Genomic DNA, 56,917 nt, shown 5'->3' with positions numbered 1-56,917 from the left:
ACGGCGCCCGGGTGGAGATCACCCGCAACCTGGCTACGGTCCGCGGCGGCAACGCGCACGCCGCCCGCAAGTACCTGGAGAGACCCTACGTCGAGTTGTTGATGAACGTGTTGGCCGGCAATGATCCGGCCGGACGGCGTGACGCATCGTTCCAGGGCAGGGAGACTGGCCGCAACGCCGCGGTGATCGGGCTGGCCCTGGCCAGCGGGCTGCGGGCCCAGGAGTTCACCTACCTGACGGTGTTCGAGGTGCCGCCACTGCCCGCCCGGCGCACGTCGGTCCCGGTCCCGCTGCCGTTGGCGCCGGCGACCACGAAGGGTGGCCGGGGCCGTTCGTCGTGGATCGACTACGACGCCCTGGCCCGGGTGCACGACTACATCCGGTTGGAGCGCGCGGCGACGGTGGCCGGCTCACGCTGGTCGCCGCGCGGCCCGCTGCACGTCACCGACCCGACCTATGAGGGTGCCCGGATCGATGGGGCGCGTCGGCGGTGGGCGTCGCTGAGCCCGGGCGAGCGGCTGCGGCTGGTGGCCCCGGGCGGGGGCAGCGCGCTGCTGGCGGTGTGTTCTGGCGGGGCACCGTTCGTGGACTGGGCCGGTGTGCTTGCCCGCACCTCGGCGCGGATCCGGGCCCGGTTCGAGCCGGGCTTCCCGCACGTGCACCCGCATATGACCCGGCACTCCTTCGCGATGCACACCCTGGAACGGCTGGTCGCCGGCTATTACCGGCAGGCCGCCAAGCTGGTGGCCGATACCGGCGGCGACGCGGCGCTCGCGCTGTATTTGACCAAGGCCGATCCGTTGCTGGTGCTGCGGGACCTGCTCGGGCATGCCAGTGCGGCTACCACTCAGACGTATCTGAATTTGTTGGACACGCAGCGGATCTACCGCGACGCCTACACCAGCGCTGACCCGTCCGAGATCGACGATGACGCGACGATGACGCCGCCCGCCGGGGAGCAGTTCTGATGCCGGCGACGGTGGTCTCGCCGTTGGCGGTGCTGTTCACGCTGCCCGGCGGCGTGTCCTACCGGCGGCGGATGGATGATCTGCCCAACCAGCGGCTGGCCGGGGACCTCGCGGCCGGGTTGGCTGCGGCCACCCATCCGCACGGGCCGATCCGGACCCGATCGGTCGCGGCGCAGTACGTGCAGACTGCCCGCCGGATGGTGCGCGAGCTGGGCGATGCGGGGTTTGACGGCGGTCTGCCCGAGCTGAGCACCGCGGTCATCGTGGAGTACTGGCTGGGCTGCGACTTTCATCGTGAACGCCGCCTGCGGGCGATCCTGACCGGGTTCGCCGCGGCGGGCGGCGAACTGCATGCGGGGATCGGCCGGCACTTGCAGGGGCGGCGGATCAACCAGATCATCAAGAGCCGGCCCAATCCGCCCTACACCGACGGGGAGTGGCGGCGGCTTGCCGCCGCCTGCACCGAGGTGATCGCCGCCTCGTGGCGCGCCCACCGGCAGGTACTGGCCACGATCGACAGTGACGCCCAGCCGGGCGGGCACGCCGCCGCCGACCACCCGGCGTGGCTGCTTCACCGGGACGGCCCGGCCACCGCCGAGGTGATCGCCGACCGGCTCGGCCCGGCTGCCGCGGCCGGCGTCGGCCGGGCCGAGGTGCTGGCAACCCGGCGGGCGTTGTTCCCTGACGGCGACACCGCGTTGGCCTATCTGACGCTGTTCGCGATGCGCACCGGGATCGTTCCGGACGGCATCGACGCGCTGAGGCTGTCCGATATCACCCGGACCTCGCCGTCCACAGTCCTGCTGTCCTACACCAAGGGCCGCACCGGGCGGGAGGCGTTGAACCTGCCACGGGACGCGGTGCGGCTGCTGGATCGCTGGCTCGAGCACAGCGGCCCGCTACGCGCCCACGCCGGCGAACGGGCGGAGAACCTGTGGCTCTACGTGCCGGCCGGTGACCGCACCGGCGGCCACGGGCTGCTCTACCCCAGACCCCGCACGCAGGCCCGGCGCGCGGCCTTCACTGCGGCGGCCGGCCTGGCCGGTGATGACGGTCGGCCGTTGCGGTTGCACGGCGGCCGGATCCGGGCGACCTACCAGCATCGCCGCGACCGGTCGGCCTGGACGGGGCGGACCACGATCGACCCCAACCACAGCGCCCGGGTAGAAGGCGATCACTATCTGCACTCGCACACCCCGGCCCAGCTCGACGCGTTGGAGGAGATCATCGAACAGGCGCAGACCGACCTGCGGCGCAAGGCCAAGCCGGCGATCGTCGTCACCGGTGAGGGCGCGGCCGAGTTCGCCGCGGCCTTCCCACGCCTGGTCGAGGATGCCGGGCTGGACGCCGAGGCGATCACCGCGCTGCTGGCCGGCCGCCAGGACGTGTTCGTTGCCGCCTGTGCTGCACCGTTGAACAGTCCGCACGCCCCGGCCGGCACGCTCTGCCCGGCCCGGCCGTGGGTGTGTCTGCTGTGTCCGTTGGCGACCTTCGCGCCGCGGCACCTGCCCAACCTGTTGCGGCTCAAGGCGTTCTTCGCCCGCCAGGGCACCCAGCTGACCGCCGGGCAGTTCCTTGCACTGTTCGGCCCCTACGCCGCCCGCCTGGATGGCGACGTGCTGCCGCGCTTCGCGCCGGCCGATCTCCAGGCGGCCTCACGCCGCCTGGACGAGGACGCCGCCGGGACAGACTTTCCGCTGCACCTGGAAGAGCTGGCGCAGTGAGCATCGCCAACACCGCTGCCAGCGCCGAACACCCCGGCCGCGGTCCGTTCGTCGGGCTTGACGTCGCCAAGGTTGCCGGGCTGTCGCTGGCACCGGGCAGCGCCCGGCCGGTGTTCGACTACGACATCTGGGACCTGTCCGGACTGGCCGACGCGCCGGTCATCATGGGCGCGCACCGCAAGATCCTCGACTTCACCCAGATCACCAACCCGCGGTGGCGCCTCACGGCCCGACAGTATCTGCTGGCGCGGATGGTACCCGGGCATCCCACAATCGCCACCTTGCCCCACGCGATCCGCAGCCCGCTGAACCCGAACAGCCTCTGGACGGCGCTGAAACACCTCGCCGGCTGGTTCAACTACCTCACCGCCGCCGGCGTTCACTCGCTGACCGAGGTCACCCAGGCCCACTGCGACAGTTACCTACTGGCGCTCTCGCAGGACGCCGGTCAGGGCGGCCGGCGATTGTCGCCGGCCACGTTGACCACGTCGGTTCGCGCGCCTCAGATGTTGGCCCTCTACGACGAGATCCTCGACGAGCACTACCAGGACGGGTTCACCCCGTGGGCCGGACGCAGCCCCGACGTCGTGGCCGGATACCAGCGGCCGTATGGCAACCGGGTACCACCGGTCCCGGACACCCTGCTGCGCCCGCTGCTGGCCGACACCCTCTACCTGGTGAGCACCATCGCCCCGCTACTGACCGCCGAAGCCACCGCGGCGGCCACGTTCGATCGGCGGGAGGCCGCATCACGCCGACACCTTCCGGCACAGCAGCTGGACAGCCTGCGCGAAGCGATCGGCTCCCGCACCGTCAGCGGCGTCCCGGCCCCGAAGCTGTCGGCCGGCGCACTCACCCAGCGTCTGGGCCGCGGCTGGGATCCGAACGACCCGCTGCTGCACCTGGCCTGGCATCCTGTGGTCGTTGAAACCGTCGGCGCGATGGGCCACCGACGTGACTTGGAACGGCTGCGGCCCGAACTGGAAACGTGGGTGAACCGGTGCGGGATCGAACAACCCTGGGCACGCAACCCGGCAACCGTGGCACCGTTGCACGGCGATGAACCGGTCGCTTGGACGGCGCCGATGAGCCGCCAGCAACTCGACACGACGATCTACGCGCTCACCTCCGCCTGCTACTACCTCACCGCCGCACTGTCCGGGATGCGCGCCAGCGAACTGCTCGAACTGACCGCCGGCTGCCGCCGACGCGACGAACTACCCGGCGGCAGCTCACGGTTCCGGCTGGTCACCCGCCGCACCAAGGGCGAGTCGTTCGGCGGCGTCGAGGACGCCTGGGTGGTGCTCGCCGACGTCGACCAGGCCATCACCATGGCCGAGCAGCTCACCGGCGCAGCCACCGGCCAGCGGCTGTTCGCCACCGGATCGAACAACAGCAACCGGCGGCTCACCGCGCTGCGGCAGTGGATCGGCAGCGAGCCCGGCCGCCGGCTCGGTCTCGACCCCGTCCCAGACGGTGCGATCAACCCGCGGGCGCTGCGCCGCACCCTCGCTCTGACGATCGCCCAACGCCCGCACGGGCTGATGGCCGCCAAGGTGCACCTGAAACACGTCAGCATCGCCACCACCGAGGGCTACGCGGCCCGCCCAGGCGGACAGCAGGCCGCGTTCATCGCCGAGATCAGCGCCGAGGAGGAAGCCGAGCACCTGCGCCTGACCGCCGCCGCCTACCACGACTACCAGCGCGGCGTGCTACCCGCCGGCCACGGCGCCCGCGACCTGATCGCCGCGTTCCAGAGCGTCGACCAACTCCTTGCACGCCACGACCCCGGCCCGGTCACCGTCATCGACGACCGCCGAGTTGAACGGCTGCTCAAGACCACCGCCGCCACCCTGCACGTCGGGATCGGCAACTACTGCTGGTTCACCGACCCAAGCAAGGCGCTCTGCCTGAAACTCGCCGGCACCCCCGACGCCGACCAACCCCTGATCGGGATGTGTGACTCGGCCCGATGCCCCCAAGCCACCCACCACGCCCTGCACCGCCCGGCCTGGGCCGAGCACGCCCAGAACATCACCACCGTGTTCCTCGGCAACCCACGCCTGTCCAAGCCAGAACAGGCACGCGCACGCACCGCCCTCGACCGGGCACAGCGCATCCTGGCCGAGATCGACGCCGACGGAGCCAGCCCAGACCAGAACGCAACCGGCGCCAACACAGTTCAGGAGCCCGACCATGGACAGTGATCGGCAGGCCGACGCCGATACCCGCATCCGATCAGCGATCACGCAGCTTCTCGCCGGCGACATCCCCGACGGGCTCAAATGCGACGTGAAGAGCCTGTGCATACTCGCCGGCGTTCCCCGCGCCACGCTCTACCGCACCTACCCACACCTCAAAGCCAACTTCGACAGCCAACGCAACGCCGCTCACGACAACGGCCAGCAGCCCGACCCACGGCTCGCCAGCATCGACCGGCTCAAGACCGAGATCACCGACCTCCGCACACGCCTGAGAGCCCGCGACCACGAAATCACCGAACTGAAGCGATTCCGCGACACCGCGGTGTCCCGACTCGCCGCCCAGCACGAGGAGATCACCGCACTCAGAACCCAGCCACAGACCGCCGGACGCGCGAAGCTGCGTTCATTGCCCAGCCGAAAACAGCCCTGAACGACGAAACCGATCACCGAAGCTCACAGCCTGCAACCACGGCAACAACTGACACGACGCCGCGCACGGCCCGCGGCCCACGGCCCAACACCATGATCGAACCCGCCCCCTCAACAGGCTGGACGACCGAGACACGTCCACGTCCGACTGCCCAACCCGCGCATCACAGATCGGCCGCCACATCGAGACAAACGATCAATGGACATGTCTCATGCGGAGCTAACGCGCATAGCCGACGACGGTCATAGGTCCCTCCCCTGTTCCGCTTCTCGGCCGGGTGTCGTCGGCCGGCGCGAGCGGCCCGTCGACGTCGACGGTGCGGAGCGTCCCGGCGCGACGCTGCTGCTCAGGTTGGCGAACGCGCGCAGCTGCTCCATCCGTTCCGGGGTTAGCCGGCCTCCCGCGGCGGGCTGCACGATGCGGTCGAAGATCCCGCGCAGTTCGGTGAAGTCCTGGCGTTCCATAGCGGCACGTGACGCCTGGTCGTTCTCCGCCCCGGTGACTCGGCCCCAGTCGAGGTCGAATCCGGCGCCGGCGGCGATCTGCGTCCAGAAGATTCGTTGCGTGCGGCCGTTGCCCTCCCGGAACGGGTGGAGGTAGTTCACCTGGTCGTAGTGGTGCGCCAGGCGATCTACGAACCGGTCACGGTCCAGGCCGTGCAGCTGGTGCTCGTCCGCGAGCTCCGCGAACGCGAACCCCGCGCCGGACTCCAGCCGGGACACGGGCATGAAGAACTCCGCGCCCGGGTCGGTGCCCTTGCGGATGTCGACAGTGCGCAGCTGGCCGGCCCAGTCGTAGACGTCCTGGAACAGCTGCCGGTGGATTGCCTGGAGCTGTCGAAGATCTCCGGTGACCTTCACCGGGCGGGTGATCATCTCGGCCCGTCGCCACTCGGTCAGTTCCGCTTCGGCGCTATCCAGCGTGGCGCGGTCGGTCAGGCCGAGCCGGTTGCGGAGGATGCCCGATTCGGGCTCGAGGTACGGGTCGACGAAATCAGGCAAGGCCCCAGCGGGCCCGTGTGCGGCGTCCCAGCTCGTCGACGTCGAACTCCCCCGCTGCGTAGGCGGCCGCGTCGGCGCGGTACTCAGCGCCGGCGGTGAGGCCTTCCATCGCGGAACTGTGGGCGGCGTCGGCCACGACGCGCTCGCGCAGCTCGCGCTCGGCCGCGGAGATGGTGCTGGCGGTCTTGACGCTCATGGTGGCCTCCCTCGTTGCTTCTAGTCTACCCGACTTGCTCAAAAACCTATAGTGAAGGTTTTGCACAGAATGGGGTTTTGACAAGGGTTGTGGAGTTGATCGCTCGGTGGCGGTGTTCTGTGATCGCTTGGCGGCGTTAGTTGCCGATGACGAGGATGCTAGCTGCGGCTTCGATGACGTCGTCGGTGATGGTCTCAAGCCCGTTGATCTTCAGCACTCGGGCGATCTGAGGGAAGAGCCGTTCAAGGAGACGAAAGTTGCCACGGGTGATGCGTTCGATCGCAGCTATCGCCTGCGCGTCGGTGAAGTCCTCTGGGTCGAGTTGCTGTCCTAGGTGTTTCCAGTGGCGGTCGAGGACGAAGAGGAGTTCTTCTCGGCCGAGGGTTCGGTAGTGGTGGGAGAAGCCGAGTCGGCTGTAGAGCTGTGGGTAGTGGCGGAACCGTTGGTCGATGCCGGGCATGCCAATGAGGATCATAGAGAGGTGTTCACGGTCGTGGCGGTCGCGGAGCAGCTCGAGCGCAGTCGGTGTGAGCCTTTCGGCTTCGTCGATGATGAGCAGATCCACGAGGTGAGACATGCCGATCGGCGTGGTGGTCGGTTCGGTCTCACGCGAGCGGAGGTGTTCGTCGGCGCAGATCTCGACCTTTGCCTGCCAGCGGTCGATGTCGTGCATGAGATCTTTGGGTCTGCAGAGGACCTCGGGTGTGTAGAAGACAGTCCGGGATCGGTTGGCGAGGGCGTAGTGCTTGGCGTCGTGCTCGCCGCGAGGTCCCCACTTGTTGATGTAGGGCTCCAGAGCGTCCCAGTTTGCGTAGCGGCGGGCGGAGTTGGTCTTGCCGACGCCGGCGTCGCCGTGGCAGATGCCGATGGTTTTCTCTTTGCGGACGGCGTTCGCGAATTCGGTGAAGCGTCGGTGCTCTTTGGTGACGATGAATGGCTGGTTCATCACTCGTCCTCTTCGTAGGTGCGTAGCCGGCGGCGATGCGGAGGTGCCGCGACGTCGCGTGGCTCGTCGCGGGTGACGGCGGTGAGGATGCGGTCGTTGATGGTGTGTCGGAGTGCGCGGCGGCGGGCTCGGCGGGCGGTTTCGATGTCGCGGAGGCTGAGGCGGAGATTGGGGTGGGCTTCGTCGACGGCGATGCAGACGAATGTGTCGCGGTCGTACACGCGGATCTCGGAGATGTCGCGCGGGTCGTAGCGGATTGTGATCGTGTGCCCGACGAAGGGGGCGAGTGTCGGAGCGAGGTAGCGCTGGCCCTGGAAGTGAATGCCGTCGCGCTGCACGACCCGGTTCTTGGGGACCGTGAGCAGGAGGCCGTCGAGTTGTTCCAGACTGTCGGGCATTCGCGGAAGCCAGCCGTCCGCGACCCACGCGTCCCGAGGCGATACTCCGAGCTCCCGGTGCGGGCGTGCGTTGTACATCCCGATGAACCCGCCGATCGCCTGGTCGAGGGCGGCCAGATCTAGAGCGGGGTGAGGATTCCTGTCGCCTGGTCTGAGGTGCCCGGGGAGAGTGGAGAGAAGCTCTGTGTTGATGGTGCGGAAGAAGCGTTCGATCTTGCCGCGGCCTTGGGGCCGAGCCACGGTGGAGTGGATGATCCGGATGCGCAGCTCGATGGCGGTGCGTTCGAGGTGATGGCTGGTAAAGTCGGAGCCGTGGTCGACGTGGAGCACGTCGGGTATTCCACACATGGCCCACGCGGGGTCGGTCTTGCGCCAGATCGCCTGCCTGAGCGCGAGGGCCGTGTTCATCGCTGATGGTGCACCGGTGAAGACGGTGTATCCGCAGATCGCGCGTGAGTGGTCGTCGATCACGATCGTGAGCCAGGGTCGATCAGATTTGCCGCCTACGGCACTGGTGATGAGGATGTCGAGTTCGGTGTGATCGGCCTGCCAGATCTGGTTGGGCCCGTCGGCTCGGCGCCGGTATACGAGCTCGTATCGATCGCGATACGCAATGGGTCCATCCAACGCGAGCGTTACCAGTGCCGGGTCGAGGGACTGCACGATATCTCGGACGGTGGCGTAGCTGGGCACCACCAGGCCTTGCCGCTCCGCTTCGGTACTCGCAAGGCGGTGCAGCGTCGCGATCGCTGGCCTCGGCCTGGTCAACGCGAGGTGCTCGATGAATCTGACCAATTCGCCCCCCGTGCGACGAATGCCGGCGTCGGCTCTCGGTTGAGGGTCGAGTGCAGTGATGCCGTGGTCTCGGTAGAGCTGGTGCCAGCGTTGGAGCGTGCGCAGGCCAATCCCGGTTTCTCGGGAGAGAGCGGTGAGAGGTATCTGGTCCTCGACGTGTAGTCGAAGAATTCGCCACCGCTCCCCGCCGCTCATCACATCGCTAGATGGTGATGCTCTCGCGGCTGGCGAGGGCTTGCTGGTGGCGGTAGAGCGTGGCGCGACTCCACCCGACGAGCCGTGCTGCATCTTCGGCGGTGCGACCTTTCGCTCGGGCGTCGGCGGCGATCGCGAGCTTGTCGGCGATTACCGCTGGGTCCGAGAGTGGACGACCGAAGCGAGTGCCGCTCTGCCTGGCGGCGGCGATCCCAGCATTTACCCGCTCGACAATCAGTTCACGCTCGTACTCCGCGAGCGTGGCGAGCATGTTCAGCATCAACCGGCCCGTCGATGTCGCTGGATCTATCCCATCCGAGACAGAACGCACATGGATGCCCCGCTCGCGCAGCAGGTTTACGGTGTTCAGCACGTCGATGAGGGAGCGGCCGAGGCGGTCCACGCGCCAGACGACGACGGTGTCACCGGCTTCTGCGTGCTCGAGGAGTTTTTTCATCCCACGACGCTCGATCGCGGTCTTGCTCCCGGAGGTGACATCGGCGAACACGTCGCGCTTCTGAACACCAGCGGCGACGAGTGCGTCGAGCTGCAGCTGCGCATCCTGGCTCGATGTGCTCACGCGGGTGTATCCAAGAAGTCTCACTCGGCCATTGTGCCTCACAAACCCCGCCGCGTCATCGCGCTGAGACACTTTCCGGTGAGACGCATTGTTGAGACAGACGCTGACCGAGGATCACACGGATCAGCGATCACACAGCCGGGATCCGGCCGATGTCTCGAAAAGCTGTAGCTTTTCGAGATGCCCTGCTGGTGCGTACAACGACGGGTTTACGGTAGCGGCCGCGGGATGACGTTGCAGATGCTGCGCTCCGAGCACGTCGCTGGGTCGACGGCCGAACTGGTGGTGAGCATGTCGACGAGTTCTGTTTCGAGACGGGCGAGTTCTTGTTGACGGACCCTGACTTCATTGAGTTTGCCATCGAGCAGCGAGTGCACGTGCGAGCAGGGCGCCTGCCCGTCTTCCCGGAGAGTGAGGACTCCGGCGATGTCGGCCAGCGTCAATCCGGCAGATTGAGCGGCGCGAATGAATCCGACGCGGGAAGCGACCTCATCGTCATAGACCCGGTATCCATTGCTTTGTCGACTCGGTGCAGAAAGTAGCCCTTCGCGTTCGTAGAAACGAAGGGTCTGGGTGCTGACTCCCGTGGTGGCGGCGAGGTCTCCAATGCGCATACCCCCATTTCACCACTTGACCTTGTACCGGGCTGCAACGTTTACGGTCGATGCATGCAGATCACGTTGCAGTACTTCGATGGGTGCCCGAACTGGGAGACGGCCGCGGATCGCCTCACGGTGATCGCCGCGGAACGATCCGACGTCACGGTGAGCCGGCAGCTCATCGAGACGCAGGAGGAAGCGGAAGCTCTCGACTTCCGCGGGTCCCCGACTCTCCTGGCCGACGGTGTGCCGCTGTTTCCCGCGCCAGAAGCTCCGCCCGGCCTGTCGTGCCGGGTGTATTTGACACCGGCAGGTCTTGCCGGGTCGCCCACGACAGAGCAGATCCGGGACGCCATCAGGACCGTCGAAGCGGGTATCCGGTGAGTGACGCGTTCGATCTGCTGGTCATCGGTGCAGGCATGGCGGGCACGTCCGCTGCGAACAAGTGTGCGGCGCAGGGCTGGCGGGTCGGGATTGTCGACGCGTTGCCCTACGGCGGTACCTGCGCGCTCCGGGGATGCGACCCGAAAAAGATCCTCCGCCGCGGCGCCGAAATCGTCGATGCCGCCCGGCTGATGAACGACACCGGCATTACAGAAGGCGGCCTCCGTGTCGACTGGCCGGCCCTGATGCGGCGCAAGCGCGGCTTCACCGACGGTGTCCCGAAAGGCATGGAAGACGAACTCACCGGCAACGGTGCCACCACTTTTCACGGCCACGCCGAGTTCACTGGCCCGAACACCCTCACCATCGATGGCACTACCCACCACGCCGACCGCTTCCTCATCGCCACCGGGGCCACCCCGAGGCCGTTGACGTTCCCCGGTGCGGCACACCTCATCGACAGCACCCAATTCCTCGACCTCGATGCTCTACCGCAGCGGATCGTGTTCATCGGCGGCGGCTTCATCTCGTTCGAGTTCGCGCACATCGCCGCCCGCGCCGGCGCGCAGTGCACGATCATCGACCACGGCCCGCGACCCCTGCGCGAGTTCGACCCCGACCTGGTGGAGTTGCTGACCTCCCGCACCGAGCAAGCCGGCATCCACGTCTACCGAAACACCAACGTCACCGCCATCGAGGCCGCCCCCGCCGGGTTCCAGATCAGCATCAACACCCACGGCACGACCACCCGTCTTGACGCGGACCTCGTCGTTCATGGAGCAGGTCGCGTCCCCGCCCTCGATGGCCTCCATTTGGACGCTGCCGGTATTGCCGGCAGCCTACGTGGAGTCACCGTCGCCGGGCACCTGCAAAGCACCACCAACCCCGCCGTCTATGCCGCAGGAGACGCCGCCGACACCGCGGGACGTCCCCTGACTCCGGTGGCCGTGTTTGAGGGGAAAGTCGCCGCGTCGAACATGCTCAAAGGAACCACCACAGCACCCGACTACACCGGGGTCCCCACGACCGTGTTCACCATCCCGGAGCTGAACCGGGTCGGCCTCCTCGAAGAAGAAGCCGCCACAAGCCACAACACCGCCGTTCGCTTCACTGACACCAGCAACTGGTACTCCACCTACCGGGTCGCCGAAACCACCGCCGCCGCGAAGATCATCATCGATACCGACACCGATCAGATCCTTGGCGCGCACCTGCTCGGCCCCGGCTACTCCGAACTGATCAACACCTTCGGCATCGCCATCAAACTGGGTCTCACCACCCGGCAACTCAAATCCACCACCGCCACCTACCCCTCCCTCGGCTCCGACCTCGGCTCCCTACTCTGACCAACTAACACACAGAGCCGACTACCTCTGCTTTCCGTCAGTTGCCGGCCAGCCACACCCGTCACTAAGCGATCACAAAACACCGCCAAAAAGCGACAATGTCCACAGACAAGGGTTTTGAGCACCGGAGCTTTCCCGACATCTCGCGGCGCGCACCGCGCGCTGGTCGGCCTGCTCAGAATCGATCGTTTTCGGCCCGCGGCCCTGGAGCCGTGAGCTTGCTCAACTTTTGTTGCGAGCGGCGAGGGGAAGTCCCTGATGTCGGACATATGAGGGATCGTGGTGACTATGAGCTGACCAGAATCGCGAGGAACGCCATGACCGGTAACGACGAGCCCGAAGAGCATTCGTCCTGCGATGGTGTTTCTACTCTGAGCAAATGGGCAACGGATCAGGCCTGGCTGGCCGACGCGGACCGCGATCGTGCCGAGGAAAGATTCGACCGGCTTGCTGGGGACCGCGAGCTGGCGTCGGCGCTTCACGCCGGTGGATACCGTGGCCGGAACTATGAGCTATTTGCGAACGAGATCGCGAAGTACGGATGGGCTGTCATTCGTGGGTGGATTTACAAGGGTCAGATTCGCGGCGAGGTGAAGCGGAAGGGTTTCGGAGCACTGGAGCCGGAGCCTCGCCCTGGGTCGATGATCGAAGATGCCGAGAGCTTGGCCGATGAGACGGTTGTCCTGGCCCTCACCGCGTTTCGAGACAAGGTGCTCGTGCCGGGCAAGTGGGACCCCGCCAAGGGTGCGTCCTTGCGCACGTTCTTTGTGGGCCAGTGCCTATTGCAGTTCAGCAACGTCTATAAGCGTTGGCGTCGAGAAGAGCTGCGGTCCTATGCGGAGCCGCAGGCCCCGCCTCCTACCGCTGACTGGGCTGACGAGTTCGAGGACGGCCCGTCGACGCCGACAACCCCCGACGCGAGCGAGTCAGCGCACATCAAAGACGAACTGCGTCGAGCCTTTGGGAAGATCACGGACGAGCGTGTCCGCTCTGCCTTCTACCTGAACGTGACGCACGGGTTCACCCACGCCGAGATTGGCGAGAAGCTCGGTATGACCGCCAAAGCGGTGGAGTCAGCGATAGCGCGAGCACGTCAGCAAGTACGAGAGAACCGGGAGTCCGCATGAGCAGTCAGTTTCGGGGCAAGATCGAGCGCTCGTCCTTTGGGACCCAGAGCGCGAAGGCAGCACGCCGAACCGTTCCCGCCAGCAAAGCGCAGTCGCTCGTGTCGCGATCGATGACGGGCAACGCTCAGCCAAAAAAACTGAGAGGCCGCGAGGGGAAGTGACCTCCGGCGGACATATACCGAGGCGTCGGGATCAAAACTGAAAAGAGCCGCCCCGCGGTAACGGGACGGCTCACAAGCCCTGAGAAGGTCAGGTCTCATCCAGAGCACTGACTGTACCGGAGTTGGCAGCCGCAGACTAGCGGCGCTCCGTCTCACGGCACCCGGCGTAATTAGTAAAGGAGTTCCTATGGGAACCGTACGTCGCTCTGCATCCACCGGTCGTTTCGTCTCCAAGGCCGCTGCGGCCCGCTGGCCCGGAAAGACCACCACCGAACGTGTCGGGTCCGGCACAAGAAACTCGACGACGGTGCATCGTTCCGCGTCGTCGGGCCGGTTCGTGACCGAATCGACCGCCAACCGCAACCCGGGCGGCACCATCAGCCAGCACGTCTGATCCGACCGGAGGGCCTGCACGTGCACACGTGTAGGCCCTCGTCGTATCCGGTGCGGGTGGGTGAGGTTCGGGGAGACGACGGTGACCGTCGAGGCGGAGGTGTGCAGCTGGACTCCGCATGCTGTCGCGACCCGCTTTACAATCGTCGGCCGGGGAGTTCAAGACGTGGTCGTGCGCTGCGAAGGAGCTTCCCTCGCGACCGAAGCTGTACACCTCAGCCTCGGCTTGCGCGGCGGAAGCGGTGCGTGAGCACGCCGGCGGCGATCGCGAATGCCGTGGCGGCGAGGCCGGCCGGCACCAGCAGATACGGCACGACGACGAGCATCGAGCGGCCTAGGAAGCTCTCGACGGGGATGAGGCTGGCCAGGGTGCAGACGAGGCTCACGAGGGCTAGGACGGTCCATTGGCGGCCGCTGTAGCGCAGCACGCGCACGCCGGCGCCGTCGTGCCACCACAGCCGTAGAGGCTCGGGGATCTTCACGGCGTTCTCCTGTCGCTCGGCGGCTCCATTGTCGCGCACAGCGACGCCCCCGGCCGGGAGAGAGTGCGACCGGGGGCGTGCTGGGTATGTGGGCTATTGGTCGATCGGCGGCGGTTCGGTGCCGAAGGTGCCGACGCGCAGGTCACCGAAATAGGTCGGCCCTTGGGAGTCCTCAGGGGCTCGGCCGACGACGGGCTGCACGACCACCAGGTGGTCGAGCACGGGCTAGTCCCACACCATGCAGTTGCGATAGACGTGGCCGCGATAGGCGCCGTCCACTCCGTCGACGACGCGGGGTAGCTCGGTGGCGTGGATCGGTAGCAGGAGGGAGTTTTCGGGCGTCAGGGTGATGCTGTGCTCGGTCCTGGGGTCGGCGGCCTCGGCGGTGTCGAGCATGGCGTCGACGAGCTGCTGCACGGGGGTCTGTGGGGTGTTCATTCGTCTCCGTCCTTGTGGGGCCCGTCCTCGTCGAACCAGCGCACGACACCATTGGCTGAATGCGCCTGGCGGAGAGCTTCGGCAGCCGCATCGAGAGCGGCGGCTGCTCGTTCGAGTTCGGCGGCGGCGGTGACGGTTCCTGTCGCTCCGTCTCCCCTGCTGTCCTCCCCCGCATAGTGCGTGCCGTCGACGACCCGTGAGTGCCATGCGCCGAGCTGTCGACAGACCTGTTCGAGGTCGTCGACGGTGGCGACGAGCTCTCCGAGAAGCGTGTACGAGTCAAACGGGCTCTTCGGAATCAAGGGTGTAGCGAGGGTCTGAAACCTCCGGCCTCGAGCAGGCTCCTGGCTGTGTAGTTCGCGAGGTTGCGGAAGCCGAGCGCGGAGCCGCGGAGATGCTCGAGTCGGCCGTTGATCGCCTCTGTCGGACCGTTGCTCGTGCCGGCCAGGTCGAAGAACGCGAGGACGTCCGCGGCGCGCTGCTTCAACGTCCGACCGAGCCGGCGAATCTCGGCCAGCATCGCGGGGACGCCACTGCTGACGGAATCGATCACCGACCGCATCATCTCCTTCGCCTTCTTCTTGTCGGGTTCGCGGTAGGCGGCGACGATGCGCTGGTAGATGCCCCAGGTCGCTTCGACCTCGACGTGCTCCTCGACCGCGAACACCGCGTCCAGCCGTGCAGTCTGCTTCTCGGTGAGGAAGCTCACGCCGGTGTGGAGGGTGCGGCGGACCCCGTAGAGCGGGTCGCCGGCGTGACCGCGGTGCCCGAGAGTGTCCTGCTGAACCCTCTGCCGGGTCCGGTCCAGGGCGTCACCGGCGAGCCGGACGACATGGAACGGATCCATCACCGGGACCGCGTCGGGGAGTTCCTCGGACGCGGCGGTCTTGAACCCACTGAACCCATCCATCGCGACCACTTCGATCTGCTTCGACCACTCCTTGGGCCGGGCGGCGAGCCACTGCTTGAACACCGCCTTCGACCGACCCTCGACCATGTCCAGCAGCCGTGCGGGACCTGTCTTGTTGCGGGCGGGCGTGAGGTCGATGATCACGGTCACGTACTTGTCACCGAACCGGGTGTGACGCCAGACGTGCTCGTCGACGCCGATCGTGGTGACGCCGTCAAACCTGGCCGGATCGTCGATCAGCCGCCGCTTGCCCTCGGCGAGGATCGCGGTGTTCGCGGTGTGCCACGACACCCCCAGGCCTGCCGCGGCGCGGGAGACGGTGAGGTGGTCGACCACGATCGCCTTCAGCGCCCACCCGACCCCGCCGCGGGAGATCTTCGCCCGCGGCGCCGCCGCGTTCGTCGTGTCCTGCCGCCAGGTGCGGCGGCAGTGGCCGCACCGGTAGCGGCGCACCCGCACCAGCAGCGTCGTGGGCCGGTGACCGAACGGCTCGTGCGCGAGCGGACGCGTCACGGTGTCGCGCGGCACGCCCTCGGCGCCACACTTCCGACACCACGGGTCATCGTCAACGACGCGGCACTCGAGTACCGCCCGGTCGGGCTCGATCAACTGGCCGATGGCTTCGAGGCCGAGCTCATCGAGACGGCAGAACGTGGTGAGGTCAGGGGTCGCGAACGTAGGGTGGTGCAAGTCGAGGTCTTCCGGCAGATGGGCAGTGTGAGAACTTCCATCCTGGAAGACCTCGACGTCTATCCGCGAACCAGCCGCCGACCCTCGACTACACCCTCAACTGCGAAGAGCCGTCAAACGGCGCGGGCACGTCCCGGGTTGAGTGCGCGAGGGTCCTGGCTTGTGCTGAGAGGTCGCGGGCGACCTCGACCTGGCGGTGTTGTTCGTTCTCGGCCATGTCTTACCTTCTCTGGGATTGCCGACACGGCCGGGGCGGCTCTGACAGCCCCGGCCGTGTCGCGGGTTGGTTACTGCTGGTCGTCGCGGGCGTTGCGGCTGATGGTGACCGTCGCTCGAGCGAGGTCTGCGCCGATGCTGTCGGCGTCGATGACTCGGCCGTACTGCTTGTTGGCGTCGTCTCCCCAGCTCGAGGTGTGCTCGCGTCCGGTGACGATCACGGCGTCTCCCTTGTGCAGGGATGCGGCCGCGTTCTCGCCCAGCTCGAACCGGGCTTCGATGAAGTGGGTTGTCGGGGTGTAGTGGGCCTGCCACTACCCCTGTCGGTACTCCCCCGTGTTCTCGATCACGCGCAGCTTGGTGATCTGGATGCTGCCTGCCGGCACGACCTCGGGGTCGGCGGCCAGGTTTCCGGTGATGGTGCGTGTGGACATGGTGTCTCTCCTTATCGGTTACTTGCGATGCGGTCGATGTGGTCGGGGCGGAAGCCGCTCCAGTGGTCCTCGTCGGTGATGACGACGACGGGTGCTTCGGTGTATCCCAGGTCCTCGACAACGTAGGCACGCGCCGCCTCGTTCTCTCGGATGTTGACCTCTGCGAACTCGATACCCTTGGTCGTCAGCACCTTCTTGGTGAGTGTGCAGCGGGCGCATGACGGGCCGGTGGTGTACACCGTGATCTGCTCAGCCATTGCGCTTGCCCCTCTCCCTACCAACCGTTTTTCTTTGCCTTCCGGCAATCGAGGGATTAACGGCGAGCGGAGCGGAGGGAGCAACGGACCGTGGAATACCGGACTGAGCGCAGCGAGGGAGGATATGCCGCGAAAGCCGTTGGCCCGAAGCGGAGCCGTCGTATCCTCGACAGCCGGACAGGTCAAAGAATGCATGAGAGTCACTGTGCCGCGTAGCGGCTCCCCTAGCGGGCCGGCCTCCGTGCCGGTGCGCCTGGCTCTGCGTGCGGGCGTGCATGGCGGTCTGCGCTCAACGCACTTTCAGAGTGATATCACTGCGATAGCACGTCATGTCGGGCCTGGCCTACGCGCGATGCTCGGCTCGGAGGACTTCGAGGCCACGTTGCAGGGCGCGCAGCGCGGTCTTGTGCTGGCTGCGATCCTCTAGCCCTGCGACCTCGGCCAGTTCGGCCGGGAGGGTGGCGTCGGGCCAGCGGATCAGCAGCGTCTTGGCCACGTCGGCCGGCCACTCCCCCGGCGCCGCGGTGCGCGCCGATGCCGTCTCGCGGGGCGGCGCGGGGACGGCCGCAACCGGCGCCGGCGCCTCCGCGGGGGTGTCGGCGGCGGCGCCGAACGCCTCGATAGCTGCCGGGTCTGCCTGGGGTCGCTTCTTGATTGCCATTACGCCACCAACTCCGCTGCGAGTTCCTGAATCTCTGCCTTGGCCTTCGGGTTGCTCCACTCGACCACGCCGAGCCCTTCACCCACCACGTCGCGGTATGCCTTGCGCTCGTAGATGACCGTCTCCAGGGGTCGAATACGGGGGTAGTCGGCCAGGTACTCCCCCGCGTCGGTGCGCTCGGTGATGTTCGGGTTGGACGGCGCCTGTGTGATCAGTCCGCGCACGTCCAGCTCGGGGTTGAAGTCGAGGGCCTGGTCGATGACTTCGGTCATGTGGCCGAGCGTGTCGAGGTCGAGCTGGCTGGGACGGACGACGACGATGAGCTTGTCGGCGGCCGTCATTCCGGTGCGCATCTCTTTGCTGTCCTTGCCGGCGACGTCGACGATCACGACGTCATAGCGGGTGGCGAGGTCTTGCAGGGTCTGGTGGATGCTGCCGATCTTCTCGACGCACGCGATCGCGGGCTCGTGGCCTTGCTCTTCGCGGTCGGCGTGCCACCTGGCCGCCGAGCGTTGTGGGTCGGCGTCGACGAGGCAGACGTCATCACCGCGTCGGGCGTACTCCACGGCGAGGTTGACGGCGATGGTCGTCTTGCCGGGACCGCCCTTCTGGCTTCCGACGAGAATGATCATGCTTGCACTCTACTTTCAATGTGGTAGTAATTCGGTATCAAAACGGTTGCAAACTGATAGCGATTGCAAACTAGTAGCATCCTGAAACCGTTCTGATATCAGAGTGGCACGCTATCGCTGTGATTGCAAGGTGAAACCGTAGTGATATTACCTAGCCATTTCAGAGTGATATCAGTGGGGAGCGCGAGGGGACCACCCCTCGCCGGCCGACCGGAGGGAGGCCGCGGGGTTGCCGGAGGGGCGGCCGATGCCGCCCCTCCGGGGGCTGTCAGTAGGTGGCGCGGGTCAGCGTGTCGACGAACGTGACGTACTCGGGTCCGTCGATGGTGGCGGTGTGGGCCAGGTCGTAGCCTGCGCGGGCGTAGTCCGCGAGTTCCTGCGCCCGGTATCCGATCTGACGACTCTTGGCCACGGTGCCGGCGTCGCTCTTGCTGACGCGGTTCTCGATGACCTGGATGCTCTGGCTCATGGGTGTGTCCTCTCGTTCTCAGGCCGCGACGGGCGCGGGGGAGTCGGTGGTGATCGCGTCGGCCAGGGCGTGCGCGGTGCGCAGCACGTTCGCGGCGGTGGCTTTGACGGTGTCGGCGTCGCATTTGCTCCATCCGGCGACGTAGCCGACGCTGTAGGCGCTGGTGTCCAGGCCGAGAATCCCGGCGACGATGTACGCGACGCTCTCGGCCTCGGTTTCCTTGATCCCGCGGTGCTCGACGTACTCGGCGTGATCTTCATCGGCGTGCAGGATGACGTGTGCCGCCTCGTGCAGTGCGGTCTTTGCGGCCTGGGCGGGGGAGAGGTCGGCGTCGATGACGACGCGGTGGCTGTCGTCCGTGGTGGTGTAGCCGTTGGCGGCTCCGGGGATGCTCTCGCGCTCGACGGTCCATCCCGTGCCGGTGAGGTATTCGACCACGGCGTCGAGGATGCCTGCGGGGTCGTCACCGGTGAGCTGGTGCGCGATGTTGCTGGGGTCGCCTGCTTCGGGGTCGATGAGGTCGGTCTGGCTCATGTCGAACACGGACACGGGGAAGAACCGCACGCGGCGCTGTTCTTCCTCTTCGCCGGTCTGCTCGTTCTCGACCGTTTCACGGATGTCGCGGCCGCCGAAGATGCGGATTCCACGCTCACCCTTGCGCACCTGGCGGTTCAGGCTCTGCCACGTCCGGTATCCGGCGACGTGGGTCGCCTCGGGGCACTGCGCGAAGATCAGCAACAGGTTTCCCAGGCTGTAGCGGTGGAACGCCTGAGCGAACGCGAGGAACCGCGTCCACGTCTCGGAGTCCCGCAACGCCTCGATCTGCTCGGCGATCGTCTCGTGCAACGCCTCGGCCTCGGCTCGGCGTTCCTCGGCGCTCTTGCGGGTGGTGACTTTGCGTGTCATGGCTCTCTCCTTCCATCAACCCCTCACGTTTTCTTGCCGTGAAGGCGACTTGTCGCCGCTAGGGAGTGCCGGGTGGAGTGCAACCCGTCAGGGCGGTGGAGGAGAGAAGTTCGGCGCGATGGGAGGGAGCGCAGCGACCGCGTGCCGAAGGTGTCGGGGGAGCCGGCGGCGGAGCCGCTTGCGCGGAGGTCGGCCGACCGTATGCTGCCGAAGGCTTCACGGCAAGAAAATGGGGCCCGTCAGGGCCGTGCTGCCCGGCCTGTGGCCGGTCCGTTTCCGTGTGCTGGTGGGTGCTGGCATCGTGCCTGCATTGTGATATCAGTGTGCATTCATCGGCGGGGGAGCGCGAGGGGGACGGCCCCCTCGCCGGCGATCACGGAGCGGGCGCCGGCGACGTCCGCTATGGGTGGGATTCGGTGACGGTGTACCCGGGGAGTTCGCCGTCCTGCATCGCGTGAATCTCATCGATCATGTCGTTCATCACGTCGTGCTGGTCAAACGGGGGCAGACCATCGTCCCAGCTCGCGCCGAGCTGCGCGTCGGCCCAGAGGGACGCGAGCCGGACGTCGGTGTCGGCGGTGAAGGTGTCACCTTCGGGTGTGGTCATAGTGAGCATGCGTGTCTCCGGGGGAGTTGGGGGAGGGGGCCGGGTCGGCCCCCTCCCGTGCGGTTACTCCTCGTCGTCGCCGTCGTAGTCCTCGGCGTAGTCGGCGGTCGGGTCGTCGGTCGCGTCGGTGGCGCTGGTGACGATCTGCTCGACCTCGCTCAGCCCGTAGCCCCATGCGGCGAGTTGGGTGAAGTAGGCCCGGTCGGTGGGGGAGGGGTGCCGCCAGGTCTGCTTGCTGGTGATGTTCTCCACGGCTCCGAGCACGACGGCTAGCGCGACGTGCTGCGCTTTGCCGGGGGTGTGCTCGACGAGGGCGGCGAGCTTGTCGGCCTCCCAGTAGCCGCCTCGCTCGATGCTCAGGAGTTCGTGCGCGAGGGTGTTGCCGTCGCGGGTGCCCAGGCTCACGGCCTGCCGGTGCAGCGTGAGGCCGGTGGCGATCACCGCGGCGGCGTCTTTGGGGAGCGTCTTGCGGGACAGGAACGTGGTGAGCCATTCGCGGCGCACGACCTCGGCGGATGCCCAGGCCTTGTTGTTGGCGATCAGTGTACGGCGTTCGGCCTTCTGCTCGTCGGTCATCGGCCCGCTGTTGCTGCCGGAGCCGGTGGCCTTGCGGAATCCTGCGGTTTTCGGGTCGCGGAGGTAGTAGGTCACGTCGGCTTTGCCGGTGATGTAGACCCGGACGAACGCGGCCCGGCCCTCAGCGTTCTCGATGTGCTCGACGGTGGCTTGGTCGCCTTCCGGGGTGACGAGTTCGCTGAGCCGCGTGTAGTCGGTTTCGTAGTAGCCGCGGTCGCGGTCGAGGACTTCGAAGCCGCGGGCTGTCAGGTCCGCCTCGGTGTCGGCCTTGACCTTCGCGCGTGCCCGGTCGTCCCTGGCGCGCTGCGCGGTGTGGGCGAACTGTGCGGGGTCGTGGGTGGCCACGTCGATCAGCTGCGCTCGGGCCTCGGGGTCGTCGTCGAATTCGATCAGCACGGCGGCCTGGTCGAGCGTCAGCGTGTGCTCGTGGATCGCGGAGGCGGCTGTGGCATTCTCGGCCACGGCCAGGGCGGTCTTGACCTCTTTGGCCTTGGTGCCGGTGCGCTTGGCGATCGCGGTGACGCTCATCCCCTCGAACGCGAGCTGCTGGAACGCGGCGGCTCGGTCGCCGTCGGTGAGGGCTTCGCGCTGGTCGTTCTCGACCATCTGCTGGATGATGCGTTCCGCGGTGGCCTCGTCCGCGTCGACGATGTAGACGGGGATCGTGCTCACGCCTGCTTCTCGGGCGGCGAGGGTGCGTCGCTGCCCGGCTCGCACGAGAACGTTCCTTTGTGCATCTCGGCGCGCCAGCACGGGGGTGAGCACCCCGTTTTCTCGGACGCTCTGCACGAACGCGGCCGTCAGTGGTGCGCTGGGCCTGACGTTGGCCTCGATGACGAGGGTCTGCGGGTCGATGTGCTCGACGGTTCCGGTGTGGATGGTGGTGTCAGCCATGATCTGTTCTCTCTCCCGATCAACTGTTTTGTTCGCCTGTCTGGCAAGAGGATCGTTTGAGAGCGCAGCGGCGAGAGTGCCGGGTCGTGGAATACCGGGCTGAGCGCAGCGAGGGAGGATATGCCGCGAAAGCCCGGCACGGCAGCCGTGGAGCGAACTACGATTCGGCGGCCAGGCAGACGGACAACAGACAAGCTCTGGCCGCGTAGCGGCTCCGTTCATCGGTGCAGCTCGTGCGCCGATCGCGCTCGAGCGCGGTTCTACGCCGCGGCGAGAGCTGTGGCGGGGGAGAGGATGCCGGCGTCGACGAGGCGGAGCGCTTCTCTGTGGTCGGCACGGCCGTCAGGGCCTCGTGGGTACCGCGAGTAGTCGGGACGATCGTTCTGGGCGAACAGGGCGACGCCGGAGGGGGCTCGACGGCCTCGGCGCTTCTTGTTCGGTTTCCGCATCCAGGTCAGCTCGGCGTTCCACCACTCCCACCGGCCGCGCTCGACACCGTAGCGGGCTCGGCGGGCCTCCAGGTAGCCGGCAACGTCGAGAGCGTCGGCGGCCGCGTCGAGCGCCGTGGTGTCGCCTCGTCTCCATCCGGCACCGCCACGGCGGGCCAGGCGGTGGAACCGGAGCCGGTGTAACGCGACCCGGATGCGTGCGGCGTCTAAGCCGGTCCGGTGCACCAGGTCCTCGATTGTCGTGGAGGCCGCCTCCGGGAGGTGCTTGAACACGAGGCCCGCGGTGCGGCCCAGGCTGCGCGGGGCGGCGAACGTATCGTGCGTGAGCGGGCGGAGCTCAGCGGTTAGTCGAGTGGTCCAATAGCCGACGTTCAGCGGGGAGCGGGTGGGCGAGGGGCGTGCAGGCACTTGTGTCCGGCTACGGTCCTCCGGGTCTGTGGAGAACCGTTCGGAGAGTCGGTAGCGCTGCCCATGGGGGGCGTCGACGTCTCCGACGCGGACGATCCATGCGGACTCCGGGTCGCCGTCGACGAGCGGCTGGGTGAGGGCCTGGAGCGCGGTGTGGACGGTGGTTCGGCCGTAGCCTGTGTCGGCCGAGAGGCGCCGCACGTCGGCTTCTACGACCAGCTGTGCGGACTGGGCGATGTAGAGGCAGAGGGCGTCGAGGACGGCACGGGTGCTGTGCGTCCCTGTGCTGCGGCGTGCAGCCGATGATGCCCGGTCCGCGCCCCAGAGGCCCGGCATGGCGTCTGCGCGCTCCTGAGCGCGTTCTACGGCCGTGAGGGCGGTATTCGCGCGGGCGAGGTAGTTGGTGTCGTCGCCGGTGCCGTTGAGCGGGTGAGCCGCGACGTAGCGGACGGCGTTGTTCCAGGCGGCGTCCAGGGCGCGGATGCGGCCGCGCTCGGTGCGGGGGATGCGATCGCGGCCGTTCCTGCCGTGCAGCGTGCGGACGTGCTCGAACGCGGGCGCGTCGACGACGGCCAGGACGTCCGCGTATCGCCAGCGAGAGTGCGCGCAGCCGGCGAGGACGGCGGCGAGGGTGTAGGACGTGTCCTCGCCGGGGGCGCCGTTCAGCATCGCGTCCACGCGGGGCGTGAGGGGCCGTCTGGGGCCGGCGATGTAGGGGTGGCCATCATCGTCGACGGCCATGCCGCGCAGCAGGCCCATCGTGGGCGACGGCAGCTCGGCGCCGGCGTCGACGAGGAACGCGGTGAGGTCGGTGATCGCGTCGAGGGCGACGGTGCAGCTGGTGAGGGCTGTGAGCGGCCCTTGGGCCACGGATACACCGCCGAGGCGGTGGGGGGCTCCGGGAGGCCGCACACAGCCGGTGGCGGGGTTGGTCAGGGGAGTGGGGTCGAGGGAGGGCAGCAGCTGGGTTGCGAGGAGCGCGAGATCTCGAACGAGGGCGGCATCGACGGATTCGGCCATGCCGATCCAGACGTGGCGGCCGCCGGTGGGGCCGGATGCGCAGATCAGGTGTGCGATGTTCAGCTCGTCGAGCCAGTGGGAGAGTCGGCCGGCGTCGTAGGGGGCGTTGCCGCGGGAGCTGTCGAAGTCGAAGCAGAGGTAGGCGTAGCGGCGGTCCTCGCCGGCGAGGTACATCGCCCAGGGCGTGTGGGGCGGCAGTTCGTTCACGGAGCACTGGTGGTCGTACTCGTTCAGGACCTCGCCGGATGCGAGCTGTGCGGCGGCGCGCACGTGTTCCCGGGGGCTGAGAGCGCGCGTGAGCACCCACGCGGATGCCAGGTCAGGCTGCGACACGCGGGAATCTGTAACGATTGCCGCCCGAAAACGGGCGCGTTGAGCTACTATGAATGCATTCCTTCCAGGGAACGACAGAACCTCCGGGGCCTGCCGGCTTGGATGGGGCTGATTAGCTCGGAGTCGTAAGTTTGGCGACTGGCCGACTCGGAGCTACGAAACTTGAGGGGCCCGCCGTGATGGCGGGCTCTTTCGTTTAGGCGGCGGAGATGGGCGCCTCCTCGATGTCGATGTCGAGGGTCTCTTTCTGAGGCCTCGGCCGGGGGATTTGGGGCAGCGCGCCATGCTCAGCGACGAGCTGCTGCACAAGCGCCTCCACGTAATACGCGATGGACACACCGCTCTTGGTGGCCGCGTCCTTGACGATTTCGTGTGCCGTGGGCGAGACGCGGGCCTGGAGAAGCACCATGTCTCCTCCGCCCGGCTGGCGGCGGCGTGTCCTGATTCCGCTCATGCTGTCGATCATGGGGGGTTAACGCATACACATGCGTTAGGGGAGCGGCGTGTCTGGGTTCTCGGACTGCTCGTTGCCGCCCTGGTTGCTGGTTTCGTCGAGACGTTCGCGCAGCTGCCACTTGTGGACGATCCACCGGCCGCCGACGAAGGAGCCGGGGATGTGGCCCTGTTCGAGCCAGATGTAGATCGTGCCCTTGTACTTCACGCGGAACAGCTGCATAAGGTCGCGGTAGCTCAGTTCGTCCGGGTAGCCCGCGAGCACGTCGACGGGCTCGCTCGGGCGGGGCCGGTTGCTGGTGGCGGCGAGCCAGGCCCGTATCTCGCCCTTGAAGATGATCCAGGAGTCAGCGATGCGGTGGCCGGGGATGGTGCCGTCACGGAGGCGCGCTCGGACCGCCGGCGCCCCTGTGCGAATGATCTTGGCCACGTCCGCGGTGGTCAGCGTGTCGGGGAATTGTGACCAGTAGTCCTCTTCGCTCACCGGTTCGGGGGTTTCATGTGGGCTCCGTTCGGGTTCGGAGTGTTGTTCAGCTGACGAGTTGCCGCGGGATTCGTCAGAGACGACTCCCGGGTTGTTCTCAGTATCCCGCGGATGCTCGGTCATCACGGGTTCACCTTCCCGCCATGTTCGTCGACGGAAATGGTGAGGCGGACGTCGCCCAGCACGGCGACGTCCTGGGCGTGCAGTTGGAACGGCTGCCAGGGCGTCAGCTCGACGGGCGCAGCGCCAGCACGTTCGATCGTGGTGCCGTTCGAGGCGGCGCGGTCGGTGACCCACAGGGCACCGTCGTGCCATTCGATGCGCAGATGGGTGCGAGAGAGCATGCGGGACTCGTCATCGACGGTCACGGTGAGGGCGACGTCCTCGCCGGGGTCACCGGCGGGTCTGCGGCCGATCAGCGCGGAGCTAACGACGTGAGCGACGTCACCTGTGCTGAATCTGAGGGTGGAGGTCGGCCGCGGATGCTGCGCCGATCGTTGAGCGAGGCGGGTGTCGTCCAGCTCGGCGTCGAGTGGCGCCACGGGCTCCGGTACGGACGGGGGCGCGATCGGTGCGGCAACGCGCGCGGGCGGCCGATAGAGCGTCGGCGCCGTGCCCGGCGGCGGGTGCTCCGGGCTGGGAGCGGGACGCTGCGGGGCTTCCGCGGCGGGAACGGTGACTGTCTGCCTGCGGGGTCGAGCTGCTTTCTGGGGGGCTTCCGCGAGGTCAGTGACCGTGCCGGTGGGGTGAACGGCGACGAGCCATTGCCCGTCTGGGTCGGTGATCCGTGTGCGCACGGGTCGGTGGAGCTCGGCGGCCACCGCGGCGGCGTATGCCGTCACTGCGCGCCGGGTGACGTCGCCCGGTGCGGGATCGAAGTGCTCGTGCCGTCCTGCGACGTTGACGTGTGCGCTGCCGTCGCTGGCGACGTCAACGTAGACGATGGGGTAGGCGGGGATGGGTGCGGTGCTCATTCAGGGCCTCCGGCACGAGTCTGGCTGGCACAGTTCCATGCCGAACGCCTGGTAGAACTCTTCCGGGTTGACGAAGCCGTAGGAGTTGGGCGGCCCGCCCAGGTCCTCGCCGGCTTTCAGGCTGGCGATCGCGGGATCGGTCGTGCCGTCCTTGTTGATGCGGAGGTCCAGGTGGCATCCGCCTGACGGGCCCTCGTTGCCGACGAGGGCGATCGGCTCGCCCGCGGTCACGGTGTCGCCCACGGCGACGGAAATATCGGAGAGCTTCATATGCAGGTATGACGCGCTCCACCCGTCCGGGGATTTGATCGTGAGCTGGATGCCGCCGATGTAGGTCACGGTGCCGTCGCTGATGGAGAAGATCTGGTCGAGGCAGTTGTTCGGCCAGTGCTGGAGGTCGACGGCGGGATGCCAGGTCGAGGCGCCCGGGATGTCGATGACCCGGGGGCCGTAGTCGTCGGTCATGTTGAAGCCCGGTCCGAGCGGGTAGACGATCTTTCCGTTGCCGGAGCATCCGCCACCGCCCGCGCCGTCGCCGGCGATCGCGGTGACGACCTGGTCGGCGGCGTCGAAGAACTTCTCGTAGTGGTACGGGTCCGCGTTGCGCTGCACCTTATGAGCGGCGATCGTCGGTTCGAGGCTCTGCCAGTCCGTGACCGCGGCGAGCCGCGTGAAGAACTGGGTTGCCGCGTAGGTGGGGTCCATCACCTGGTCGCGGGTGCCCCAGCTTCCCAAGCACCACTGCTGCTGGAACAAGCCGAGCGAGCACGTGGGCGTGCCGTCCGGGTTGGTGACGCCGTTGATGTCGTCGCCGTAGCCGATGTTTCGAAGCGAGCTTTCGCCCATCGCCGTCATCACGCCGATGACTTGCGCCTGGCGGTCCAGGCCCTGCGGGACCGCAGCGTTCATGATCAGTGCGGCGTTGGTCAGCTGCTCCCCGGAGTATCCCGCGACGGGCTCGGTGGGAACCTTCTCGGGGTCGACGGTGCCTGCGCCGCCGACACATGCGGCCGCGGACCCCCCGCCGGTCATGAACAGGAGCACGAGGGCGAAGATGCTGGCCACGACGATGATCGGCGTGGCCACGATGAGCGCGCCGGCTGCGGACTTTCCGTCTGCCATGCGGTTATCCCTCTGCCGGGCGAATCCGATCGGCCAGCCACGCCGCATCAGAGCTCTGGCGGCTCAGGCTCACGTTGTAGGGGCCGGCGTCGGTGGGTACCTGCACGATGAGCGCGACCTCCGTCGACGCCGGGAGGATCGTCCCCGCGCCGGTCACCTGACGCACCGGGACGAGCGCCGGGTCGGTGTCCTCGTAGGCGGCGGCGCCTGTCTGGGTGAGGTACGGGTAGAGGCCGTTGATCCACTCGTCGTAGCTCAGGTCGGGGCGCGCGAACGCCGTGACGGCCTTCTCTGCGGTGTCGATCGCGGCCTGCTGGCTATCCGTGCCCGCTTCGGGGACGGGATCAGCGGTGGCGCCCATGTCTACGGGCGGACTGGGGTTGGCGGGGCTCGTCGACGTGACGGTGGGCGAGCTGCTGGGCGAGAGCGACGGACTGGGATCGTTGCTGTTGACGCACCCGGCGAGGGCGAGGGCGGCGACGAGCGGAATCGCGGCCGCGGCTGCGCGGTTCACAGTCCGTCCGCCACGGTGGCCGTCACCTGGAGCCACGCCTCGCGCGTCTCGGCGGTGAGTGCGTCGAAGTTGAGCGTGCCGCCGTCGACGAGCGCGGGGTCGTGCGGCACGTCGAGCACGACACGGGTGAGGCTGTTGAAGTGGCTGTGCAGCCGAGTATGCAACTGGGCGTCGGGCACCTTCGTGGGCGAGGCGAGGACGGTGACCGCTTCGCGGATCTTCGCCTCGTGACCCTTCTCGTACAGCCCGTCGACGAGCCATGCGGCTGACGCCGCGGTGTCCTCCCGGAGAGTGGAGACGATCACGAGTTGGTCGGCTGCGGCCACTGCGGCCTCCCAGTTGGAGGCCCGCATGTTGTTGCCGGTGTCGACGACGATCACTCGGTAGAAGCGGCTCAGTGTGGCGTGTAGTTCGTTGAAGGCGCGCGCGTCGATCGTGCTCGAGGCCGCGGCGTCCTCGTCGGAGGCCAGGACGTCGAACTGGGTCGATCCCTGTGACCGGGTGTAGTTGTCGAGATCTCCGACTTTCGCGTTGCGGACGTCGTTGAAGCGATCGAGGTCGCGGAGTAGATCGACGGCGGTGTTCTGATGCCGTGCGGGCTGGGCGCGCCAGCCGAGCGTGCCGCGAGTCTCGTTGTTGTCCCATGCGAGCGTGGAGCCGCCTCGGTGCGTGCCGAACGTGGCGGCGATGAGAAGCGTGGCGGTCGTCTTGTGCGCGCCGCCCTTGGGGTTGATGACGACGACCGTCCGCGGCCCGCGGAGGGAGCGCTGTACGCGCTCGATCGCGGAGCGGTGGGACAGCTCGAATTCGCTGGGCCGGGGCGACACGAGGCCGGCTGTGACGCGGCGCACGACACCCTGCCAGCCCATCGTCGCCGGTCCGAGCGGCGCCGGTGGGCGCGACTGCAGGAGGTCGTCAAGGGTGGGCCGCCTGGCCTCCGCGCGCGTCATCGGCTGCGGAGCGGCGGGGGCCGCCGCGGCCGGCGCGGGCGGAGCCTCCGCGGGCTCTTCGGCGGCGGGAACGGTGGGCGGCACCGCTGCGGTTTCGTCGAGAAGCGAGAGAGGTTCCATCCGACCGTCCGGGTGTACGGCGAACTGCTGTTCGCCGAGCGCATCCCGCGTGGTCAGGCGCACCGGTCGGTGCAGCTCCATCGCGGTTGCGGTGACGAGGGCGTGAATCTCCTTGCGCACGCCCTGTTCGTCCGGCCCGGCCACGGGCGTTGTCCGCCCGTCGATGCTGACGGTTCCGCCGGTCGGTGTCTCCACGACGGCGACGATCCGGGGGTAGGTGGCCACAGTGTCAGCCATGATTCGCCTCTCTGGTGGGTGTGGAGCTCAATGATCGGTAGTTGTGGTGCGCGAGGAGATACACGCGCAGCTGGTCGCGGTCGATGCGCCAGCTCTTGCCGAGCTTCACGCCGGGCATTCGCCCGGCGTGGTGCGTCGCGGTGAGCAGGGCGCGCACGTTCGACTCTTCGATGTTGAGTGCCTGCGCGACATCGCGCACACTCATCATCTGCCCGTAGTCGCGGAGCAGCGAGTCGGGCCACTCCGCTGTCGGTGAGGTCACGTTCACAAGGTCAGCGTACCGTGATATCGGGGTGTTTCGAATAATAATTGACCGTTCCTGTGCATTCTGGGTAGGATTACGTCACTGTCATCACCCCGCACATGGGGGTGGACAGGTTAAGTGCTTGACGGAGGCGGGACGGAGTATGGGTGTTGAAGAGCGGAGCGAGCATGACCAACGCGAACCCCTGGCTTACCGGCCCCGAGCAGGCGCCAGAGCCGGAACCGGAGGCAGCTCCCGCCGCGACACGGCGACAGGCCCGTACCGGGCCGTCAACGCCTCAGGCCGGCGTTCCGACGCCGGACACGGCCGATCGACTGCCGCGGTGGTCGCAGGCGTGGCCCGCGACGGTGTGGTGGCTGGGCGTGCACGGCGGTGCCGGTGAATCGACTCTCGCCGCCCTGGCCGCCGGTAGCCGGCCCGCGCAGCACGGCTGGCCCGTGGCCGATACTCCGGGCACACCGAGTCGGGTAGCTCTCGTCGCACGGACGAGCTGGAGCGGTCTGACGGCCGCGCAGCGCGCCGCGACCGAGTGGGCGTCGGGAGTGCTGGGCGACTCGGTGCAGCTGGTCGGCCTGGTGCTGATCCCGGACGCGCCCGGGCGACTCCCGAAGCCGCTGCGTGACCTCCAGCACGTCATCGCGGGCGGCGTCCCGCGTGTGTGGACCTTGCCGTGGGTCGACGCCTGGCGGCTCGGCCCCGTCGATCCTTCTGTTCCTGTCCCCAAAGAGTTCCGTGCCCTCCTGGCGGATCTGCAACTGTCTCCGAGCGGCCCCGCTCACATCTGAAAGGAAGAACCATGTCGCTCCAGCTTCTTGCAGCCGACGTCGTCAACGTCATCGCCGCCCTGCCCGACCCCGATCCGGTCGCCCCTCCCGGGTTCGAGGCGGTCGGCACGATTCTTGGCTGGGCCAAGTGGGTCGGGCTCATCGCCGCGATCCTCGCTCTGATCGCGGTGGCCGTGATGTTCATGTTCAACTCCCGCCGCGGCGAGGGCGGCGAGCACGTCAAGACGTTCGTGGCGATCCTCGTCGGCGTCATGGTCATCGGTGCCGCCACCGCTCTCGTCGGCTTCATCTCCGGCTCCTAACCACCGAAGAGGGATGACATATGAGCACCGCTGACTCGCAAAGCCCTTTCCGAAGTAGAGGGTTCATCGTCGCCGCGATCGTCGTCGGGGCGATTGTCCTCGCCGCGATCGTCGTACTCGTCACATCCCTCCTCGGCGGAGGCGACAACAACGCCGACCCCACACCCGCGCCCACCACGTCGATGTCGGCCGACCCCGGCTCGGCCGACCCGAGTGTGTGCGGGCTGGAAGGGTTCGAGGAGACAAACTCTCTCACGACCGCTCCCGGGAACGAATGGGAGCTGGTGGGCACCGTCGCCGCACCCACCGATGCGAAGGGCACTGGGCCCGGCACGATCGACGATGGTTTCCGGTCGTGCTATGCGCACACCGCTGAGGGGGCGCTGTTCGCCGCCGTCAACTACGTCGCTCTTGCATCAGATAGTCGCAACGTCCCTCGCCTCCCAGAGCTAGTAGAGCCTGGCCCCGGCCGCGACGCGGCCCTGGCCGCGGGCGGTAGCGGGGGTTCCTCCAGCACGCGACTTCAGGTCGCCGGCTTCAAGATCAACTCGTACAGCGCTGAGGAGGCCGTAGTCGATATCGCTTGGAACGTCACGTCCTCGGGTAGTGCGCTCGTGAGCATGCCCGTTGTTCTGCACTGGGTGGACGGCGATTGGAAGATCGTTCTCGACGACAACGGCCAGCCTCCGTTCGCAGCCTCACCGCTGGAGAACCTGGGCGGATACATCCCCTGGGCGGGGGTCTGAAATGGCCGCCGCCGACGAGAGCTGCAACTGGCTTACCGATCCCTTCGGCTGCATTGAGCAAGGGGTCGGTGATGTCGTGTCGAAGGCGTCGAACGACGCTATTCAAGAGCTGACGAACCGAGTGATGGAGGGGTTCGGCAAGGCGATCGCGAGCATGGGCAGCATGTGGGTCGCGGTTCCGACGCCGGTCCTCACGGCCGGTGACGGATCGACGACGGGCGGTGGAACGCCGCCCGGTAGCGAGGCGTTTACGACGATCCTCAACTACGTCACCTACATCGGCCTGGCAATCGCGATTCTCTCGCTCATCGCCCTCGGCGCGCTGATCGCGCTGCGGATGCGTCGCGGCGAAGGGATGCGGAACCTGGGCGCGCTCGGCGTCGTGTTCATCGCCGTCATGCTGATTTCGGGTGCCTCCGCTCTCATCGGCGGCATCCTCAGCTCGAGCGCACCTGGTGGCTCATCGTCCGCGGTCGGCTTCCTCCAGAACTCACTCTGGTTCTACGTCGGCGGCCTCGCGGTGCTCTCCGTCATCATCGGCGGAATCCGCATGGCGTGGGAGCAGCGCGCGCAGCCGGGCAAGGATCTCATTCAGTCCCTCTTGACGCTCATCGTCGTCTCGGGCGCGGGTCTGGCGATTCTCACCCTCGCCGTGACCGCGGCGGACTCGTTCTCCGTGTGGGTGCTGAACAACGCGACCGACTGCGACGTGTCCGCCGGCGGTGAATCGCAGTGCTTCGGAACGAACGTCGCAGCCATGATCGCGCTCAGCACGTCCTCGCCTATCGGGCTGATCGGTGTGCTGATCCTCGGTGCGATCGCGTTGCTGATGGTCTTCGTCCAGGTCGCGCTCATGGTGGTGCGCGGCGGACTCCTCGTGATCCTGGCCGGGGTTCTCCCGCTGGCCGCGAGCTTCACCAACACGCAGATGGGCAAGCAGTGGTTCGGTCGCATCGTCGGCTGGACGATCGCGTTCATTCTCTACAAGCCTGCCGCTGCGCTGATCTACGCGGCGGCGTTCCAGCTTGTCGGCACTGATGCCTTCCAGGACGACGGCGGCGGCCTGTGGTCGATCCTGACCGGGTTGGCGCTGATGCTCATGGCTCTCATCGCCCTCCCGGCTCTCCTGCGCTTCGTCGCTCCGATGACGAGTGCGGTCGCCGGCGGCGGCATGTCGGGCATGGCTGTTGCCGGGGCGGCCGGGGCGGTCGGCGGTGAAATGGCCACCGGCGCAATCCGGCGTTCTTCCGGCTCGGGCGGCGGAGCTTCCTACGCGGGTGGCGGCGGTGGCGGCGGTGCGTCCTCGGCTCCCAGCGGCGCCGGCTCTGCCGGCGGCGGTGCTGCCGCGACAGCGAGCCGTGCGGCACCTGCCGGGGCGGGCGCGGGCGCCGGAGGCGCTGCTGCGGGTGGCGGTGCTGCCGCTGGCGGCGCGGCCGCCGGTGGTGGTGCAGCTGCCGCGGGTGGTGCGGCCGCGGCGGGCCCTGCGGCTCCGGTCGCTCTCGGCGCGAAGCTCGCCGCGGACGTGGCCAAGGGAGCGGCCAACACGGTCAAGGGAGCCGTGCAGTCCGCGACCGATGACTCAGCTGGCGGCCCGAGCGGGTCGCAGTAGGCGGGGAGGGTTCTCATGACGATCACGACAACCGAGACGAACGACAACGCGCCGCGCAGCTACGGCAACTGGACGAAACCCAAGACTGCCGGCCTGCTGGGCCTGAGCGCGCTCGGCACTGCGATCCTCTTCGTCGGCGCCGGATTCGCGGTGCTGGTCACGATGTTCTCGAACATCGTCAACGGCGTCATCACGGGCGTCATCTTCGGCTTGTTCCTGCTAACGGTGGCGGCCAAAGACAAGCACGGACAAAGCCTGCTGATGCGGGCCACAACAAGGGCGGGATGGATGTTCACCAAAGCGAAGGGCACCCACATCTACCGCTCCGGCCCGCTGGGCCGGGCGGAATGGGGAACGGTGCAGCTGCCGGGACTGGCGGCCGGCTCCCGCCTCACCGAGTGGCGGGACTCCTACAATCGCCCGTTCGCGCTGGTGCAGGTGCCGGCGACGTCGCACTACACGGTCGTCATCGGCACGGAGCCGGACGGCGCGGCACTCGTCGACCGGGAGCAGATCGACGCCTGGGTGGCCGAGTGGGGGATGTGGCTGGCCAGCCTGGGCGATGAGCCCGGCATCGAGGCCGTCTCCGTCACGATCGAGACAGCTCCCGACACCGGCACGCGGCTGCGCCGCGAGGTCACGAGCCGAATCGACGACAACGCTCCTGAGTTCGCAAAGCGCCTCCTGGGCGACCTGGTGGACCGCTACCCGGCGGGTTCCGCGACGATCAAGGCATACGTCGCGATCACCTTCCACGCCGCCGCCCGCTCCGGGGGGCGCAAGCGCACCCCGGAGGAGATGGGCCGCGAGCTGGCGTCTCGGCTCCCCGGCCTCACGCAGGGGCTCACCGCGACCGGTGCGGGTACGTCCCGCCCGCTGAGCGCACAAAAGCTGTGCGAGGTCATCCGCATCGCCTACGACCCGGCGGCCGCGCGGCTGATCGACGAGGCGAACGCCGCCGGCGAGCCGCCGGAGCTGTACTGGCCGGAAGTGGGTCCGACCGCGCATCAGGCCGGGTGGGACAGCTACCGGCACGACTCGGCTCTGTCGGTGACGTGGATGATGAGCGGCGCGCCTCGCGGAAACGTGCCCTCCAGCGTCCTATCGCGGCTGCTGGCACCGCACCGCGACGTCGCCCGCAAGCGGATCACGCTGCTGTACCGTCCGATCGACGCGGCGAAGGCGGCCGCGATCGTCGAGTCTGACGTGCGCGCGGCGAGCTTCAACCTCACGACGTCGAACAAGCCGACCGCCCGTAACATGACCGCGGCCCGGGCCGCTATGGCCACCGCGGCGGAGGAAGCCGGCGGCGCCGGCTTGGTGCAGTTCGGCATGCTCATCACCGCAACGGTGCTCGATGCCTCTCAGGAGGCCGACGCGAAAGCGGCGATCGACAACCTGTCCGCAACGGCGCGGCTGCGGCTGCGCCTCGTGCATGGCTCACAGGATTCCGCGTTCGCTGCGGCGCTCCCGCTGGGCCTGGTTCTGCCCAAGCATCTTCGGGTGCCCGGCGAAGTGAGGGAGCAGCTGTAATGCCCGCGATCGACGAGAGCCGGCGCCGCCGGTCACAGAAGCGCAAGCCGCGCGAACTGCCCACCGAGAAGGCCGCGCGCCCGGAGAAGGAGAAGAAGCCGGAGATTCGCCGGCCAGGCCCCCGCGGGTGGCTCGGCCGCGCCCGCGGTGAGGCCAGCGTGGTCCAGCCCGTCGACGAGTGGCGTGGCACCACCGTGCAGGTCTGCGGGCTGCATCCGTTCTCGGTCGGCACCGGCACGCCCATGATCGGCGTGCCGATGGGCCTCCAGCTGTTCACTGGCGCCACGGTGTGCGCCGACCCGATCAGCTGGTTCCAGGACGCCGACCTCATCTCCAACCCTTCGGTGTTCATCCTCGGTCTGCCCGGCTTGGGCAAGTCGACCTATACCCGCCGTACCGCGGCGGGTCTGGCCGGACTGGGCACGCTCCCGCTGGTACTGGGTGATCTGAAACCCGACTACGTGGATATGATCCGCGCGCTCGGCGGCCAGGTCATCACCCTCGGCCGCGGCCGCGGGCACCTGAACATCCTCGACCCCGGCGAGGCGTTTGAAGCCGCGGAGCGGCTGCGCCAGGCCGGGAAGGAGAAGGAGCGCGCCCAGGTCCTCGCGGACGCCCACGGCCGGCGCCACACGATGGTGTCGGCGCTGCTGACGATCCTCCGGAAGGAACCACCAACCGACCGGGAAGAGTCGATCATCGACCGTGCCCTGCGGGTGCTCGACGAGCACCACACGGGCGTCCCGGTGCTCGGGGATCTGCTGCGCGTGATCCAGGAGGCCCCTCAGGAGGTCCGCGACGTCGCCCTCGACCGCGGCGACGACACCCGCTACAAGGCGATCACGGAGAATCTGGAGGCGTCTCTGATCAGCCTTACGTCTGGCGGCCGCCTCGGTGAGACGTTCGCGCACGCCACCGATGTGCCGATGATGCGCGACCGCCCGGTCGTGTACGACGTGTCCTCGATCGACGATTCCGACACCGACATGCAGGCCGCGATCCTGCTGGCCTGCTGGTCGGCCGGGTTCGGCACGGTGAACGTCGCGAATGCGCTGGCCGATGCCGGCTTGGAGCCCCGCCGGCACTACTTCGTCATCCTCGACGAGCTGTGGCGGGCATTGCGTGCCGGGCGCGGCATGGTCGATCGGGTGGATGCCCTGACTCGCCTGAACCGTCAGCGGGGCGTGGGCCTGGCGATGATTTCGCACACGATGAGCGACCTGCTGGCTCTGCCCAGCGACGAGGACCGGATGAAGGCGCGCGGCTTCGTCGAACGCGCCGGCATGGTTGTGTGCGGCGGGCTCCCCGGCGCGGAGATGCACATGCTGACCAGCGCTGTGCCGCTCTCTCGCGCCGAGCAGGAACTTCTCACGTCCTGGCAGGACCCCGGCACCTGGGACTCGGGACCGGGCTCCGAACCACCGGGCCGCGGGAAGTTCCTCATCAAGGTCGGCGGCCACCCGGGCATCCCGATCAAGGTCGAGCTGGTCGAGGCCGAGCGCGCGATCAACGACACCAACAAGCTCTGGCATGCCACCACGGCGTTCCCCGACCCGGACGAGTCGAACCCGATGATCGGCCTCGACGATGCGGAGCATGCCGCGCACGAGTTCGCCGTCGGGTTCGACGGCGCGGCCGCCGTCGAACCCGACGAGGGCGCAGCGTGAGTGCCACGAACAAGCGTGGGCAGGGCATCGACGGGTCGACGATCGCCCTGCTGATCGCGGTCGTCTCCGCGTTCGTGATCCTCGGCAGCGTGTGGGGGGCCGTCGCGCTCGGCTCGCAGCTCGACGGGGTGAACGAGGGCAGCACGTCTGACCCGTTCGAGGTGTTCTTCGGCGTCATCCGCGGCACGGTCACCTGGCCGGCATCCGCCACCTGGATCCTCGTGGGGATCCTCGTCGTCATCACGGTCTTGGCCGTGCTGGTGGGCGTCTCGATCGCGCGAGCTCGCCGGCGTCGCAGCGTCGTCGACTCTGCCGCGATGCACATGGGCAAGGGCAAGCAGTTGCGCTCACTGTCGGCCACAGGCGCCCGCCAGACCGCGCAGCGGCTTGGCGTGCAGAACTGGGTCGGTGTGCTCGTCGGGATCACCGTGGCGGGCCGCCAGCGCATCCACGCTTCCCCGGAGGACATGCTGACGCTGATCGCCGGCCCTCGGGTCGGCAAGTCCACGGCCTACGTCATCCCGGCGATCGCGGATGCGCCGGGCGCGGTGCTCACTACGTCGAACAAGCGCGACGTGCTCGACGCGACGCGCGAGCTGCGCGCGTCGAAGGGCCGCGTGTGGGCGTTCGATCCTCAGAGCATCGCTCTGGAGTCGCCCACCTGGTGGTGGAATCCGTTGAGCTATGTCACGGACGACGTGAAGGCCGCGAAGCTGGCCGCGCATTTCGCGTCCGGCTCTCGCGCCGGCGACAGCCGTGGGGATGCCTACTTCGACAATGCCGGGCAGGATCTTCTCGCCGGCTTCTTGCTGGCAGCCGCGCTCGAGAACCTGCCGATCACCACGGCGTTCACCTGGACGACGACACCGGGCGATGACGAGCCGGTGCGCATCCTTCGCCGGCACGGGTACGACCAAATGGCCGACGCCGTGTCGGGGCAGGTCAACGGTGAGTCCCGTCGTCGTGACAGCGTGTACGGCACGGCCGCGCAAATGGCGTCGTGCTTGAAGGTCCGCGCGATCGCGCAGTGGGTCACCCCTCAGGGCGACGCATACGATCCGCGCCCCCAGTTCGACCCGCACGCCTTCGTGCGCAGCACGGACACGCTCTACAGCCTGTCCAAGGAGGGCCGCGGCACCGCCGGCCCGCTGGTGACCGCGCTCACCGCGGCGACGGTGGAGGCCGCGGAAGAGTACGCGACCACGCAGCCGGGCGGGCGTCTCCAGACGCCCATGCTCGGCGTCCTCGACGAGGCCGCGAACGTGTGCCGGTGGCACGACCTCCCCGACCTCTACAGCCACTACGGCTCCCGCGGCATCGTGCTCATGACCATCCTGCAGTCCTGGTCCCAGGGCGTGCAGGTGTGGGGCCGCGACGAGATGCGGAAGCTGTGGAGCGCCTCGAACGTCGCCGTCTACGGCGGCGGCGTGAAGGAACCGGAGTTCCTGAACGAGCTGTCACAGATGATCGGTGACTACGACCGCCGCACGACGTCGACGAGCGTCGGCCGCGGCTCCCGCTCGACCTCGCACGGCATCCAGCGTGAGCGCACCCTGGACATTGCCGACCTCGGCGCGTTGCCCCGCGGACGCGCGGTCGTGTTCGCCTCGGGAGCGCCGGCGACGCTCGTGGAGACGGTTCCGTGGATGAACGGCCCGCACGCGGCCGCGCTGCGCGCCTCGATCGCTGCGCACGATCCGTCTCACAGCACCGGGGCACCTTTACCGCCGATCCCGGCACCCGCGCCGGCCCCGGATGTCTCTGATGAGTGGATCAACGAGGCGCCGCGGACGGAGCCGGGCGCGTGAGTGACGTGCTTGACGATTTCCGGGAGGATGACGACCCGGACGACGTCGACGAGGCTCCCGACCTCGTGTACGGCTCCGTCGACGAGTTTGTGCGCGAGTACCTGCGGCACATGTACACCCGGCCTGTCGGCGGCGGTAACGCCCGCTATCGGTGGGCGGCGGAGTGGTGGAAGTCCCCCCGAAGCGGTGGCCCGCCTCGAGGGTCTGTGGCGCGCGTGGGAGCACTTGCGCCAGGACCCTGCGACCGGATCGAGCACCTGGTGGGCCGAGCACGCTGACCACCACATGGCGATCCTCCTCAGTCCTGACGGCCCTTTCGCGCGGTCGAAGGACACGTGCGAGCCGGGCGAGCCGTTGCCCTACACGGATCCGCCCGCGGGCTGGTTCCCCGACATGCGGGGGTAGTTTCGCGCAGTTCTCTACTTCCACCCAACAACCGGCCGATTGTGGGCCCCTCTGCTGTGGTGTCAAGGGTGCCCGGTCGGGCATCGCTTTGCGACGCTCCGCGCCCTCGACACCGCGACGTGCAGGGGCCGGATCATCAGCTACCGGATGGGGACTCGTCCGCTTTTCTGCCACTAATAAGTGCTCCGGACACGCCAATCTGATCGGATCGTGCACGAATCAGAAGTTTGCCGCTATGCTCGTGGTGTCGAATGGAGCACCCCGTGGCAGAGACCGAAGATCCCCGTAGTTGGATCGAGAACGAGTTCACTCCCGCGGACGCCGCATATCTGAGGCGCGAGCTGCCGCAGGCGCTGATGCGCGCGCAGCGGCAGGGCTCCAACGCGCACGACGGCTTCGACCCCGAAGGGACCGAGCTTTACGTGTACGGCATGGCGATGTCACGTGCCGACTACGACCAGATCCGCGCCACCCTCGAGGGATTGGAGTCGTTTTCCTTCGTGCGGCCGGAGAACGCCAAGCGGGATGTGCTCTTGATCAACGGAAAAGTGATTCTGCCGCTGCGGGTTGGCACCAAGATGCCTCGGCGCATCGACCAGGTGCGGCTGAAGCGCGTCTCGCCGTACCGTCAGGGGCTGCTGAGCGCGACCTCGATGGTGAAGTACGACAACGTCTTCGACATGTTCAAGGAGGACGAGGAAGGACAGGTCGACCACAACGTCGACGAGAGCGAGCTCGACTTCCTTAAGTCCGCCGCCGCGAAGAACTCGCTGATCACCGTGTACTACAGCAGCGCGCCGTCGGGATTGGGCTCGATGTTCTGGGCGCCGGCAGTGTTTGGTGAAAAGAACTACCTGCGATTCACCGATCCTCGCCGGCTCACGATCGACGACCCCACGACGACACCGTTGAGGAAGCCGAAGCCCGTCCCTCTCGATCCTGACGCGTTCGGTGCGGGCGAGCGGCCGCAGACCCCGGCGCGTCTGCGCAAGCCGGCCCAGCCTGCGGAGGGATAGGCGGTGCGTCGCGTAGACACGACGCCCGTCTCGGAGGAGATCCTGCAGCACGTCGCTCGGGCATTCGATCCGGCGCGCCTGGTGCAGGCTCGTCAACTTGCGAAAGTCACCAAGGCACAGTTGCAGGAGAGGGTGGGGGTAACCGCCACCGCGATCGGCCAGTACGAGCGCGGCGAGGTGCGCCCGCGCGCGGACACCGTGATGCAGCTAGCTAAGGCACTGGCAGTGCCAGCGGGGTTCTTCGCCTACGGGCGCCCCCGGGTGCCCCTTGAAATAGCCCAGGCGTCTTTTCGACGCTTGCGCGCGACAAGTGTGTTGCAGCAGCAGCAGGCCGTTGCATACGCCGAGCAGGTATGGGAGTTGAGCGCCTACCTCGAGGAGCACGTTGAGTTCCCGCAACTGGATCTCCCAGCGTGGTCGTTCACGGATGAGTCGGAATCGACGGTGCCGATCGATCCGCTGTCGGCCGCGCGTTCGCTGCGGGAGCACTGGAACCTTGGGGTCAAGCCGATCCAGCACTTGGTGGCGGAGATCGAGCGTCGTGGCATCCTCGTCGTGCTGTTCTCTCTAGGAGAGGAGGGCGAGGACCAGAAGCGGCACATCGACGCGTTCTCGACGTCGGCAACGCCGCGGCCGATGATCGTGCTCACGCCGGATAAGGCGGACGATGTGATGCGGCATCGGTTCTCGGCTGCCCATGAGCTTGGTCACATCGTGCTTCACCGGTGGCATCAGACGCGTGACGCCCATATGGAGCGGGAGGCCGATGCGTTCGCGGCGGAGTTTCTCACCCCACGTGACGAGCTTGCTCGCGAGCTCCCGCGCCGGTTCAACCTGTCGCGGCTGCAGGAGGTCGGCCAGCGTTGGGGGGTGTCGGTGAAGTCGTTGGTATTTCGATCTAAGGAGCTTGAGTTGATCTCGGAGGCGACCGCGCGACGGGCTTATCTGACGCTGGCCACCCTGACGCGCGACGGAGTAATGCGAGCGGAATCCATCGCCCGGTACCCGGGCGAAGTCCCCGACCTACTCAGGAACGCGGTGCTCCTAGTGGAGTCGGTGGGCATTACCGTCGCGGAGATCGCCAACTCCTTGCAGTGGTCGCCAGCGCACGTCCGGAAGCTCGCGGGAATCGAAGAGCCCAAACCCCGACTGGCGCTGGTCCCGCCCACGGACTGATCTGTCTCGACGGGGTCGATGCCAGCGGGCCAAACCGCGAGGGTGGCGTACAGCCCGGCTCCTCTGGCACGTGAGCGATGTCCCAACGCGACCCGGACAGACCGTCCATCGCGGATTCGACAGTCGGGGGCGTCTCATGAACCATCGCCGTGCGGGCCGGACGATGCCCAGACTCTCGCGTAGTCCTCTTCCACGAGCGGCCACACCTCGCGCACACCGTCCTCCACCGACGTCACCCGCTCAATGAGTATTAGCGTTTCTGAGCGCCACCGGTATTGCGGGTGAGCACCGCATGATCGTTGACGTGATCTCGTCTTTGAGCGCCATCGAATATTCGGCTTCAGCACCACTTGCCTAAGCTCCTTCTGCCGTGTGGCCAATCACGCGGCAGAAGGAGTAGTTCGGATGGTACGCAAGATCAAGGCGAAGCTGGTGCTCAGGCTTCGCGCGGACGGGTTCTCGGCGCGGCAGATCGAGGCGCAGGGCATGTCGCGGCACTCGGTTATCGCGGTCTTTGACGCCGCAGACCGGGCAGGTATCGACTATGCCGCTGTCGCCGATCTCGACGACGCGGAGGTGTATTCGCGTCTTTTCCCCGGGCGCGGTGAGCATGAGAGTGTCCATGCGCAGCCGGACTGGGATCGGGTGCACAAGGAGCTGGCGAAGGTCGGGGTGACACTCAAGCTGCTGCACGGTGAGTATCTCGATGCGTGCCGGGCGGAGCGGTCACCGGCGATGGGTTACGACCGGTTCTGCAAGACCTACGGGCGGCACGTCCTGATCTCCGGGGCGGCGTCTCGCGTCGGTCACAAGGCAGGCCAGTCGGTGGAGGTGGACTGGTCGGGCAAGACGATGCAGTTGATCGACCCCGTCACCGGCCAGGCGACGCGAGTGTTCTTGTTCGTCGGGTGTCTGCCGTTCTCGAGGTTCGCGTTCGTCGAACCGACTCTGGATATGAAGCAGGACACCTGGTTGCGCGCTCACGTGTCGATGTTCGACTGGTTCGCAGGCAGTGTCCCGCGGATCGTTCCCGACAATCTCAAGACCGGGGTACTCAAGCACCCCGCGGAGGGTGAGGTGGTGCTCAACGACGCGTATCGGGAGCTCGCCGCGCACTACTCCGCGGCGGTGCTGCCAGGGCGGGTGCGCAAGCCGAAGGACAAGGCGAGCGTCGAGAACACGGTCGGCAACATCGCCACCTGGGTGATCGCCTCTCTGCGCGAGCGGTCCTTCGCGAGCCTGCCGCAGTTGCGGGCTGCGATCTATGAACGCGTCGCCGCTTACAACGCGGAACCGTTCCAGAAGCGGCAGGGGTCGCGGCTGGGCGTGTTCGAAGCGGAGGAGAAACCGCTGCTGCGGCCATTGCCCGCCGTCCCGTTCGAGATCTCCCGATGGATCTATCGACGTCGTGTTCAGCGCAACGGACACGTGGTGTTCGAGCGGAACTTCTACTCCGTCCCCTACGACCACATCGGCCGGGCCGTCGACCTGCGCATCACCGACAGCACCGTCGAGGTATTCGCCGGTGACGAGCGACTGACCAGTCACCTGCTCGCGCCCGCGGGGATGGTGAACGAGTATCGCACGCACGACAGCGACCTGCCAGGCGGAGCCCGCTACCGACAATGGGACGCCGAGCGTGTCAGGGAGTGGGCGGGCCGGATCGGGGTGAACACGACGACGGTCGTGAACCGGATCTTCGAGTCCGTCGCGGTCGATGAGCAGGGCCTGGACGCCGCACTGGCGGTGCTGAGGTTGACGCGCCGCTACTCCGCCACCCGGGTCGAGGCCGCCGCCGAGATCGTGCTCTCATCACGAGTGCGTTCGCCGCGTTACGCGCATCTGCGACCCATCCTCGAGACGAATCAGGACCAGCTCGGCAGCCGTGACGCTTGGTCGACGCCGGGGACGACAATCGAGCCGGTGGGGTATGTCCGCGGCGCGGACTACTACGCGGGAGGTGCTCGATGAGCGTCCTCGACTCCGAGACCAAACGCAAACTCCGCGAGATGGGGGTCGGATCTCTGGTCGACGCGCTCGACGTTCAGGACGACACTCTGACGCTCGGGATGGTGTTCGAGGAGCGTGTGAAGCTCGCCGTCGACGACGCTCACGCCGCGTTCACGCACTCCAAGGTCGAGGGGCTGATCCGTCGGGCAGGGCTGCGCTACCCGAACGCGGACCTGCGCCGCCTGGACCTGCTCGAACAGCGCGGTCTGGACCGCGGTCTGATCGCACAGCTCGGCACCTGCCAGTTCATCACCCGGCAACAGAACGTCGTATTCCAAGGCTTCACCGGGTCGGGGAAGTCCTACCTCGGATCCGCGCTGGCAAAGCAGGCCTGCCAGCACCGCTACCGGGCGCACTACGTCCGCATGCCCGACCTCGAAGAATCCTGGGCTGCGGCACGCGACAAGCCCGGAGGGAAGGAGAAATGGCTGCGCAAGTACTCATCGTTCACACTCCTCGTGATCGACGAGTGGCTCCTCGACCCACCCGGCGATGACATCCGAAGCATGCTCCTCGAACTCCTCGAACGCCGCTACGACGCCGCCTCCACAGTGTTCTGCACCCAATACGCGAAGAAGGACTGGCACCAGCGTCTCGGCTCCGGAGTCCACGCCGACGCGATCATGGACCGCATCGTCCACAACACCATCTGGATCGAGACCGGCGAGGTGAACATGCGCGAACACACCGCCACGACGGCCTAAACAATCGTCGGTGAGCGCCACCAGACCCCGGTGGCGCTCACCGACAATACTCAGTGGTGCTCAACCGCAATATCACCCGGTGCTCAACCTCAATAATCAGCGGTGCTCAACCCTCCGAATACTCACTCAAAACCGAAGGCCCCACTCCTTGCCGCGAGTGGCCCGGATCAGTTTCACTTGCGACTTCTCCGAAGCACTCGCTTAGCTTCTGCGTTCTCTCCATGCTGATGCGGAAGCCGGTGAGTAGCGCCCGGAGGTGCTGCTGCTTCGCCGCAGCGTCCTCGTTCGCGATCCTGAGCCCTCCATCGTGGACCCACCCGCACGAAACATCGAATCAACTGACCTCTGACCTCGACGCGCGCCCGCACGGGCCGTCTGCGCGGCGCACTAGGCTTGGCGCGACTGGAAAGGGAGGGCGATGAGCCGAATTGTCGACAACGGCGAGGTCACGCTTTCCGAAGCGTTGAATGAAGTGCTCCCGCACTCGCCGTCGAACTCAAGAAAGCGATCGACGGACGGCCGCTGCGAAGCGTTGCGCAGGACGCCGGGCTCACGCATCCAGCTCTGCTCAAGATCCTGGGCGGTAAGGCCTACCCGAACGTCGACACAATCGTCCGGCTCGAACAATCGCTTCACGTTCGCCTCTGGCCGAATCGGTACTGAGTCCGGGCTCGAGTGTTCAGAGCGCCGACGCTGTCATTGGCGCCCTCCGCAAGCCCGACCCCGAGCGCCCTCGCTCCGTCGTCAAGGCGCCCAGCGCGGCAGTCCCTGATTCGCGCACCTCGGTGACGCTCGAGTCGGCGTCTCGCCGATGGCACGGTCCTGGCGCCCCGCTTCAGACCAGGAATCGATCTGCCGCGCGGGTTGCCAGTGATCGGTCATGCTGACGGCCATTCTGCCACTCGCCCCGAGTGAGGACCGTGCGCATCGACGTCGAAGGTCTGCCCCTCCCTGCAGGGCGGGGCACCACCGTGAACGCGGTCGAGCGGACTCCACCGGGCAAGGGCTCGAGCCTCCTGGAGGCGAGCGCAGTCCGATCCACGACGACACGCCAGTGAGACGCCCTGTGCGCGGCCGTAAAGACGTACGGACCGCTCCACGGCCGGTACCTGCTGCTGTTCAGCGCGCAGAACCAGGCGAACCTCAGCTCGACGCCAATTTTCTATCCCATCTCAGCCCTGCCGCGCCCATCGGGCGTCGAACACGTGACGGGCCATGCGGGCTCGCACTTCCTGGTGTTGGCCGACCCCGCCGGCGCGAGCTGCGCAGGTGGGGACCGTGACGACCGCGACCGAGCCCTGCTACCGCTTCGTGCTCGGTCGGGATGCCCTGACCGAGCCCGATGCGGCACGGCCACGGTCGCGGCGACGCTCGCCGAGGGTGTGGCGACAGCAGCGACCGCGACCACCGCCACGGAGGTCGCCGGCATCCGCGATGGGGTGCAGGCTGCGCTCCTCGGGTATGGCGCGATCGCCGACGGGTACGCCGACGCCGTGGACGCCGACGTGCTCGCGCTCTACGACGAGCTCGAGCTCACGGCACTCGAGCAGCTGCCCGAATGTGGCCCGGTGCTCGCCGGCCACCTGGACGACCTCACCAACGGCTTTCCGCTCCTCGAGGATCCGGCCGAGCACGCATCGGACCTGGATCGTGTCACCGTCGGGTGATTTCGCGGGTTGAGGACTGTTGAGGCTTGATTTTCCGGGGGTGTTGGTGCCTCGTGCGGGGCACTAACGGCGTCGATCTAGACTCGCTCGGTGGGGTGGTTCGTGCGGAAGGTGCGCACCGCGTCGGGTGCGACGGCGGTGCAGATCGCGTCGAAGACCCGTGGTGTGCGGACGATCGTGGAGCACCTCGGCTCCGCGCACGACGATGAGCAGCTCGCGGTGCTGGTCGCGATCGCGCGGGAGCGGATCGCGGAGCTGGCCGGGCATGTCCCGTTCGATCTGGACGGGCTGGGCGCGACGCCGCCGGCCACGACCGCGCCGACGGTGACCGGGTCGAGGTCCAGGTTGTTGTGGGATGTCCTCGAGGACGCCTACGCCCGTCTCGGGTTCGACGCGGTCGGCAACGACACATTCAAGAAGCTGGTCCTGGCCCGCGTCGTCGAGCCGACCAGCAAGGCGGACACGCTGCGGGTGTGGGACGAGCTCGGTGTCCCGGGTGCGCCGTCGCTGTCGACCGTGTGGCGGACCCTCGCCCGCAGCGTTGAGCAGGACTGGCGGTCGAAGATCGCCGCCGCAGCCTACGCGCATGCGACCCGATCTGGCCCGCTCACCGTCGTGCTCTACGACGTCACCACCCTCTACTTCGAGGCGGAGCGTGAAGACAAGCTCCGCAAGGTCGGGATGAGCAAAGAGCGCCGCGTCGACCCGCAGATCCTCGTCGGCCTCCTCGTGGACCAGGGCGGGTTCCCCCTCGAAGTCCACGAGTTCGCGGGCAACAGGGGCGAGACCCTCACCCTGCTGCCCGTCCTCGACCAGTTCCGCGAACGTCACTCCGCGACCGAGGTCGTGGTCGTCGCGGACGCCGGCATGCTGTCCGCAGCGAACCTGAACCGGCTGGAGGACGCCGGGTTCGGGTTCATCGTCGGCTCCCGCACCTCCTCCGCGCCATACGATCTCGCCGAGCACTACGCGACCGTCGGGAACATCGTCACCGATGGGGAGACGGTCGAGACCACCCGAACCATGGGTGCGGGTGTGAACGCGCGGGAGCGGCGAGTGGTGTGGCAGTACTCCCACAAGCGGAAGATCCGCGACAACATCACGTTGAACAAGCAGATCGAACGCGCCGAGCAGATCGCTGCCGGCACCCGCCCGGCGAAGAAGGACCGGTTCGTCACCCTCGGCACCAAGCCCGGCGTGAACTGGGCAAGAGTCGAGAAGGCCCGCGAATACATCGGCCTCAAGGGGTACGTCACCAACCTCAGCACCGCGACGGCTTCCGCTGCAGAGATCGTGGCGGCCTACCATGACCTGTTCCAGGTCGAGGCGACGTTCCGGATGGCGAAGACCGACCTGCGGGCGAGACCGATGTTCGCGTCGACCGCGGACTCGATCCACGCGCACCTCACCGTCGTGTTCTGCGCTCTCGCGATCAGCCGGCACCTCTACAAGACCACCGGCGTGACGGTCCGCCGTATCGTCCGCGCGCTGCGCCCGCTGCGTGACGTCACGATCACCATCGACGGACACGAACTCACCGCGACCACCCCGCCAACGGGGGAAGCCGCCGACATCATCGCCGCACTCCGGCCGGGCGTGGGGCACTAATCTGACACGATCCAGGTCGGACGTCGTGATCGCCTTCCTCGACGACGCCGAGGCCGCACTGCAGACTGCGCAAGCCGTGCCCGCGCCGCCGGCCGGGGTCGACGCGGCGATCGCCGCGATCGTGCCCGGCGCGATCGCCTTCCGGGTCGCGGTCGACACGTCGCTCTACGACGACGCGGCGGCGCGGGTCGCCTACGACTGCCCGGCAGAGCCGGTCGCCCCGGTCGCCCCGGCCACGGAGACCATCACCCGGCTTCCCGACGCGGGCCCGGCGCCACCGCGCCGCTCGCGATCGGCGCCGCAGCGCTCCTGCTCATCGGCGCCGCGCTGTCGTCGGCCGCCCGGCGGCGCACCCACGTCACCCGCGTCCGCTGACACCCCGGCCGACGCACCTCAACGACGAGGGCCGCGCTCGACCCGAGCTCGGCCGCAAACAGCAAACCGCCCGTATCCGGGTGGATCGGGCACCGCCGCCATCGGCGCTGGCGTCCTGAAGGCCCGCAGCGACCTCGTGCAAGAAGAACGAAGGGGAAGCATCGCACCGAAATCTCTGGCGACGCTCCCCCTTCTCGCTCTCCGACAGAGGCTGTGGAACCTCCGAACGTCGTGGAGTCGGTTGGAATCCTGGCAGCCTTTAGGCGAGCAACGATGCGCTCAAGAGTACTACCAGTGTCATCGGCCAGATGGCGCTGGCTGGAGGGTCGATGTGGGTATCTCCGCGGATGAGCCAGAACCGAGAGAACAGCTCTCCGACCAGCCCCGTTAGTGCTCCGGCAACGGCGCCGATTAGGACGACGACGACGTCTCCTCCACCCACCTTTCCTGCGAACGCGCCGACGGCGACCGCGCTCACAAGGGTGATGTGATGGGTGGCCGGGACGCCGATGCCAAATGTCAGGAACAGAAGGGACACCCCGGAAATGCCGAATCCCAGGAGAATAACGCCCCCCGCCTCGGGATAAGCGGCGAGCAACGTGACCGAGGACCAGGCAGACAGTCCACCCACGAACAGTCCGAGCAGCAGTGCCATGAAGGGTGACTGCTGATACGCCAACCATACGTGTTGGGCATTCGGGGTGAATCGCTTCCATCCAGTTGTGCCGTCGACGTGCTTGCCGATGATTCCGCTGCGTCCGAAAGCCAGCCTCGCCACCAGTGCAGAGACGACCACCGTCAGGGCTACAGTGTCGGTGTTTGCTCCGAAGCCGGGAATCAACCCAATCAGTTGCTGCACGACGTAGCCGAAGATTCCGAAGGCCGCGCCGACGAGCAGGACGCTCGGCTTGGCGAGGCTGATCAGCGGTGTAACGATGTCACGTCCAGTGGCGAGGAACCCACGTCGATACGCATACGCGGCGGCACCCACCCCTGCGGCGAACGATATGTGGGGGCCGAAGAACGAGCCGAAGGCGATGTTGTTCAGGAAAGCAGCATCACCAGATCCGATGAGCGCGACAACGCCCCCGATAACCGCAAATCCGGTGAACACAAATGCGATCAGCGCTCCGAATGTCGCGCCAAGGAAGCCGCCCGCGGCGGCTCCGAAGATGCCAAGGAGGTCGATACTCATGTCTAGGCCACGTCCTCGTCTGCCCAGTCGAAGGTCTTCGTGACGGCCTTCTTCCACAGCCGGTATGTGCGGTCACGCTCGTCCTGCGTGATCTCTGGCACCCAGCGACGATCTTCCTGCCAGTTCGCTCGAAGCTCGTCGAGGTCGCTCCAGTAGCCCACGGCCAGACCGGCGACGTACGCCGCGCCCAGTGCGGTTGTCTCAGCCACAACGGGGCGTACGACTGGCACGCCGAGAACGTTGGCTTGGATCTGCCCGAGAAGGTCATTCGTGATAGCGCCGCCATCGACCTTCAGCTCCGTGAGGGCCACGCCGGAATCGGCGTTCACTGCGTCGAAGACCTCGGCGCTCTGGAACGCGATCGATTCCAGGACTGCGCGCGCGATGTGCGCCTTGTTCACGTAGCGCGTCATGCCGACGAGCGCACCTCGCGCCTCCGACCGCCAATACGGGGCGAGCAGCCCGGAGAAGGCCGGCACGAAATATGCGCCTCCGTTATCCTCGACGCTGCGAGCAAGCGCTTCGATCTCGGCCGCGGTGGCGATGATTCCGAGATTGTCACGCAGCCACTGAACAAGCGAGCCTGTGACTGCAATCTGGCCTTCGAGTGCATACTGCGCCGGCTGGTCGCCGAGCTTGTAGGCGAGGGTGGAGATCAAGCCGTTAGTCGACTGGACGAGCTTGTCACCGGTATTGAAAAGGAGAAAATTGCCCGTTCCGTAGGTGTTCTTCGCCTCGCCCGGATCGAACGCGGCCTGACCGAACGTCGCGGCCTGCTGGTCGCCGAGGATGCCAGCGATGGGGACCTCTCGCAGAAGACTCTGCTCACTGGCCACTCCGTAGATCTCGCTCGACGAGCGAATCTCAGGAAGCATTGAACGGGGGACCCCGAAATCGGCCAGGATCTCGTCATCCCATTCGAGGGTCTCCAGATCCATGAACAGCGTCAGGGATGCATTCGTGACGTCGGTTGCGTGCACTCCGCCATCCACGCCGCCCGTAAGGTTCCAGAGGACCCAGGTATCGATCGTACCGAAAATGAGGTCGCCGGCTTCGGCTCGTGCGCGAGCTCCCTCGACGTTGTCGAGGATCCAGACGATTTTCGTACCGGGAAAATATGGCGCGAGCGGAAGCCCCGTCTTTGCTCGGTACCGCTCGTAGTCGCCGTCGGCCAGCCTGTCGACGATCGGCTGAGTACGGGTGTCCTGCCACACGATCGCGTTGTAGACCGGCTCGCCGGTGTTCTTGTCCCAGACGAGCGTCGTTTCGCGCTGATTGGTGATGCCGAGCGCCCGGATGTTGTGTCGCGTGATGTCAGCCTTGGCGAGGGCCTGACCGATTACTTCGCGGGTGTGGAGCCAGATCTCTTTCGGGTCGTGCTCAACCCATCCCGGTTGCGGAAAGATCTGCTCGTGTTCGAGCTGACCCGTGGAGATGATGTTGCCGCCACGGTCGAAAATGATCGCCCGTGTGGAGGTGGTGCCCTGGTCGATCGCCATGATGTAGTCGCTCACTGGTACTCCTTTGTATCCAAAATGAATTGCAGGTTGTGGTTGGAACCGCTGCGCCTGGTTCGGGCGCAGCACAACACAGACAGCGGGGTGAGTGCCGTCTGTGCGCACTGGGAGGACGAACCGCGTCCACAGTTCTTCCTGTTGCGGCGCCGGCGCCGCTGAGCCGCGGTCGCCGGCGCGTTGGGAGGACGAACCGTGTCAGACAGTTCTTCCTGTTGCCGTACCGGCGCGGGTTAGGGCAGATAGCCACCGGTGAAAGCGAAGAACTGCCCCACGATGGGCGCTGCACGACGCGAAGCGAGGAAGGTGATCAGCGCACCCATCTCGTCCGGACGGCCGAGGCGACCGAGCGGCACGTCCCGCTCGACACGCTCCCGGAGCTCGGGGTTGTTCTCCCAATCCGACGTCGGGAAGTACGTCGGGTTGTTGAAGAAGTTCGGACCGATCGCGTAGAGCAAGATTCCGTCACGGGACAGCGTCTTCGCTGCCGATTCGACAAGCGCGACGGTAGCGGCGCGCGCGGGCCCATAGAGAGGGTTGTAGGCGAGCGGCTTCTTGCCAACTGAGGACGTGATGAAGATAACGGAGGCGCCGCCTGCAGCCCGTAGCGGCGCGATGGCCGACTGCAGGAGCAGGATCGGGAAGATGCTGAGCGCCTCGAACATCTGTCGGATGTCGGCCTCGCTCGTTCCCTCGATCGGGAGCCGATTCATCGGGCGCGGAATGTAATCGTTCGAGACGATCGTGTCGATCGCTTCCCCGTGCTGCAGCGTGGCGTCGACCAGACGCTCGGGCTTCTGCTCGGCGAGCGCGATGGTGCCCGGGTTCTCCGACTCGAAACGCTGTCGTTCAGCTGCATCAGCGAAGCTCGCGTCGTGGCAAACCACGGTATAGCCATCCCGCGTAAGCGCCTCGACGGCGGCGGGGCCTGCGAAATGCCGTGCATGAGTCACGAGGGCGATCTTCATTGTTCATTTCCTCTCAATTGGTTCTGGAATTCACGGAGGTCGGCGACCAAGAGGTCGGGCACCTCCAACGCGGCGAAGTGTCCGCCGCGAGGCATATCTGTGAAGCGCTCGAGCCGAAACATCCGCTCCAACCACTCGGCCGGCGGTCGTCGAATTTCGGCGGGGAATCGAGCGTACGCAGTGGGCACGTCGATGATCTCGCCCGGAGGAAAAGTCCACCCTTCCCGCGCTCGTTCGGCGTACAGCCGGGATGAGGATCCAATGGACTGGGTCACCCAATAGATCATCACTTGCGTCAACAGTTCGTCCGACGAGAACGAGCTTTCAACATCACCGTTGCAGTCCGACCAGCTGCGGTACTTCTCCACCAGCCACGCCGCGAGCCCCGCGGGCGAATCGTTGAGTGCGACTGCGAGGCTCTGGGGCTTCGTCGACTGCAGACTGTTATACGCACCCTCGCGCGCGCTCCATTCCTGGTTCGCACTGAGGTACTGCTGCTCGGCTGCGCTGAGCGGGGCAGCATCGATCATGCTGGGCTGTACCGAGCTGTAGTTAAGGTGCAGGCCGGTCACGAGGTCGGGGTGCGCGTGCGCGAGTCGGGTGAGGACGGTAGAACCCCAGTCGCCGCCCTGCCCAACGAATTCGGAATAACCGAGAACGTCCGTCATGAGCTCGGCGAGTATCTCCGCCATGGTGCCCGGATTCATACCAGGACGTCCGATATCTGACGAAAATCCAAAGCCTGGGAGGCTCGGCGCGACCACGGAGAAGGAGTTTTCCGGATCGCCGCCGTGTGCCGCCGGATCGGTCAACGGGCCGATGATCTTGGAAACCTCCGAGAAGGATCCTGGCCAACCGTGCACGAACAGGAGCGGCGTCGGAGCCGGTCCCTTTCCAGGGACGTGGACAAAGTGGAGGTCGACGTCCTGGATCCGCGCGCGATACTGCGGGAGTTCGTTCAGACGCCGCTCGGCTTCACGCCAATTGAAATCGGTGCGCCAGTAGTCGACCAGACTCTGGAGATACCCGACATCGGTGCCGTAGGACCATCCAGCACCTTCTATCGACGCGGGAAATCGAGTGTTGGCGAGCCGCTTGTGGAGGTCGTCAAGTACCTCGTCTGGCACGGCGATCTCGAACGGCGTGGGACTCACCGCGGTCACCAGTAGAGCGGACGACGGTCAGACATGAGGCCGTGGAAAATCTGCCGGTTGGCGACCTGGATACCGGGGTAATAGTCGTCGGTCGACAGCTCGCAAGCACGAGAGCAGAACCCGCATGCATAGATGGACACGCCGGCAGCGAGTAGTGCGTCCAAGCTTTCCCGAATATCGGGCGCGCCCTCGACTGCGTCCTTCTTGATCAGTTCCAGCGCGTCATACATCACGTACAGCGCGATGTCGGCGCCCAGATCCTCTGTCCAGCTCCGAGCGATGCTGAATGGCATCGGGTCGAAGCGGTCGTTCTTGTGCTGGAGCACGAAGACCAGCGAATCGCTGTTTTCGTTCATCATTCCTCATTCCTCCTACAGGTCGAGCTGGGAACAGCTTTGCGTGCACACGCGTCGTTGCGCAACGACTCTGCACATATGTGCGCATCTATAGAGATTGGCTTCGAGATCGAGCCGTTATCTGTGAGTTTCTCAGCGAGCCGGGGCGCAGTGCGCCCGGTCGGGCGGGTCAAGACCAGCCGGTCCCAACCGCCACACGGGCACCCGCCCCGGGGCGCCGGGAGTTCACCGCGACCGGCCGAATCGGCTCTGGTCACCGATCTGCCCTTCCTGCCAACGTGGGCAGGCGGGACGTTCGTGTGCGTCATCGTCGACGCATTCTGCGCTTGATCGTGGGCCGACGGGTGGCGTCGTATATGGGCACCGAGGTGGTCCTTGACGCGCTCGAGGCGGCCCGAGGGCTCGGGGCGTCACCGCGCCACCTGCGATGTCCGATGCGGGCAGCAATTCTCGTCGATCCGGCACGGTGAGCGGCTCAGCGACATGCAGATCAGCCCGGTCGATCGAGACCGTCCAGAGCGTGCGACGTCGCCCGAGACAGAAGGGGCACCGCAAAGCCGAGCTCGTCAAGGGAACATTGACCTGATCCGCCCTCCGACCTGGATCGTGTCACCGTCGGGTGATTTCGCGGGTTGAGGACTGTTGAGGCTTGATTTTCCGGGGGTGTTGGTGCCTCGTGCGGGGCACTAACGGCGTCGATCTAGACTCGCTCGGTGGGGTGGTTCGTGCGGAAGGTGCGCACCGCGTCGGGTGCGACGGCGGTGCAGATCGCGTCGAAGACCCGTGGTGTGCGGACGATCGTGGAGCACCTCGGCTCCGCGCACGACGATGAGCAGCTCGCGGTGCTGGTCGCGATCGCGCGGGAGCGGATCGCGGAGCTGGCCGGGCATGTCCCGTTCGATCTGGACGGGCTGGGCGCGACGCCGCCGGCCACGACCGCGCCGACGGTGACCGGGTCGAGGTCCAGGTTGTTGTGGGATGTCCTCGAGGACGCCTACGCCCGTCTCGGGTTCGACGCGGTCGGCAACGACACATTCAAGAAGCTGGTCCTGGCCCGCGTCGTCGAGCCGACCAGCAAGGCGGACACGCTGCGGGTGTGGGACGAGCTCGGTGTCCCGGGTGCGCCGTCGCTGTCGACCGTGTGGCGGACCCTCGCCCGCAGCGTTGAGCAGGACTGGCGGTCGAAGATCGCCGCCGCAGCCTACGCGCATGCGACCCGATCTGGCCCGCTCACCGTCGTGCTCTACGACGTCACCACCCTCTACTTCGAGGCGGAGCGTGAAGACAAGCTCCGCAAGGTCGGGATGAGCAAAGAGCGCCGCGTCGACCCGCAGATCCTCGTCGGCCTCCTCGTGGACCAGGGCGGGTTCCCCCTCGAAGTCCACGAGTTCGCGGGCAACAGGGGCGAGACCCTCACCCTGCTGCCCGTCCTCGACCAGTTCCGCGAACGTCACTCCGCGACCGAGGTCGTGGTCGTCGCGGACGCCGGCATGCTGTCCGCAGCGAACCTGAACCGGCTGGAGGACGCCGGGTTCGGGTTCATCGTCGGCTCCCGCACCTCCTCCGCGCCATACGATCTCGCCGAGCACTACGCGACCGTCGGGAACATCGTCACCGATGGGGAGACGGTCGAGACCACCCGAACCATGGGTGCGGGTGTGAACGCGCGGGAGCGGCGAGTGGTGTGGCAGTACTCCCACAAGCGGAAGATCCGCGACAACATCACGTTGAACAAGCAGATCGAACGCGCCGAGCAGATCGCTGCCGGCACCCGCCCGGCGAAGAAGGACCGGTTCGTCACCCTCGGCACCAAGCCCGGCGTGAACTGGGCAAGAGTCGAGAAGGCCCGCGAATACATCGGCCTCAAGGGGTACGTCACCAACCTCAGCACCGCGACGGCTTCCGCTGCAGAGATCGTGGCGGCCTACCATGACCTGTTCCAGGTCGAGGCGACGTTCCGGATGGCGAAGACCGACCTGCGGGCGAGACCGATGTTCGCGTCGACCGCGGACTCGATCCACGCGCACCTCACCGTCGTGTTCTGCGCTCTCGCGATCAGCCGGCACCTCTACAAGACCACCGGCGTGACGGTCCGCCGTATCGTCCGCGCGCTGCGCCCGCTGCGTGACGTCACGATCACCATCGACGGACACGAACTCACCGCGACCACCCCGCCAACGGGGGAAGCCGCCGACATCATCGCCGCACTCCGGCCGGGCGTGGGGCACTAATCTGACACGATCCAGGTCCGACGAACGACCGACGACCGACGACCGACGACCGACGACGTTGAACTTCCTATGATGGCTCTTCGCAGTTGAGGGTGTAGTCGAGGGTCGGCGGCTGGTTCGCGGATAGACGTCGAGGTCTTCCAGGATGGAAGTTCTCACACTGCCCATCTGCCGGAAGACCTCGACTTGCACCACCCTACGTTCGCGACCCCTGACCTCACCACGTTCTGCCGTCTCGATGAGCTCGGCCTCGAAGCCATCGGCCAGTTGATCGAGCCCGACCGGGCGGTACTCGAGTGCCGCGTCGTTGACGATGACCCGTGGTGTCGGAAGTGTGGCGCCGAGGGCGTGCCGCGCGACACCGTGACGCGTCCGCTCGCGCACGAGCCGTTCGGTCACCGGCCCACGACGCTGCTGGTGCGGGTGCGCCGCTACCGGTGCGGCCACTGCCGCCGCACCTGGCGGCAGGACACGACGAACGCGGCGGCGCCGCGGGCGAAGATCTCCCGCGGCGGGGTCGGGTGGGCGCTGAAGGCGATCGTGGTCGACCACCTCACCGTCTCCCGCGCCGCGGCAGGCCTGGGGGTGTCGTGGCACACCGCGAACACCGCGATCCTCGCCGAGGGCAAGCGGCGGCTGATCGACGATCCGGCCAGGTTTGACGGCGTCACCACGATCGGCGTCGACGAGCACGTCTGGCGTCACACCCGGTTCGGTGACAAGTACGTGACCGTGATCATCGACCTCACGCCCGCCCGCAACAAGACAGGTCCCGCACGGCTGCTGGACATGGTCGAGGGTCGGTCGAAGGCGGTGTTCAAGCAGTGGCTCGCCGCCCGGCCCAAGGAGTGGTCGAAGCAGATCGAAGTGGTCGCGATGGATGGGTTCAGTGGGTTCAAGACCGCCGCGTCCGAGGAACTCCCCGACGCGGTCCCGGTGATGGATCCGTTCCATGTCGTCCGGCTCGCCGGTGACGCCCTGGACCGGACCCGGCAGAGGGTTCAGCAGGACACTCTCGGGCACCGCGGTCACGCCGGCGACCCGCTCTACGGGGTCCGCCGCACCCTCCACACCGGCGTGAGCTTCCTCACCGAGAAGCAGACTGCACGGCTGGACGCGGTGTTCGCGGTCGAGGAGCACGTCGAGGTCGAAGCGACCTGGGGCATCTACCAGCGCATCGTCGCCGCCTACCGCGAACCCGACAAGAAGAAGGCGAAGGAGATGATGCGGTCGGTGATCGATTCCGTCAGCAGTGGCGTCCCCGCGATGCTGGCCGAGATTCGCCGGCTCGGTCGGACGTTGAAGCAGCGCGCCGCGGACGTCCTCGCGTTCTTCGACCTGGCCGGCACGAGCAACGGTCCGACAGAGGCGATCAACGGCCGACTCGAGCATCTCCGCGGCTCCGCGCTCGGCTTCCGCAACCTCGCGAACTACACAGCCAGGAGCCTGCTCGAGGCCGGAGGTTTCAGACCCTCGCTACACCCTTGATTCCGAAGAGCCCCTATGATTGGCTGGGTACGCTGGCACACGCCGAGTCGCTTCACGGATACGTCGGTGACGATCCGGCAATCGAGATTGAAACGCGTTCTCATGGTCAAATTGCGTTTCGGCAGTGCTTGCATCAGCTCTGCACATATATGCGTTTTATGTATACGTCATACGGGCGGCCACAACAGCAGCAGCACATGTGCCTAACAATCGATGTCAGCAGATGATTTGAATGCTGCGCGCGGGAGAATTGCGCTCCGGCCAGACCGACAGGAAATCCATGCATCTTCGATCCCATGCCACGAAGGCAGTTGTGCTAGACATTGACGGAACGCTCGCGCGAGAGGATCACGCGGTCTCCGACGCTGGCTATCGAGCGCTTGCAGCGCTCGAGTCCGCCGGACTGCGGACGATTCTTCTCACTGGTCGCTCGGAGAGTGCGGCACTCACGGTAGCGACACGGGGCGGCCTGACGTCACCGGTGATCTCATGTTCCGGCGCAGTGGTGACTGACCCTGTGACCGGTAGTCGCCTCGATGTGCGCACGATCCGGGAGTCCGATGTACTCGAAACGCTCGCGTTCGCGGAAGCCAACGATCTTCAACCCTTTCTCTTTTATGCGGACTCCCAGTGGAGCGATCGCGAAAGCTCCGCGACACGGACAGTTTCCGCGATCAACGGCGACCCCGTCGAAGTGAGCAGGCACCCAAAGTCGTTATCCGGGATCGTCAAGATCATGCTCTCAGCCGAGGCGTTCCGACTTGATGCGCTCAGCGCTGAGCTGGCAGGCACCACGCCCCAGCTTCACCGGACGCTCCCGGAGCTCGTCGAGTCGAGCGCGCCCGGCGCTGACAAGTGGGACACCCTCGCCCGCGTCCTCGACCAGATCGGCGTGAGGCCTTCGGAGGCCTTGGGGTTTGGTGATGCTGACGCGGATGCTGAATGGATGTCACACATCGGCTTCGCGATCGCCGTTGAGAATGCTAGTCAGCGAGTCCTCGATTCCGCAGCGCTGGTGGTCGGTCATCACCGGGACGACGCGGTGGCTCGGTTTCTGCTCCGCTGGTTGAGCGAGCGCGCGGCCACAACCAGCCACGCGATCACGAGTCGTGCAGAGAGCACGCCAGCCAGCCGGTAAGGATCGGCACATGCGCCCCCGCCCGTGGCGCGGGAGACGACGCCACGGCTGGGGCGCCTACCGTCGGGGATGACATCCGCATCGCTACGTCACGAGGACCACGCGCCGGGACAGAAGCCGGCAGAGCCATGCGAATCGCATTTGGCTTCGCTCGCGACTCGGGAAGAACGCCGCTGAGTGGCGCCACCGGCTGATGCCCCGAGGAGGTCTAGCGTCCAAAGCCCGTGGTCATGCGGCTTCTTCGCAGGTGCCGCCAGCTCACCCTGACCGGTTTCTGCGCCGACTTCGTCGTCGAGCACCGACAGGAAGTCCGCGTATGGAACGGGAGACGTATCCAGGGACTCCCCCGGACGAGTACACCACCAGGATGGTTCGTCGTGGCGGAGCAGCGCGGCAGCCAGCATCGGAGTCGCGCCAACGGCGACGGGTCTGCATCGCGGACTACAGTGCAGTCAGACCCGTCCGGCGACTACCGGTGCGTGCGTAGGTTGGAGCCGGTCTCACAGCTAGCCGT

Annotated in this window: 59 protein-coding genes (1 of these 59 cut by a window edge); 26 read left to right on the top strand and 33 right to left on the bottom strand. The window is 67.0% G+C overall.

Annotated elements, in window-relative coordinates:
* The 4 genes in view from LRQ07_RS18415 to LRQ07_RS18400 are tightly spaced (each overlapping or abutting the next) and all read left to right on the top strand, a layout consistent with a single transcriptional unit that may run on beyond the window.
* On the top strand, positions 1–968 hold the 3' portion of the coding sequence (locus LRQ07_RS18415) for a tyrosine-type recombinase/integrase (protein WP_413775547.1). It extends 388 nt beyond the left edge of the window; 968 of the gene's 1,356 nt are visible here — the last part of the coding sequence; its start codon lies beyond the left edge, outside the window; the stop codon is at positions 966–968.
* Positions 968–2,692 carry a hypothetical protein gene (locus LRQ07_RS18410; protein WP_256536484.1) on the top strand — a complete coding sequence of 575 codons (1,725 nt, stop codon included), beginning with the start codon at positions 968–970 and terminating at the stop codon, positions 2,690–2,692. Before LRQ07_RS18415 ends, LRQ07_RS18410 begins: the two co-directional genes overlap by 1 nt.
* Positions 2,689–4,899: a hypothetical protein gene (locus LRQ07_RS18405; protein WP_256536483.1), complete on the top strand. Its 2,211-nt coding sequence runs from the start codon at positions 2,689–2,691 to the stop codon at positions 4,897–4,899. The genes LRQ07_RS18410 and LRQ07_RS18405 overlap by 4 nt, the downstream gene beginning before the upstream one ends.
* The gene (locus LRQ07_RS18400) at positions 4,889–5,326 is read left to right on the top strand and encodes a hypothetical protein (RefSeq protein WP_256536482.1); all 438 of its coding nucleotides are present in this window, start codon (positions 4,889–4,891) and stop codon (positions 5,324–5,326) included. The genes LRQ07_RS18405 and LRQ07_RS18400 overlap by 11 nt, the downstream gene beginning before the upstream one ends.
* Positions 5,327–5,568: 242 nt before the next feature.
* Here LRQ07_RS18400 and LRQ07_RS18395 read toward each other — a convergent pair whose 3' ends face one another.
* From LRQ07_RS18395 to LRQ07_RS18370, 6 genes are all read right to left on the bottom strand, one after another.
* Complete coding sequence (locus tag LRQ07_RS18395; RefSeq protein WP_256536481.1) at positions 5,569–6,327, bottom strand: Fic/DOC family protein; 759 nt, start codon at positions 6,325–6,327, stop codon at positions 5,569–5,571.
* Entirely contained in the window at positions 6,320–6,523 is a 204-nt protein-coding gene (locus LRQ07_RS18390) for a hypothetical protein (protein WP_071043057.1), read from the bottom strand. The genes LRQ07_RS18395 and LRQ07_RS18390 overlap by 8 nt, the downstream gene beginning before the upstream one ends.
* A 136-nt stretch (positions 6,524–6,659) precedes the next feature.
* On the bottom strand, positions 6,660–7,469 hold the full coding sequence (locus tag LRQ07_RS18385) for an AAA family ATPase (protein ID WP_060921758.1): 810 nt from the start codon (positions 7,467–7,469) through the stop codon (positions 6,660–6,662).
* Positions 7,469–8,857 carry a Mu transposase C-terminal domain-containing protein gene (locus tag LRQ07_RS18380; protein WP_256536480.1) on the bottom strand — a complete coding sequence of 463 codons (1,389 nt, stop codon included), beginning with the start codon at positions 8,855–8,857 and terminating at the stop codon, positions 7,469–7,471. The genes LRQ07_RS18385 and LRQ07_RS18380 overlap by 1 nt, the downstream gene beginning before the upstream one ends.
* Positions 8,858–8,864: 7 nt before the next feature.
* Positions 8,865–9,461: a recombinase family protein gene (locus LRQ07_RS18375; protein ID WP_060921759.1), complete on the bottom strand. Its 597-nt coding sequence runs from the start codon at positions 9,459–9,461 to the stop codon at positions 8,865–8,867.
* Between the two features lie 185 nt (positions 9,462–9,646).
* Entirely contained in the window at positions 9,647–10,051 is a 405-nt protein-coding gene (locus tag LRQ07_RS18370; protein WP_183151636.1) for a heavy metal-responsive transcriptional regulator, read from the bottom strand.
* A 54-nt stretch (positions 10,052–10,105) separates the two neighbouring features.
* Here LRQ07_RS18370 and LRQ07_RS18365 point away from each other — a divergent pair, with 54 nt between their 5' ends.
* From LRQ07_RS18365 to LRQ07_RS18350, 4 genes are all read left to right on the top strand, one after another.
* Positions 10,106–10,420 (top strand): hypothetical protein, encoded by a 315-nt coding sequence (locus tag LRQ07_RS18365; protein ID WP_060921760.1) that lies wholly within the window; start codon positions 10,106–10,108, stop codon positions 10,418–10,420.
* Positions 10,417–11,766, top strand: coding sequence for a dihydrolipoyl dehydrogenase family protein (locus LRQ07_RS18360; protein WP_082750005.1), 1,350 nt, complete (start codon positions 10,417–10,419; stop codon positions 11,764–11,766). Before LRQ07_RS18365 ends, LRQ07_RS18360 begins: the two co-directional genes overlap by 4 nt.
* A gap of 317 nt (positions 11,767–12,083) precedes the next feature.
* On the top strand, positions 12,084–12,893 hold the full coding sequence (locus tag LRQ07_RS18355) for an RNA polymerase sigma factor (protein ID WP_256536479.1): 810 nt from the start codon (positions 12,084–12,086) through the stop codon (positions 12,891–12,893).
* Positions 12,894–13,241: 348 nt separating this feature from the next.
* Positions 13,242–13,448: an ABC transporter ATP-binding protein gene (locus LRQ07_RS18350; protein ID WP_256536478.1), complete on the top strand. Its 207-nt coding sequence runs from the start codon at positions 13,242–13,244 to the stop codon at positions 13,446–13,448.
* A 214-nt stretch (positions 13,449–13,662) separates the two neighbouring features.
* Here LRQ07_RS18350 and LRQ07_RS18345 read toward each other — a convergent pair whose 3' ends face one another.
* From LRQ07_RS18345 to LRQ07_RS18245, 21 genes are all read right to left on the bottom strand, one after another.
* On the bottom strand, positions 13,663–13,968 hold the full coding sequence (locus tag LRQ07_RS18345; RefSeq protein WP_256536477.1) for a hypothetical protein: 306 nt from the start codon (positions 13,966–13,968) through the stop codon (positions 13,663–13,665).
* A gap of 54 nt (positions 13,969–14,022) precedes the next feature.
* Entirely contained in the window at positions 14,023–14,151 is a 129-nt protein-coding gene (locus tag LRQ07_RS18340; RefSeq protein ID WP_256536476.1) for a hypothetical protein, read from the bottom strand.
* Positions 14,152–14,154: 3 nt separating this feature from the next.
* Positions 14,155–14,367: a hypothetical protein gene (locus LRQ07_RS18335; RefSeq protein WP_256536475.1), complete on the bottom strand. Its 213-nt coding sequence runs from the start codon at positions 14,365–14,367 to the stop codon at positions 14,155–14,157.
* Positions 14,364–14,669, bottom strand: a complete 306-nt coding sequence (locus tag LRQ07_RS18330; RefSeq protein WP_256536474.1) for a hypothetical protein — start codon at positions 14,667–14,669, stop codon at positions 14,364–14,366. The genes LRQ07_RS18335 and LRQ07_RS18330 overlap by 4 nt, the downstream gene beginning before the upstream one ends.
* Positions 14,666–15,967, bottom strand: a complete 1,302-nt coding sequence (locus LRQ07_RS18325) for an ISL3 family transposase (protein WP_256535573.1) — start codon at positions 15,965–15,967, stop codon at positions 14,666–14,668. Before LRQ07_RS18325 ends, LRQ07_RS18330 begins: the two co-directional genes overlap by 4 nt.
* A 287-nt stretch (positions 15,968–16,254) precedes the next feature.
* Positions 16,255–16,404 carry a hypothetical protein gene (locus LRQ07_RS18320; RefSeq protein WP_319944146.1) on the bottom strand — a complete coding sequence of 50 codons (150 nt, stop codon included), beginning with the start codon at positions 16,402–16,404 and terminating at the stop codon, positions 16,255–16,257.
* A 224-nt stretch (positions 16,405–16,628) separates the two neighbouring features.
* Positions 16,629–16,874, bottom strand: coding sequence for a glutaredoxin domain-containing protein (locus LRQ07_RS18315; protein WP_251858601.1), 246 nt, complete (start codon positions 16,872–16,874; stop codon positions 16,629–16,631).
* A gap of 343 nt (positions 16,875–17,217) precedes the next feature.
* Entirely contained in the window at positions 17,218–17,535 is a 318-nt protein-coding gene (locus LRQ07_RS18310; protein WP_256536473.1) for a hypothetical protein, read from the bottom strand.
* A complete protein-coding gene (locus LRQ07_RS18305) occupies positions 17,535–18,167 on the bottom strand; it encodes an AAA family ATPase (protein ID WP_256536472.1) in 633 nt (210 codons plus the stop codon). The genes LRQ07_RS18310 and LRQ07_RS18305 overlap by 1 nt, the downstream gene beginning before the upstream one ends.
* Before the next feature lie 268 nt (positions 18,168–18,435).
* The gene (locus tag LRQ07_RS18300; protein ID WP_256536471.1) at positions 18,436–18,636 is read right to left on the bottom strand and encodes a hypothetical protein; all 201 of its coding nucleotides are present in this window, start codon (positions 18,634–18,636) and stop codon (positions 18,436–18,438) included.
* Positions 18,637–18,654: 18 nt separating this feature from the next.
* Entirely contained in the window at positions 18,655–19,542 is an 888-nt protein-coding gene (locus LRQ07_RS18295; protein WP_256536470.1) for an ArdC-like ssDNA-binding domain-containing protein, read from the bottom strand.
* Positions 19,543–19,942: 400 nt separating this feature from the next.
* Positions 19,943–20,149, bottom strand: a complete 207-nt coding sequence (locus tag LRQ07_RS18290) for a hypothetical protein (RefSeq protein WP_256536469.1) — start codon at positions 20,147–20,149, stop codon at positions 19,943–19,945.
* Between the two features lie 63 nt (positions 20,150–20,212).
* Positions 20,213–21,619 carry a ParB/RepB/Spo0J family partition protein gene (locus LRQ07_RS18285; protein WP_256536525.1) on the bottom strand — a complete coding sequence of 469 codons (1,407 nt, stop codon included), beginning with the start codon at positions 21,617–21,619 and terminating at the stop codon, positions 20,213–20,215.
* Positions 21,620–21,879: 260 nt separating this feature from the next.
* A complete protein-coding gene (locus tag LRQ07_RS18280; protein ID WP_256536524.1) occupies positions 21,880–23,829 on the bottom strand; it encodes a hypothetical protein in 1,950 nt (649 codons plus the stop codon).
* 196 nt (positions 23,830–24,025) lie between these two features.
* Entirely contained in the window at positions 24,026–24,295 is a 270-nt protein-coding gene (locus LRQ07_RS18275) for a hypothetical protein (RefSeq protein WP_256536523.1), read from the bottom strand.
* A 24-nt stretch (positions 24,296–24,319) separates the two neighbouring features.
* Positions 24,320–24,766, bottom strand: coding sequence for a helix-turn-helix domain-containing protein (locus LRQ07_RS18270; protein ID WP_256536522.1), 447 nt, complete (start codon positions 24,764–24,766; stop codon positions 24,320–24,322).
* 122 nt (positions 24,767–24,888) lie between these two features.
* Positions 24,889–25,740, bottom strand: coding sequence for an FHA domain-containing protein (locus tag LRQ07_RS18265; protein ID WP_256536521.1), 852 nt, complete (start codon positions 25,738–25,740; stop codon positions 24,889–24,891).
* Entirely contained in the window at positions 25,741–26,862 is a 1,122-nt protein-coding gene (locus tag LRQ07_RS18260; RefSeq protein ID WP_256536520.1) for a M23 family metallopeptidase, read from the bottom strand.
* A 4-nt stretch (positions 26,863–26,866) separates the two neighbouring features.
* Positions 26,867–27,376, bottom strand: a complete 510-nt coding sequence (locus LRQ07_RS18255) for a hypothetical protein (RefSeq protein WP_256536519.1) — start codon at positions 27,374–27,376, stop codon at positions 26,867–26,869.
* On the bottom strand, positions 27,373–28,683 hold the full coding sequence (locus tag LRQ07_RS18250; protein ID WP_256536518.1) for a MinD/ParA family protein: 1,311 nt from the start codon (positions 28,681–28,683) through the stop codon (positions 27,373–27,375). The genes LRQ07_RS18255 and LRQ07_RS18250 overlap by 4 nt, the downstream gene beginning before the upstream one ends.
* The gene (locus LRQ07_RS18245) at positions 28,676–28,945 is read right to left on the bottom strand and encodes a helix-turn-helix domain-containing protein (RefSeq protein WP_256536517.1); all 270 of its coding nucleotides are present in this window, start codon (positions 28,943–28,945) and stop codon (positions 28,676–28,678) included. Before LRQ07_RS18245 ends, LRQ07_RS18250 begins: the two co-directional genes overlap by 8 nt.
* A 170-nt stretch (positions 28,946–29,115) precedes the next feature.
* On the opposite strand from LRQ07_RS18245, the gene LRQ07_RS18240 reads away from it, so the two are divergent.
* The 15 genes from LRQ07_RS18240 (at position 29,116) to LRQ07_RS18170 (ending at position 45,984) form a co-directional block, all read left to right on the top strand.
* Positions 29,116–29,733 (top strand): DUF6668 family protein, encoded by a 618-nt coding sequence (locus tag LRQ07_RS18240; protein WP_256536516.1) that lies wholly within the window; start codon positions 29,116–29,118, stop codon positions 29,731–29,733.
* An 11-nt stretch (positions 29,734–29,744) separates the two neighbouring features.
* A complete protein-coding gene (locus LRQ07_RS18235; protein ID WP_092558257.1) occupies positions 29,745–30,035 on the top strand; it encodes a hypothetical protein in 291 nt (96 codons plus the stop codon).
* Positions 30,036–30,055: 20 nt separating this feature from the next.
* Positions 30,056–30,781 carry a hypothetical protein gene (locus LRQ07_RS18230; protein WP_256536515.1) on the top strand — a complete coding sequence of 242 codons (726 nt, stop codon included), beginning with the start codon at positions 30,056–30,058 and terminating at the stop codon, positions 30,779–30,781.
* 1 nt (position 30,782) lies between these two features.
* The gene (locus LRQ07_RS18225) at positions 30,783–32,390 is read left to right on the top strand and encodes a hypothetical protein (RefSeq protein WP_256536514.1); all 1,608 of its coding nucleotides are present in this window, start codon (positions 30,783–30,785) and stop codon (positions 32,388–32,390) included.
* A gap of 15 nt (positions 32,391–32,405) precedes the next feature.
* Positions 32,406–33,923 carry an SCO6880 family protein gene (locus LRQ07_RS18220; RefSeq protein WP_256536513.1) on the top strand — a complete coding sequence of 506 codons (1,518 nt, stop codon included), beginning with the start codon at positions 32,406–32,408 and terminating at the stop codon, positions 33,921–33,923.
* On the top strand, positions 33,923–35,590 hold the full coding sequence (locus LRQ07_RS18215; protein WP_256536512.1) for an ATP/GTP-binding protein: 1,668 nt from the start codon (positions 33,923–33,925) through the stop codon (positions 35,588–35,590). Before LRQ07_RS18220 ends, LRQ07_RS18215 begins: the two co-directional genes overlap by 1 nt.
* Positions 35,587–37,398: a type IV secretory system conjugative DNA transfer family protein gene (locus LRQ07_RS18210; RefSeq protein WP_256536511.1), complete on the top strand. Its 1,812-nt coding sequence runs from the start codon at positions 35,587–35,589 to the stop codon at positions 37,396–37,398. Before LRQ07_RS18215 ends, LRQ07_RS18210 begins: the two co-directional genes overlap by 4 nt.
* Positions 37,395–37,676 carry a DUF4913 domain-containing protein gene (locus tag LRQ07_RS18205; protein ID WP_256536510.1) on the top strand — a complete coding sequence of 94 codons (282 nt, stop codon included), beginning with the start codon at positions 37,395–37,397 and terminating at the stop codon, positions 37,674–37,676. The genes LRQ07_RS18210 and LRQ07_RS18205 overlap by 4 nt, the downstream gene beginning before the upstream one ends.
* Entirely contained in the window at positions 37,585–37,803 is a 219-nt protein-coding gene (locus LRQ07_RS18200) for a DUF4913 domain-containing protein (RefSeq protein WP_256536509.1), read from the top strand. The genes LRQ07_RS18205 and LRQ07_RS18200 overlap by 92 nt, the downstream gene beginning before the upstream one ends.
* Before the next feature lie 263 nt (positions 37,804–38,066).
* A complete protein-coding gene (locus tag LRQ07_RS18195; protein ID WP_256536508.1) occupies positions 38,067–38,819 on the top strand; it encodes a hypothetical protein in 753 nt (250 codons plus the stop codon).
* A 3-nt stretch (positions 38,820–38,822) separates the two neighbouring features.
* Entirely contained in the window at positions 38,823–39,995 is a 1,173-nt protein-coding gene (locus LRQ07_RS18190; RefSeq protein ID WP_256536507.1) for an XRE family transcriptional regulator, read from the top strand.
* Between the two features lie 405 nt (positions 39,996–40,400).
* Positions 40,401–41,966, top strand: a complete 1,566-nt coding sequence (gene istA / locus LRQ07_RS18185; protein WP_256536526.1) for an IS21 family transposase — start codon at positions 40,401–40,403, stop codon at positions 41,964–41,966.
* On the top strand, positions 41,963–42,709 hold the full coding sequence (locus LRQ07_RS18180; RefSeq protein WP_256536506.1) for an ATP-binding protein: 747 nt from the start codon (positions 41,963–41,965) through the stop codon (positions 42,707–42,709). Before istA ends, LRQ07_RS18180 begins: the two co-directional genes overlap by 4 nt.
* Before the next feature lie 1,382 nt (positions 42,710–44,091).
* Entirely contained in the window at positions 44,092–44,376 is a 285-nt protein-coding gene (locus LRQ07_RS18175; RefSeq protein ID WP_256536505.1) for a hypothetical protein, read from the top strand.
* A 90-nt stretch (positions 44,377–44,466) separates the two neighbouring features.
* Positions 44,467–45,984 carry an IS1634 family transposase gene (locus LRQ07_RS18170; protein ID WP_076689818.1) on the top strand — a complete coding sequence of 506 codons (1,518 nt, stop codon included), beginning with the start codon at positions 44,467–44,469 and terminating at the stop codon, positions 45,982–45,984.
* A gap of 192 nt (positions 45,985–46,176) precedes the next feature.
* Here LRQ07_RS18170 and LRQ07_RS18165 read toward each other — a convergent pair whose 3' ends face one another.
* The 6 genes from LRQ07_RS18165 to LRQ07_RS18140 all read right to left on the bottom strand — a co-directional run bounded on the left by LRQ07_RS18165 (position 46,177) and on the right by LRQ07_RS18140 (position 51,549).
* On the bottom strand, positions 46,177–46,341 hold the full coding sequence (locus LRQ07_RS18165) for a hypothetical protein (RefSeq protein ID WP_256536504.1): 165 nt from the start codon (positions 46,339–46,341) through the stop codon (positions 46,177–46,179).
* A gap of 277 nt (positions 46,342–46,618) precedes the next feature.
* The gene (locus tag LRQ07_RS18160; RefSeq protein ID WP_256536503.1) at positions 46,619–47,554 is read right to left on the bottom strand and encodes a hypothetical protein; all 936 of its coding nucleotides are present in this window, start codon (positions 47,552–47,554) and stop codon (positions 46,619–46,621) included.
* 2 nt (positions 47,555–47,556) lie between these two features.
* Positions 47,557–49,068: a glycerol kinase GlpK gene (gene glpK / locus LRQ07_RS18155; RefSeq protein ID WP_256536502.1), complete on the bottom strand. Its 1,512-nt coding sequence runs from the start codon at positions 49,066–49,068 to the stop codon at positions 47,557–47,559.
* A 233-nt stretch (positions 49,069–49,301) separates the two neighbouring features.
* Positions 49,302–50,036, bottom strand: a complete 735-nt coding sequence (locus LRQ07_RS18150; protein ID WP_256536501.1) for a haloalcohol dehalogenase — start codon at positions 50,034–50,036, stop codon at positions 49,302–49,304.
* Complete coding sequence (locus LRQ07_RS18145) at positions 50,033–51,199, bottom strand: epoxide hydrolase family protein (protein ID WP_211223179.1); 1,167 nt, start codon at positions 51,197–51,199, stop codon at positions 50,033–50,035. The genes LRQ07_RS18150 and LRQ07_RS18145 overlap by 4 nt, the downstream gene beginning before the upstream one ends.
* A complete protein-coding gene (locus LRQ07_RS18140; RefSeq protein ID WP_028708018.1) occupies positions 51,196–51,549 on the bottom strand; it encodes a DsrE family protein in 354 nt (117 codons plus the stop codon). Before LRQ07_RS18140 ends, LRQ07_RS18145 begins: the two co-directional genes overlap by 4 nt.
* A 710-nt stretch (positions 51,550–52,259) precedes the next feature.
* Between LRQ07_RS18140 and LRQ07_RS18135 the strand changes: the two genes are divergently transcribed.
* From LRQ07_RS18135 to LRQ07_RS18125, 3 genes are all read left to right on the top strand, one after another.
* A complete protein-coding gene (locus LRQ07_RS18135; protein ID WP_076689818.1) occupies positions 52,260–53,777 on the top strand; it encodes an IS1634 family transposase in 1,518 nt (505 codons plus the stop codon).
* Between the two features lie 186 nt (positions 53,778–53,963).
* Positions 53,964–55,265, top strand: a complete 1,302-nt coding sequence (locus tag LRQ07_RS18130; RefSeq protein WP_256535573.1) for an ISL3 family transposase — start codon at positions 53,964–53,966, stop codon at positions 55,263–55,265.
* A 280-nt stretch (positions 55,266–55,545) separates the two neighbouring features.
* Positions 55,546–56,403, top strand: coding sequence for an HAD family hydrolase (locus LRQ07_RS18125; protein ID WP_256536500.1), 858 nt, complete (start codon positions 55,546–55,548; stop codon positions 56,401–56,403).
* The last annotated feature ends 514 nt before the right edge of the window (positions 56,404–56,917 follow it).

Source organism: Microbacterium sp. J1-1 (assembly GCF_024498615.1).
Taxonomy (GTDB): Bacteria; Actinomycetota; Actinomycetes; order Actinomycetales; family Microbacteriaceae; genus Microbacterium; species Microbacterium aurugineum.
This window is presented reverse-complemented; position numbering and strand designations above follow the sequence as displayed.

Excerpts from the sequence above, each read along its gene's own strand:
- LRQ07_RS18410 (WP_256536484.1), top strand. The coding sequence starts at position 968 with ATGCCGGCGACGGTGGTCTCGCCGTTGGCGGTGCTGTTCACGCTGCCC.
- LRQ07_RS18400 (WP_256536482.1), top strand. The coding sequence starts at position 4,889 with ATGGACAGTGATCGGCAGGCCGACGCCGATACCCGCATCCGATCAGCG.
- LRQ07_RS18390 (WP_071043057.1), bottom strand. The coding sequence starts at position 6,523 with ATGAGCGTCAAGACCGCCAGCACCATCTCCGCGGCCGAGCGCGAGCTG.
- LRQ07_RS18385 (WP_060921758.1), bottom strand. The coding sequence starts at position 7,469 with ATGAACCAGCCATTCATCGTCACCAAAGAGCACCGACGCTTCACCGAA.
- LRQ07_RS18380 (WP_256536480.1), bottom strand. The coding sequence starts at position 8,857 with ATGAGCGGCGGGGAGCGGTGGCGAATTCTTCGACTACACGTCGAGGAC.
- LRQ07_RS18370 (WP_183151636.1), bottom strand. The coding sequence starts at position 10,051 with ATGCGCATTGGAGACCTCGCCGCCACCACGGGAGTCAGCACCCAGACC.
- LRQ07_RS18365 (WP_060921760.1), top strand. The coding sequence starts at position 10,106 with ATGCAGATCACGTTGCAGTACTTCGATGGGTGCCCGAACTGGGAGACG.
- LRQ07_RS18355 (WP_256536479.1), top strand. The coding sequence starts at position 12,084 with ATGACCGGTAACGACGAGCCCGAAGAGCATTCGTCCTGCGATGGTGTT.
- LRQ07_RS18350 (WP_256536478.1), top strand. The coding sequence starts at position 13,242 with ATGGGAACCGTACGTCGCTCTGCATCCACCGGTCGTTTCGTCTCCAAG.
- LRQ07_RS18335 (WP_256536475.1), bottom strand. The coding sequence starts at position 14,367 with ATGAACACCCCACAGACCCCCGTGCAGCAGCTCGTCGACGCCATGCTC.
- LRQ07_RS18315 (WP_251858601.1), bottom strand. The coding sequence starts at position 16,874 with ATGGCTGAGCAGATCACGGTGTACACCACCGGCCCGTCATGCGCCCGC.
- LRQ07_RS18310 (WP_256536473.1), bottom strand. The coding sequence starts at position 17,535 with ATGGCAATCAAGAAGCGACCCCAGGCAGACCCGGCAGCTATCGAGGCG.
- LRQ07_RS18305 (WP_256536472.1), bottom strand. The coding sequence starts at position 18,167 with ATGATCATTCTCGTCGGAAGCCAGAAGGGCGGTCCCGGCAAGACGACC.
- LRQ07_RS18300 (WP_256536471.1), bottom strand. The coding sequence starts at position 18,636 with ATGAGCCAGAGCATCCAGGTCATCGAGAACCGCGTCAGCAAGAGCGAC.
- LRQ07_RS18295 (WP_256536470.1), bottom strand. The coding sequence starts at position 19,542 with ATGACACGCAAAGTCACCACCCGCAAGAGCGCCGAGGAACGCCGAGCC.
- LRQ07_RS18290 (WP_256536469.1), bottom strand. The coding sequence starts at position 20,149 with ATGACCACACCCGAAGGTGACACCTTCACCGCCGACACCGACGTCCGG.
- LRQ07_RS18285 (WP_256536525.1), bottom strand. The coding sequence starts at position 21,619 with ATGGCTGACACCACCATCCACACCGGAACCGTCGAGCACATCGACCCG.
- LRQ07_RS18275 (WP_256536523.1), bottom strand. The coding sequence starts at position 24,295 with ATGATCGACAGCATGAGCGGAATCAGGACACGCCGCCGCCAGCCGGGC.
- LRQ07_RS18265 (WP_256536521.1), bottom strand. The coding sequence starts at position 25,740 with ATGAGCACCGCACCCATCCCCGCCTACCCCATCGTCTACGTTGACGTC.
- LRQ07_RS18260 (WP_256536520.1), bottom strand. The coding sequence starts at position 26,862 with ATGGCAGACGGAAAGTCCGCAGCCGGCGCGCTCATCGTGGCCACGCCG.
- LRQ07_RS18250 (WP_256536518.1), bottom strand. The coding sequence starts at position 28,683 with ATGGCTGACACTGTGGCCACCTACCCCCGGATCGTCGCCGTCGTGGAG.
- LRQ07_RS18240 (WP_256536516.1), top strand. The coding sequence starts at position 29,116 with ATGACCAACGCGAACCCCTGGCTTACCGGCCCCGAGCAGGCGCCAGAG.
- LRQ07_RS18235 (WP_092558257.1), top strand. The coding sequence starts at position 29,745 with ATGTCGCTCCAGCTTCTTGCAGCCGACGTCGTCAACGTCATCGCCGCC.
- LRQ07_RS18230 (WP_256536515.1), top strand. The coding sequence starts at position 30,056 with ATGAGCACCGCTGACTCGCAAAGCCCTTTCCGAAGTAGAGGGTTCATC.
- LRQ07_RS18225 (WP_256536514.1), top strand. The coding sequence starts at position 30,783 with ATGGCCGCCGCCGACGAGAGCTGCAACTGGCTTACCGATCCCTTCGGC.
- LRQ07_RS18220 (WP_256536513.1), top strand. The coding sequence starts at position 32,406 with ATGACGATCACGACAACCGAGACGAACGACAACGCGCCGCGCAGCTAC.
- LRQ07_RS18215 (WP_256536512.1), top strand. The coding sequence starts at position 33,923 with ATGCCCGCGATCGACGAGAGCCGGCGCCGCCGGTCACAGAAGCGCAAG.
- istA (WP_256536526.1), top strand. The coding sequence starts at position 40,401 with ATGGTACGCAAGATCAAGGCGAAGCTGGTGCTCAGGCTTCGCGCGGAC.
- LRQ07_RS18180 (WP_256536506.1), top strand. The coding sequence starts at position 41,963 with ATGAGCGTCCTCGACTCCGAGACCAAACGCAAACTCCGCGAGATGGGG.
- LRQ07_RS18160 (WP_256536503.1), bottom strand. The coding sequence starts at position 47,554 with ATGAGTATCGACCTCCTTGGCATCTTCGGAGCCGCCGCGGGCGGCTTC.
- LRQ07_RS18150 (WP_256536501.1), bottom strand. The coding sequence starts at position 50,036 with ATGAAGATCGCCCTCGTGACTCATGCACGGCATTTCGCAGGCCCCGCC.
- LRQ07_RS18140 (WP_028708018.1), bottom strand. The coding sequence starts at position 51,549 with ATGATGAACGAAAACAGCGATTCGCTGGTCTTCGTGCTCCAGCACAAG.
- LRQ07_RS18125 (WP_256536500.1), top strand. The coding sequence starts at position 55,546 with ATGCATCTTCGATCCCATGCCACGAAGGCAGTTGTGCTAGACATTGAC.